At 71.5% G+C, this 57,030-nt stretch carries 51 protein-coding genes and 1 pseudogene; 19 read left to right on the forward strand and 33 right to left on the reverse strand.

The window, feature by feature from the left end; genetic code table 11:
• Nucleotides 1-167: 167 nt before the first annotated feature.
• Complete coding sequence (locus V6V89_RS27600; RefSeq protein WP_334622359.1) at nt 168-1,412, reverse strand: FAD-binding protein; 1,245 nt, start codon at nt 1,410-1,412, stop codon at nt 168-170.
• A 52-nt stretch (nt 1,413-1,464) separates the two neighbouring features.
• Between V6V89_RS27600 and V6V89_RS27605 the strand changes: the two genes are divergently transcribed.
• The 4 genes from V6V89_RS27605 (at nt 1,465) to V6V89_RS27620 (ending at nt 4,750) form a co-directional block, all read left to right on the forward strand.
• Complete coding sequence (locus V6V89_RS27605; protein ID WP_334622360.1) at nt 1,465-1,839, forward strand: tetratricopeptide repeat protein; 375 nt, start codon at nt 1,465-1,467, stop codon at nt 1,837-1,839.
• A gap of 59 nt (nt 1,840-1,898) precedes the next feature.
• On the forward strand, nt 1,899-3,443 hold the full coding sequence (locus V6V89_RS27610) for an MFS transporter (RefSeq protein WP_334622361.1): 1,545 nt from the start codon (nt 1,899-1,901) through the stop codon (nt 3,441-3,443).
• Nucleotides 3,444-3,461: 18 nt separating this feature from the next.
• A complete protein-coding gene (locus tag V6V89_RS27615) occupies nt 3,462-4,535 on the forward strand; it encodes a LacI family DNA-binding transcriptional regulator (RefSeq protein WP_334622362.1) in 1,074 nt (357 codons plus the stop codon).
• Between the two features lie 83 nt (nt 4,536-4,618).
• A complete protein-coding gene (locus V6V89_RS27620; RefSeq protein WP_334622363.1) occupies nt 4,619-4,750 on the forward strand; it encodes a hypothetical protein in 132 nt (43 codons plus the stop codon).
• Here V6V89_RS27620 and V6V89_RS27625 read toward each other — a convergent pair.
• Together V6V89_RS27625 and V6V89_RS27630 are read right to left on the reverse strand one after the other, a co-directional pair.
• Entirely contained in the window at nt 4,747-5,163 is a 417-nt protein-coding gene (locus tag V6V89_RS27625; protein WP_334622364.1) for a hypothetical protein, read from the reverse strand. The genes V6V89_RS27620 and V6V89_RS27625 overlap by 4 nt on opposite strands.
• 23 nt (nt 5,164-5,186) lie before the next feature.
• Nucleotides 5,187-7,121: a hypothetical protein gene (locus V6V89_RS27630; RefSeq protein ID WP_334622365.1), complete on the reverse strand. Its 1,935-nt coding sequence runs from the start codon at nt 7,119-7,121 to the stop codon at nt 5,187-5,189.
• A gap of 95 nt (nt 7,122-7,216) precedes the next feature.
• Here V6V89_RS27630 and V6V89_RS27635 point away from each other — a divergent pair, with 95 nt between their 5' ends.
• Nucleotides 7,217-7,789 (forward strand): helix-turn-helix domain-containing protein, encoded by a 573-nt coding sequence (locus V6V89_RS27635; protein ID WP_334622366.1) that lies wholly within the window; start codon nt 7,217-7,219, stop codon nt 7,787-7,789.
• A 115-nt stretch (nt 7,790-7,904) separates the two neighbouring features.
• Here the strand turns inward: V6V89_RS27635 and V6V89_RS27640 are convergent, their stop codons facing one another.
• Nucleotides 7,905-8,306, reverse strand: a complete 402-nt coding sequence (locus V6V89_RS27640; protein WP_334622367.1) for an OsmC family protein — start codon at nt 8,304-8,306, stop codon at nt 7,905-7,907.
• 69 nt (nt 8,307-8,375) lie between these two features.
• Between V6V89_RS27640 and V6V89_RS27645 the strand changes: the two genes are divergently transcribed.
• Nucleotides 8,376-9,524, forward strand: a complete 1,149-nt coding sequence (locus tag V6V89_RS27645; RefSeq protein ID WP_334622368.1) for a saccharopine dehydrogenase family protein — start codon at nt 8,376-8,378, stop codon at nt 9,522-9,524.
• 10 nt (nt 9,525-9,534) lie between these two features.
• On the forward strand, nt 9,535-10,038 hold the full coding sequence (locus V6V89_RS27650) for a MarR family winged helix-turn-helix transcriptional regulator (RefSeq protein WP_334622369.1): 504 nt from the start codon (nt 9,535-9,537) through the stop codon (nt 10,036-10,038).
• On the opposite strand, the gene V6V89_RS27655 is transcribed toward V6V89_RS27650, so the two are convergent.
• The 4 genes from V6V89_RS27655 to V6V89_RS27670 form a co-directional block, all read right to left on the reverse strand.
• Nucleotides 10,002-11,354, reverse strand: a complete 1,353-nt coding sequence (locus V6V89_RS27655) for an MFS transporter (RefSeq protein ID WP_334622370.1) — start codon at nt 11,352-11,354, stop codon at nt 10,002-10,004. The genes V6V89_RS27650 and V6V89_RS27655 overlap by 37 nt on opposite strands.
• Nucleotides 11,355-11,513: 159 nt before the next feature.
• A complete protein-coding gene (locus V6V89_RS27660) occupies nt 11,514-11,975 on the reverse strand; it encodes a hypothetical protein (protein ID WP_334622371.1) in 462 nt (153 codons plus the stop codon).
• Nucleotides 11,953-12,591 carry an RNA polymerase sigma factor gene (locus V6V89_RS27665; RefSeq protein ID WP_334622372.1) on the reverse strand — a complete coding sequence of 213 codons (639 nt, stop codon included), beginning with the start codon at nt 12,589-12,591 and terminating at the stop codon, nt 11,953-11,955. The genes V6V89_RS27660 and V6V89_RS27665 overlap by 23 nt, the downstream gene beginning before the upstream one ends.
• Nucleotides 12,592-12,637: 46 nt before the next feature.
• Complete coding sequence (locus tag V6V89_RS27670; RefSeq protein ID WP_334622373.1) at nt 12,638-13,900, reverse strand: S8/S53 family peptidase; 1,263 nt, start codon at nt 13,898-13,900, stop codon at nt 12,638-12,640.
• A 229-nt stretch (nt 13,901-14,129) separates the two neighbouring features.
• On the opposite strand from V6V89_RS27670, the gene V6V89_RS27675 reads away from it, so the two are divergent.
• The 5 genes from V6V89_RS27675 (at nt 14,130) to V6V89_RS27695 (ending at nt 20,852) form a co-directional block, all read left to right on the forward strand.
• Nucleotides 14,130-16,664, forward strand: coding sequence for a CHAT domain-containing protein (locus V6V89_RS27675; RefSeq protein WP_334622374.1), 2,535 nt, complete (start codon nt 14,130-14,132; stop codon nt 16,662-16,664).
• Between the two features lie 132 nt (nt 16,665-16,796).
• Complete coding sequence (locus tag V6V89_RS27680; protein WP_334622409.1) at nt 16,797-16,922, forward strand: rhamnogalacturonan lyase family protein; 126 nt, start codon at nt 16,797-16,799, stop codon at nt 16,920-16,922.
• 262 nt (nt 16,923-17,184) lie between these two features.
• Nucleotides 17,185-18,363, forward strand: coding sequence for a metallophosphoesterase (locus V6V89_RS27685; protein ID WP_442935228.1), 1,179 nt, complete (start codon nt 17,185-17,187; stop codon nt 18,361-18,363).
• A 721-nt stretch (nt 18,364-19,084) separates the two neighbouring features.
• Nucleotides 19,085-20,320 carry an HNH endonuclease signature motif containing protein gene (locus tag V6V89_RS27690; protein ID WP_334622375.1) on the forward strand — a complete coding sequence of 412 codons (1,236 nt, stop codon included), beginning with the start codon at nt 19,085-19,087 and terminating at the stop codon, nt 20,318-20,320.
• 133 nt (nt 20,321-20,453) lie between these two features.
• Nucleotides 20,454-20,852 carry a VOC family protein gene (locus V6V89_RS27695; protein ID WP_334622376.1) on the forward strand — a complete coding sequence of 133 codons (399 nt, stop codon included), beginning with the start codon at nt 20,454-20,456 and terminating at the stop codon, nt 20,850-20,852.
• Here V6V89_RS27695 and V6V89_RS27700 read toward each other — a convergent pair.
• Nucleotides 20,845-21,825 (reverse strand): ArsR/SmtB family transcription factor, encoded by a 981-nt coding sequence (locus V6V89_RS27700; protein WP_334622377.1) that lies wholly within the window; start codon nt 21,823-21,825, stop codon nt 20,845-20,847. The genes V6V89_RS27695 and V6V89_RS27700 overlap by 8 nt on opposite strands.
• A 48-nt stretch (nt 21,826-21,873) precedes the next feature.
• On the opposite strand from V6V89_RS27700, the gene V6V89_RS27705 reads away from it, so the two are divergent.
• Together V6V89_RS27705 and V6V89_RS27710 are read left to right on the forward strand one after the other, a co-directional pair.
• Complete coding sequence (locus V6V89_RS27705; protein ID WP_334622378.1) at nt 21,874-22,854, forward strand: aldo/keto reductase; 981 nt, start codon at nt 21,874-21,876, stop codon at nt 22,852-22,854.
• A gap of 42 nt (nt 22,855-22,896) precedes the next feature.
• Nucleotides 22,897-23,409 (forward strand): DinB family protein, encoded by a 513-nt coding sequence (locus V6V89_RS27710; protein WP_334622379.1) that lies wholly within the window; start codon nt 22,897-22,899, stop codon nt 23,407-23,409.
• Here V6V89_RS27710 and V6V89_RS27715 read toward each other — a convergent pair.
• The 5 genes from V6V89_RS27715 to V6V89_RS27735 are packed head-to-tail and all read right to left on the reverse strand — an operon-like array spanning nt 23,403 to nt 28,986.
• The gene (locus V6V89_RS27715; protein ID WP_334622380.1) at nt 23,403-24,308 is read right to left on the reverse strand and encodes an ABC transporter ATP-binding protein; all 906 of its coding nucleotides are present in this window, start codon (nt 24,306-24,308) and stop codon (nt 23,403-23,405) included. The two genes, V6V89_RS27710 and V6V89_RS27715, sit on opposite strands and share 7 nt — an antisense overlap.
• Nucleotides 24,305-25,255 carry an ABC transporter ATP-binding protein gene (locus V6V89_RS27720; protein ID WP_334622381.1) on the reverse strand — a complete coding sequence of 317 codons (951 nt, stop codon included), beginning with the start codon at nt 25,253-25,255 and terminating at the stop codon, nt 24,305-24,307. The genes V6V89_RS27715 and V6V89_RS27720 overlap by 4 nt, the downstream gene beginning before the upstream one ends.
• A gap of 3 nt (nt 25,256-25,258) precedes the next feature.
• Entirely contained in the window at nt 25,259-26,233 is a 975-nt protein-coding gene (locus tag V6V89_RS27725) for an ABC transporter permease (protein ID WP_334622382.1), read from the reverse strand.
• Nucleotides 26,230-27,225, reverse strand: coding sequence for an ABC transporter permease (locus V6V89_RS27730; protein ID WP_334622383.1), 996 nt, complete (start codon nt 27,223-27,225; stop codon nt 26,230-26,232). Before V6V89_RS27730 ends, V6V89_RS27725 begins: the two co-directional genes overlap by 4 nt.
• A 33-nt stretch (nt 27,226-27,258) precedes the next feature.
• Nucleotides 27,259-28,986: an ABC transporter substrate-binding protein gene (locus V6V89_RS27735; protein WP_334622384.1), complete on the reverse strand. Its 1,728-nt coding sequence runs from the start codon at nt 28,984-28,986 to the stop codon at nt 27,259-27,261.
• A 376-nt stretch (nt 28,987-29,362) separates the two neighbouring features.
• On the opposite strand from V6V89_RS27735, the gene V6V89_RS27740 reads away from it, so the two are divergent.
• The gene (locus V6V89_RS27740; protein ID WP_334622385.1) at nt 29,363-30,478 is read left to right on the forward strand and encodes a cellulose-binding domain-containing protein; all 1,116 of its coding nucleotides are present in this window, start codon (nt 29,363-29,365) and stop codon (nt 30,476-30,478) included.
• 8 nt (nt 30,479-30,486) lie between these two features.
• On the opposite strand, the gene V6V89_RS27745 is transcribed toward V6V89_RS27740, so the two are convergent.
• The 16 genes and pseudogenes from V6V89_RS27745 to V6V89_RS27815 all read right to left on the reverse strand — a co-directional run bounded on the left by V6V89_RS27745 (nt 30,487) and on the right by V6V89_RS27815 (nt 47,656).
• Nucleotides 30,487-31,866, reverse strand: a complete 1,380-nt coding sequence (locus tag V6V89_RS27745; RefSeq protein ID WP_334622386.1) for a COG1470 family protein — start codon at nt 31,864-31,866, stop codon at nt 30,487-30,489.
• 3 nt (nt 31,867-31,869) lie between these two features.
• Nucleotides 31,870-32,874 carry an NADase-type glycan-binding domain-containing protein gene (locus tag V6V89_RS27750; protein WP_334622387.1) on the reverse strand — a complete coding sequence of 335 codons (1,005 nt, stop codon included), beginning with the start codon at nt 32,872-32,874 and terminating at the stop codon, nt 31,870-31,872.
• On the reverse strand, nt 32,867-33,508 hold the full coding sequence (locus V6V89_RS27755) for a phage tail protein (RefSeq protein ID WP_334622388.1): 642 nt from the start codon (nt 33,506-33,508) through the stop codon (nt 32,867-32,869). Before V6V89_RS27755 ends, V6V89_RS27750 begins: the two co-directional genes overlap by 8 nt.
• Nucleotides 33,505-35,463, reverse strand: a complete 1,959-nt coding sequence (locus tag V6V89_RS27760) for a putative baseplate assembly protein (RefSeq protein ID WP_334622390.1) — start codon at nt 35,461-35,463, stop codon at nt 33,505-33,507. The genes V6V89_RS27755 and V6V89_RS27760 overlap by 4 nt, the downstream gene beginning before the upstream one ends.
• Nucleotides 35,460-35,870 (reverse strand): GPW/gp25 family protein, encoded by a 411-nt coding sequence (locus V6V89_RS27765; RefSeq protein ID WP_334622391.1) that lies wholly within the window; start codon nt 35,868-35,870, stop codon nt 35,460-35,462. Before V6V89_RS27765 ends, V6V89_RS27760 begins: the two co-directional genes overlap by 4 nt.
• A 49-nt stretch (nt 35,871-35,919) precedes the next feature.
• Entirely contained in the window at nt 35,920-36,303 is a 384-nt protein-coding gene (locus tag V6V89_RS27770; RefSeq protein ID WP_334622393.1) for a PAAR domain-containing protein, read from the reverse strand.
• A gap of 9 nt (nt 36,304-36,312) precedes the next feature.
• On the reverse strand, nt 36,313-37,983 hold the full coding sequence (locus tag V6V89_RS27775) for a VgrG-related protein (protein ID WP_334622394.1): 1,671 nt from the start codon (nt 37,981-37,983) through the stop codon (nt 36,313-36,315).
• Nucleotides 37,976-38,662, reverse strand: coding sequence for a CIS tube protein (locus V6V89_RS27780; RefSeq protein WP_334622395.1), 687 nt, complete (start codon nt 38,660-38,662; stop codon nt 37,976-37,978). The genes V6V89_RS27775 and V6V89_RS27780 overlap by 8 nt, the downstream gene beginning before the upstream one ends.
• A 2-nt stretch (nt 38,663-38,664) precedes the next feature.
• Nucleotides 38,665-41,232 (reverse strand): eCIS core domain-containing protein, encoded by a 2,568-nt coding sequence (locus V6V89_RS27785; protein ID WP_334622396.1) that lies wholly within the window; start codon nt 41,230-41,232, stop codon nt 38,665-38,667.
• The gene (locus V6V89_RS27790) at nt 41,210-41,668 is read right to left on the reverse strand and encodes a phage tail protein (protein WP_334622397.1); all 459 of its coding nucleotides are present in this window, start codon (nt 41,666-41,668) and stop codon (nt 41,210-41,212) included. Before V6V89_RS27790 ends, V6V89_RS27785 begins: the two co-directional genes overlap by 23 nt.
• Nucleotides 41,661-41,810: pseudogene (locus tag V6V89_RS41865) on the reverse strand (DUF6760 family protein); the annotation flags it as partial. The pseudogene V6V89_RS41865 and the gene V6V89_RS27790, both read right to left, overlap by 8 nt.
• Before the next feature lie 17 nt (nt 41,811-41,827).
• Nucleotides 41,828-42,184 carry a hypothetical protein gene (locus V6V89_RS27795; protein ID WP_334622398.1) on the reverse strand — a complete coding sequence of 119 codons (357 nt, stop codon included), beginning with the start codon at nt 42,182-42,184 and terminating at the stop codon, nt 41,828-41,830.
• Nucleotides 42,181-42,612 (reverse strand): phage tail protein, encoded by a 432-nt coding sequence (locus V6V89_RS27800; protein WP_334622399.1) that lies wholly within the window; start codon nt 42,610-42,612, stop codon nt 42,181-42,183. The genes V6V89_RS27795 and V6V89_RS27800 overlap by 4 nt, the downstream gene beginning before the upstream one ends.
• A 9-nt stretch (nt 42,613-42,621) precedes the next feature.
• Complete coding sequence (locus V6V89_RS27805) at nt 42,622-44,241, reverse strand: phage tail sheath family protein (protein WP_334622400.1); 1,620 nt, start codon at nt 44,239-44,241, stop codon at nt 42,622-42,624.
• 22 nt (nt 44,242-44,263) lie between these two features.
• Complete coding sequence (locus V6V89_RS27810) at nt 44,264-44,596, reverse strand: hypothetical protein (protein WP_281901262.1); 333 nt, start codon at nt 44,594-44,596, stop codon at nt 44,264-44,266.
• A gap of 180 nt (nt 44,597-44,776) precedes the next feature.
• Nucleotides 44,777-47,656 carry a DUF4157 domain-containing protein gene (locus V6V89_RS27815; protein WP_334622401.1) on the reverse strand — a complete coding sequence of 960 codons (2,880 nt, stop codon included), beginning with the start codon at nt 47,654-47,656 and terminating at the stop codon, nt 44,777-44,779.
• A 155-nt stretch (nt 47,657-47,811) separates the two neighbouring features.
• Here V6V89_RS27815 and V6V89_RS27820 point away from each other — a divergent pair, with 155 nt between their 5' ends.
• A complete protein-coding gene (locus tag V6V89_RS27820; RefSeq protein WP_334622402.1) occupies nt 47,812-49,386 on the forward strand; it encodes an eCIS core domain-containing protein in 1,575 nt (524 codons plus the stop codon).
• Nucleotides 49,387-49,412: 26 nt separating this feature from the next.
• Here the strand turns inward: V6V89_RS27820 and V6V89_RS27825 are convergent, their stop codons facing one another.
• Genes V6V89_RS27825 through V6V89_RS27835 form a run of 3 tightly spaced genes read right to left on the reverse strand, consistent with a single transcriptional unit; the run spans nt 49,413 to nt 52,563 of the window.
• Nucleotides 49,413-49,997 carry a DUF4255 domain-containing protein gene (locus V6V89_RS27825; RefSeq protein ID WP_334622403.1) on the reverse strand — a complete coding sequence of 195 codons (585 nt, stop codon included), beginning with the start codon at nt 49,995-49,997 and terminating at the stop codon, nt 49,413-49,415.
• The gene (locus tag V6V89_RS27830; RefSeq protein WP_334622404.1) at nt 49,978-51,936 is read right to left on the reverse strand and encodes an ATP-binding protein; all 1,959 of its coding nucleotides are present in this window, start codon (nt 51,934-51,936) and stop codon (nt 49,978-49,980) included. The genes V6V89_RS27825 and V6V89_RS27830 overlap by 20 nt, the downstream gene beginning before the upstream one ends.
• A gap of 6 nt (nt 51,937-51,942) precedes the next feature.
• Nucleotides 51,943-52,563 (reverse strand): response regulator transcription factor, encoded by a 621-nt coding sequence (locus V6V89_RS27835; protein ID WP_334622405.1) that lies wholly within the window; start codon nt 52,561-52,563, stop codon nt 51,943-51,945.
• 201 nt (nt 52,564-52,764) lie between these two features.
• Between V6V89_RS27835 and V6V89_RS27840 the strand changes: the two genes are divergently transcribed.
• The 3 genes from V6V89_RS27840 to V6V89_RS27850 all read left to right on the forward strand — a co-directional run.
• Nucleotides 52,765-54,222, forward strand: a complete 1,458-nt coding sequence (locus V6V89_RS27840) for an NlpC/P60 family protein (protein ID WP_334622406.1) — start codon at nt 52,765-52,767, stop codon at nt 54,220-54,222.
• A gap of 13 nt (nt 54,223-54,235) precedes the next feature.
• Nucleotides 54,236-55,282: a COG1470 family protein gene (locus tag V6V89_RS27845; protein WP_334622407.1), complete on the forward strand. Its 1,047-nt coding sequence runs from the start codon at nt 54,236-54,238 to the stop codon at nt 55,280-55,282.
• Nucleotides 55,283-55,343: 61 nt separating this feature from the next.
• Nucleotides 55,344-57,030 (forward strand): Hsp70 family protein (locus V6V89_RS27850; RefSeq protein ID WP_334622408.1); only part of this gene is annotated, 1,687 nt, incomplete at its 3' end.

A 57,030-nucleotide genomic window follows, 5' to 3' on the forward strand; every position in this document is an offset into this window, starting at 1 on the left:
GCATGGATCAAGGGCAAACGCACGCGGAAAAGAGATCCAACCACGTGCATTTGCCCTTGATCGGCGGGAAGAGGCGCGCGGGCGGGCGCGCAGGACGCGCGGGCGGGCGCGCAGGACGCGCAGGGCGCGCGGGCGGGCAGGGCGCGCGGGCGGGCAGGGCGCGCGGGCTAGGAGGGGAGGTGGTGCGATAGGAAAGGGTTGTGGAAGGTGGCGTTGGGGTCTAGGTGCCTTGCCAGTGCCGCGAAGTCGGAGAGGCGGGTGTAGCGGGCGGCGACCACCTCGGGGGCCATCGTGAAAAGCTTGCCCCAGTGGGGGCGGGCGTCGAAGGGGGCCAGAGCCGCCTCGATCTCCGCCAGCACCGGCAGGACCGCCTCTGTGTCCTTCACCCACGTGAAGTGGAACGCCACGGTGTCCCGGCGGTACGACGGGCTGAGCCACAGGTCGTCGGCCGCGATCGTGCGCACCTCGCTGATCTGGAGCACCGGCGCGATCCGGTCGCGGAGACCGTCGAGCGCCGCCAGGCCAGAAACGGCCTGGTCGCGTGGCACGAAGTACTCGGATTGCAGCTCTTCGCCGCTGCTCGGCGTGAACTCCAGCCGGAAGTGCGGGAGCCGGGCGTGCCACGGGCCGGGGGCGCCCATCTGTTCGGTGCAGTGCTCGGCCGACATGCCGGGCACGGGGTGGCGGGGGGCGTCGGCGAGCGTCGCGCCATGCCACCGTCTCGGGGGCGCGGGAGCGGGAGCGAGCTGCTTGACCCATACCTGGTTGAAGCGCGGCCCGGCCCAGTCGGTGAACAGGCTCACGCTGTATCCGCTGGTCATGATGGCGTCGAAGCCGTCGAGCGCGGCGGAGTACGGCAGGTCGTCGTACACGCACTGGGCCACGTCGAACGCCGGCCGCAACGCCAGCGTCAGGCTCGTCACCACGCCGAGTGCGCCCAGGCCCACCACGGCGGCCGGAAACAGCTCGTCGTCGCGGCCGATGGTGCGCAGTTCGCCATCGGCGGTGACCAGGTCGAGGGCGACCACGGCGGATGCCAGGGTGCCGTTGCCGACGCCGGAGCCGTGGGTGCCGGTGGCGCAGGCACCGGCGATGGAGATGTGCGGCAGCGAGCCCAGGTTGTGCAGGGCGTACCCGGCGGCGTGTAGCTGAGGCACCACCTCGCCGTACCGGAGCCCGGGTGAGACGGTGACGGTGCCGTGCACCTCATCAAGGGAGATCACGGGTGGCAGGTCGGCGAGCGAGACCAGGTACCCGGTGGTGTCCGCGATGTGGTTGAACGAGTGTCCGCTGCCCAGTATCCGGAGTTTGTCGGCGCCCGCGACCAGCTCGCGCAGCTCGGCGACGGACGCCGGGCGGTGCAGCTGACGCGCCGAAAAGGTGACATTGCCAGCCCAGTTCGTGATCACCACGCCCGCCAGCCTAGGGCCCGTACCGTAGACGGGACCACCGGAGGGAGTGCAGATGGACCTCAGCGCCGAGTACGAGCGTGCGAAGTTCTACGTGGCGCTCGGCAAGCCGACCGAGGCCGCGCGCATCCTGGAGCCGGTCGCGGCGGCGGAGCCCCGCAACTCGGAGGTGCGGCTGGAGCTGGCCATGGCGTATTTCGCGTCGGCGCAGCTCACGCACGCCGAGCGCGAACTGCGGGTGCTCATCGAGCGCGATCCGAGCGACGCATACGCCCACCATCTGCTCGGCCGCACCCTGGAACGGCAGAACCGCCTGACCGAGGCCCTCGGCCATCTGCGGATCGCGGCGGCGATGTCGACGGTGCCCGAGTACGCCGAGGCGGCCCGCCGGGTCGCGGAGCGGCTTGGACGGCGCCGACCGGGCGTGTAGAGACTCCACGGCCCGCTCCGACCTTTGGGTGAAGACCCAACCTGGAAGGGGACGGACCGATGGACGACAAGGCCGGGCGTAGGGAGTGGATCGGGCTGGCGGTGCTCGCCCTGCCCTCACTGCTTGTCTCGATCGACATTTTCGTACTGCTGCTGGCTCTCCCGCGGCTGAGCGCCGACCTGTCCGCCAGCGGCACCGAGCAGCTGTGGATCCTCGACTCGTACGGGTTCCTGCTGTCCGGGTTCCTGATCACGATGGGCACGCTGGGCGACCGGATCGGGCGCCGCAAGCTGCTGCTGGTCGGTGCGGCGGCGTTCGGCGCCGCGTCGGTGCTGGCCGCCTACGCGACCAGTCCGGCGATGCTGATCGCGTCCCGCGCACTGCTGGGCGTGGCCGGGGCGACGCTGACCCCGTCGACGCTGGCGCTGATCACCAACATGTTCCGCAACCCGAAGGAGCGGCCGGTCGCGATCGGCGTCTGGCTGATGTCGCTGATGGGCGGCATCGCGCTGGGCCCGGTCGTGGGCGGGGCGCTGCTGGAGCACTTCTGGTGGGGCTCGGTGTTCCTGCTTGGCGTGCCCGCCATGGTGCTGCTCCTGGTGCTGGGGCCGGTGCTGCTGCCGGAGTACAAGGCGCCGCGCGCCGGGCGTATCGACCTCGCGAGCGTCGCGCTGTCGCTGGCCGCGATCCTGCCCGCGGTCTGGGGTCTGAAGGAGCTGGCCCGAAACGGCCTGACCACCGCGCCGCTCGCCGCGCTCGCGGCAGGCACGGCCGTGGGCTTTGCGTTCGTACGCCGGCAGGTGCGGCTGCCCGATCCGCTGCTGGACGTGCGGCTGTTCGCCGATCGGGCGTTTACCGCGGCGCTGGTATGCATGCTGGTCAACACGATGCTGCCGGGCGCCACGATGGTGCTGATCACGCAGTACCTCCAGCTCGTCGAGGGGCTGTCGCCGCTGCGGGCTGGGCTGTGGCTGCTGCCGACCGTGGCGGCCGCGATCGCCACGCTGCAGGTGTCGCCGCTGCTGGCCCGCCGGGTGCCGCCCGCGCGGCTGATCGCTGGCGGGCTGGTGGTGTCGGCGAGCGGGCTGGTCCTGTTGACCCGGACGCCCTCGTCGGATGGGCTGGCGTACGTGGTGACGGGGCTCGCCCTGATCAACCTGGGTGCCGGGCCGCTGCTCACCCTCGGCACCAACCTCGTCGTGGGCGCGGCACCACCTGAGAAGGCCGGCTCGGCGGCGTCGATCTCGCAGACCAGCAACGAGTTCGGGTTCGCGCTGGGCATCGCCACGATGGGTACCCTCGCGACCGCTGTCTACCGTTCGCGGGTCGACGCGCCGGACGGCGTACCGGCGATGGCGCGTGACACGCTGGCCGGCGCCTCCGCCGCGGCGGCCAACCTGCCCACCCAGGTCGGGACCGCCCTTCTGGAGTCCGCGCGGGCCGCCTTCACGGCCGGGCTCGCGACGGTGGCCGGGATCAGCGCCGCGCTGGTCCTCGGCACCGCGGTGCTGATCCTGGTCGCGATGCGGCATGTGCGCCCGGTGGGTGCCGCGCAGCCGTCGCCGGAGATGCCGGCCGGCGAGCCCGTAGAGAACGTTGTCTAAGCGGCCTACGATCCAGCAGTGGCCCGACGTTCGAGCGAAGACACCGGCAATCACCGCATGACGGTGAAAGACGTTGCCGCGCGCGCCGGGGTCTCCCCCGCGACCGTCTCCCGGGTGCTCGCCGGGGACTACCCGGTCAGCGCGGCGACCCGGGCCCGCGTGCAGCGCGCCGTGCGCGAGCTCGACTACGTGGTGAACGCCCAGGCCCGCGCTCTCAAGGGCGCGGGCTCGCGGATGGTGGCGTTCGTGATGGACGACGTCACCGGCCCTTCGTTCGCGTTTGTGGCCAAGGGCGTCGAGCAGCAGGCCACCGCCGAGGGGCGGCTGTGCCTGATCTGCACGACGCACGGCGACCCGACCCGCGAGCTCGCGGTGGTCGAGGCGATGCGCGAGCAGCGCGCCGACGCGGTGATCCTGGTGGGCAGCGGCTACCTGGGCGCCGAGTACCAGGAGCGGATGATCCACTTCGCGCACGCGCTGGACAAGGCGGGCTCGCGGCTGGTGCTGTGCGGCCGACCCCCGCTCGGCGAGGGCGTGCCGACCACGGTCGTCGAGTACGACAACGAGGGCGGGGCGTACGCGATCACCAGTCACCTGCTGTCGCACGGCCACCGCCGGATCGTGTACCTGGGCAACGTCCGGGTCGACCACACCACCAGCCGCGACCGCATAAAGGGCTTCACCCGGGCGCACGAGGCGTACGGCGTACCGCTGGATCCGGCCCTGGTCGTGCCCGGCGAGTACAGCCAGGCCTTCGGGCACGCGGGCACTCGCAAGCTGCTCGCGGACGGTGTGCGCTTCACGGCGGTCTTCGCCGCCACCGATATGGTCGCGGCCGGCGTGCTGCTAGCCCTCCGCGAGGCGGGGGTCCGGGTGCCGGAGGACGTGTCGGTCGTCGGGTACGACGACATCCCGCTGGCGACCAACGTGGTGCCCGCCCTGACCACGGTGCGGGTGCCGACCGAGGAGCTGGGCCGCACGGCCGTCCGGCTGGCCCTTCACCCCGACGAGCCGCAGCACGTCGTGTTGGGAACGCATATCGTGGTGCGCGATTCCGTGGCGGCCGTGGTGCCCGCACGCACGATCGGGTGATCCGTCCGCCTCGCCCCGGTACGAGGTACACGATCGGGGTGAGGTGGTGACATGAACCAACCCGCCTCGTCAACGGGGCGCCCGTGGGCGACTCGCCGCGGCAGCTGGCGAACGGCGACCACATCGGAGTGGGCGACGTGACGCTGGTCTTCCGGTTCACGGCCGAGATGCAGGACGAGGCGTTCGCCTGGCTGGACGCCGCCCTGGACTGTTAGGGCCACTGCGGACCGGCCGCCAGGCGGCGGTCGAGCAGCGTACGCAGCGGGATCGACTCGCCGTCGCGACCGCCCTCGCCGACCACCAGGCGCGGCTGGTGGGGCGCGACGTGCGCGCCCGCCAGCCGGGCGCGCAGGCTCGCGGGCACGGTGAGCAGGTACAGCTCACCGTCCGTGCCGACCGCCAGCGAGCGGTCCGCCTTGAGATACCAGCCGCGCAGGGCCGTGCGATAGCGGCCGCCGCCCTGGTACGGCCGCGCGGTGAGCCGCGTCGCGGGCAGCGCGCGCTCTTTCGCGGTCCGCACGAATCCGGCGATCAGCTCGTGCGCGGCGGCCGCTTCGTTCGCTTTACGCCGCTCCTCGGCAGCAGCGTGCCCTTCGACGGCCCGCCGCCGCGCTTCCGCCCACTCCACCAGCCGAGGCTACCGCGCGCCCATCAGCCGGTTACGGTTATGCGGTCCAGGCGGGGCGTCCAGTCCGCGGGGTTGTGGAAGTAGACGCTGTTGGCGCCGGCGCGCAGGTCGAGTTGGAACGTCGCCGACGACACCGTGTCCCAGCGGCCCGCGCGGAACGTCCACGCCTGCGACTGACCGTTGTTGAGCCGCACGTACGCGGTGCGCTGCCTCGCGTCGACGTAGTACACCGTGACCGCGTACCTGCGAGCCGTCGGCGCGTTCACGGTGAACTCGATCGCGCCACGCTCGACGTACCCGTATGGGTTGCTGCCGGTGCCGAGCTTGTGCACGATGCGACCACCGGACGAGCCGGGCATCGTCATGGCCTCGGTCGCACCGACGAAGCGAGCCGCCTCCGCCTCGTACGAGGTGGTGACCGGCGGACGGGCCGAGGGCGTGGGCGCCGCGGCAGTGGTCAGTACCGGAGCCGGCATCCGGTCAGGCGCGACGGCGCGGCCGGGTGGCGTGAAGCCGCTCGCGGGAGGCGTGCCCGGGACGGTCGTGACCGCTGCCGGCGACGGCTCGGGCGCGGCGGTCGTGGCGGCTGGCCCCGGATCGTGCACGGGAGCGGCGGAGCGGGTGGCCTGGTTGGCGACCACCGCTACGACCACCAACATGACGGCCACCAGTGCGACGAGGATCGCCTGCCGGGACAGGCCCGCCGGCCGGAACCGCCGCCCCCGATAGGTGAGGGCCGACGTGGTGTCGGCGATGTGGCTCGCCAGGCCACGCATCGAGGCCGCGCCGCCCGTGCCGGCCGCGTCCGCCTGGACGGCGAGGCGAGCCAGCCTGCTGCGGACGCCGGCGATGGCGGAGCCACCGAGGCTGGTCATGGCCCGCAGGCCCGGTGCCGCGCCGCGGTGGCCCGCACCCGGCCCGCTTGAGGTAGCCATCGCGCCGCTCCTGGCGGCGCGCGAGCCGGCGGCTAGGGAATCCGGGCCAGGGACGGGAGATTGGGAGTCGGCGGCGACCGTGTCCGCCCCGCCCATCGCCAGGTCGCCCCAGCTCGCCGTCGAGTTGCGGCGGCCGGTGAAGCGGCGTGCGCCGGCCGAGCCGCGCGCGGCAGCCGGGTCGCGTATGGCGGGCGCGGTGGCGACCGCGTCGCGCGGTCGGCCGAAGGCGGGCGCGTTTCGCCGCCGGGTGGAGGAGTCCAGGCGCGATGCGGGCGCCGAGGACCGGGGCGGTGCGGACGCGCGCGACGCGGATATGGCGGGTGCGGGGACGAGCCCGAGGGAGCCGAGCAGCGGCGGGGCGGGCTCCAGTTCCGTGGCGCATCGCGCGCACTCCGCCACGTGAGCGGCGAGGCGATCGCGGCGGTGGGGCTCGGGGCGACGGGCCGCACCGCCGGCCAGCAGCGCCAGGTCTGCGCACACCGGGTCGGCCGCGAGCGCCGCCACGACCTGGCGCGCGGCGTCGAGGCGGGGCGCCATCCGGCGTACTCGAGCATCCGCGTCGGAGGGTGAGTCACCGGACGCGGCCGCGACCTCGGCGGACGTCAGCTCGCCGGTTTCGGCGAGCCACCAGAGCGCGAGCGTGTCCCGGTCGTGCGGCGCCAGCCACCGCAGTGCCTCGACCAGGTGCCGCGCCTGCCCGGTCAGCCCCAAAGCGGCGACGGCGGTAGCGGAAAAGTCTGGGCCGTCAGGCCCGGTCGCGCCGGGACGGCGGGTCGAGCGGACCTGGCGCCGCGCCTGCGTCACGAACCAGGCGCGTACCTGCTCCTCGCCGGGCACGGTGTGCCGGAGCCGCGCGGCCAGCGCCGTGAGCGCCCGGTCGACGTCGGAGTGCTCGACGAGGCCGCAGCCGACGATGTGGTGCACCACCGTCCAGTGGCGTTCCAGGAGTTCGTCGAGCGCGCGTCCGTTTCCGGCACGCGCCAAACCGGCCAGCCAGGTGTCCCGCCCGTCACGCACTGTCATGATCCCCCCGCACATGAAAACCGCTCATTGAATAGGCGTCGGCGGGGCTCAAAATGAAACACCACTATAGTGAAAAGACACGTACCATAGCGGATGTGCTCAATCTTCCCGAGCTTGGCGGACGGATCCAGGCGCTGCGGACAGAGCGCGGGATGACGCTCCAAGAGCTCGCCGACCGGTCGAAAGTCAGCGTGAGCATGCTTTCCTCGGTCGAACGGGCGCTGAAGGCACCCACGGTAGTGGTGCTCGACCGGATCGCCGACGGGCTGGGAGTGTCGCTAACCCGACTGCTCGCCGACCCCATTCCAGACCGCGTCGTCGTCAGGCGGGCCGATCGGCAGGACACGGCGGCGTACCCGAGCGGCTGGCACCGCACGATCCTGTCGCCGGTGGTGCCCGGTGTGAACTTCGAGCTGATCCGGGTCACCCTGCCCGCCGGGTGCGACGCCGGCGACTTTCCCGCATACGCGGCGGGGTCGCACGAGTACATCGCGGTGGAGTCGGGCGAGGTGCGGGTGACCGTCGGCGACCAGGCGATCGACCTGGCGGCCGGCGACTCGCTGTACTTCGCGGCCGACGTGGCGCACGGATACGCCAACCGCAGCGGCGAGCCGGCCACCTACTACGTCGCCGCCCTGGTCATGCGATCGCGCGAGCAGATTACGTAATTTCACGGAGGCGGGCGCGGGGCACCCTCCGTCACAATGAGGGCACCTTTGGTCGTCGTCCACCCCCGTGGCGACACAGGGGAGTCGCCGCCGGTCTGGCCACCGGCGGCGACTGTCAACTCGCCTTCGTGTCGACCGGCGTGCCGCTCTCGATCGTGCGGGAGACGGTGCAGAGGCGGTCGTGCGACATCTTCGCCGCGCGCGGCAGCATCTCCCGGGCCGCGTCGCCGGCCTCGCCCTCTCCAAACGCCACGCTCAGCTCCACGACGAGGTTGACCAGGCGATTTCCGCCGCTCTCATCGCGCACCTTGTCGGCCGTCACCCGCACCTCGAACCGCTCCGGCTCGGCGCGCTTGCTCGTGATGTGGTCGACGTCGGCGCCGGTGCACCCGCCGAGCGCGGCGAGCAGCAGCTCGACCGGCGTGAAGTCGGGGCCGTCGCTGGAGCCGATGGTCAGGGTGCCGCCGCGGGCGTTCCGCACCTCGTACCGGCCAAGGCTCGTGCGTTCGATCGTCACGGATCGCAGGGTTTCGCCACTCATGACCATGAAACTACCGCCGAACCCGCCGGCGTCTACCCTTCGGTAATGGCTGAGCGGGAGTTCGACGTGGTGCTCTTCGGAGCGACCGGGTTCACCGGCACACTGGTCGCCGAGTATCTGGCGGAGCACCGGCCGGCCGGTACCCGATGGGCGGTTGCGGGCCGCGACGGCGCGCGGTTGCGCGCGCTGCGCGACAGCGTCGGTGAGGCCGAGGTCATCGAGGCCGACGTGAGCGACGACGCCGCCATGCGGCGGCTCGCGGAGTCGGCCCGCGTGGTGATCACGACCGTCGGCCCTTATATCCGGTACGGCGAGCCGCTGGTCGCCGCCTGTGCCGCCGCCGGCACCGACTATGTCGACCTGACCGGCGAGCCCGAGTTCGTCGACCGGATGTACCTGGCCCACCACGCGACCGCCGAGCGCACCGGCGCCCGGATCGTGCACGCCTGCGGCTTCGACGCGATCCCCGCCGACCTGGGTGCGCACTACACGGTGCAGCAGCTGCCCGAGGGCGTGCCGATCCGGATGCGCGGCTACCTGACCGCGAGCGGCCGGCCGTCCGGCGGCACGTTCGACACCGTGCTGACGAACTTCGCGCGCTCCGGCCAGGCGGCACAGGCGCACCGGGAGCGGCGCCGGCAGGAGCCGTCCGACCGGTCCCGCCGGGTGCGCGGGGAGCCTGGGCGTCCCGGGTACGACAAGGCGATTGGCCGGTGGGTGCTGCCACTGCCCACGATCGACCCGCAGATCGTGGTGCGCTCGGCGCGGGCGCTGCCCCGCTACGGTCCGGACTTCTCGTACGGGCACTTCGCGGCCCTGCGGAACCCGCTGGTGGCGGGCGGCATCGCGGTCGGCGCGGCCGGTGCCATGGTGCTGGCCAAGGTCGGGCCGACCCGGCGCGCGCTGCGGCGGCTCCTTCCGGCCGGCTCGGGGCCGAGCCCGGAGCGGCGGGCGCGGTCGTGGTTCCGGGTCCGGTTCGTGGCCGAGGGTGGTGGCCAGCGGGTGGTCACCGAGGTGACCGGTGGCGACCCGGGGTACGGCCAGACGTCCAAGATGCTCGCCGAGTCCGCCCTGTGCCTGGCGCACGACCCGCTCCCGGAGACCGCCGGCCAGGTCACCACGGCCGTGGCGATGGGCGACGCGCTACGCGCCCGCCTGTCGAACGCCGGAATGACCTTCCGCGTGGTCGAGTAGCTTGACGGGCGTGACGGACGAGCTGGACGGCAGCCACTGGCGGCCGCTGCGCGTGCTGCTGGAGGCGATCGACCGCGACATCGCCGCCCTGTACGAGGAGGCCGGTCTCGATGAGGTGCGCACCCGCTTCGTCGGCCCGCTCATCCAGTTGGGCCGGCACGGCCCGCTGACCATCCGCGAGCTCGCCACCCGCGTCGAGGTGACCCACTCGGCGATGAGCCAGACGGTCGCCGCGATGCGCGCGGCGGGGCTGGTCGAGAGCGCCTCCGGGCCCGACGGGCGGACCCGGCTGGTGCAGCCGAGCACGCGCGGGCGCGAGGTGCTGCCCTTCCTGGAAGCGGAGTGGCGCGCCACCGAGGCGACGGTCCGCGAGTTGGACGCCGCGCTCCCGTACCCCTTGACTCGCGTGGTCGCGGACCTGGAGGCCCTCCTCCGCGACCGCTCGTTCGCCGATCGCCTCCGCGCCCACCTGGCGCGTCACACCGAGGTCGGGACCGGGGCTGGCACGGGCTGAGCGATGTCGTCGCCCTCGCGGCGGGCCCAGCGGCCGGCGACGACCGCGTACCAGGCGCCCAGCACGGCCATCCCGATCGCCACGCTCACGACCGCGAAGGGCGAGTGACCGTTGGCGGGCAGTATGAGCGCCGCGATGAACATGCCGGCCACGTAGGTCAGGTTGAAAGTGGTGTCGTTGACCGCGAACACCCGGCCCCGGTACTCGTCTGCGCACTCGTGCTGGATCGCGGTGTCCACCACGATCTTCATGCCCTGCGACGCGATGTTGACGAAGTACACCGCCACGACGAGCAGCACCTCGGTGAACGGAAGCGCGAACGCCAGCAGCGCGACCGCGAGCCCGAGCAGCAGCACGCTGACCCACCGCCAGCCACCGATCCGGCGGGTGACCGGCGGCGTGACCAGGGCGGCCGTGACCACGCCGGCGCTCGCGGCGGCGACCACGAACACCAGGCCGGTGATCGAGTCCTGCACGTCGTTGTCGGTGACGAAGTAGTTGCGGTGCAGCAGGAGCATCGCGAGCGTCAGCACCCCGAAGAACACCCGGAACCCCGACTTGGCGGCCATGGCGTACGCGGCGCCGCGGCGGCGGCCGAGGTGTCGCAGCCCGTCGCCCATCCCCCGGGCCACCGCTGCCAGGGCCGACCCCATCGAGGTCTTGCACTCGCGCTCGACGTGGTCGGGCCCGAGCTCGTCGACCCGGAACGAGCGCCGCGCGAGGACGGCGGAGGTCACATACCCGATGGGCGCGACGGCCGCGAGGACCGCGTACCCGCCGTCGCCGACCGAGACCGTGGAGTGGACCAGGAACGCGGCGAGGCCCAGCCCGGACGAGAAGCAGATCGAGCCGAGCGTGCCGGCGAGCGAGTTGGCGGTGACCAGCCGGCGGTCTTCGACCACGTGCGGGACGGCTGCGGACAATCCGGACAGAAGGAACCTGTTCAAGCCGATGACCGCGAACGCGCAGACGATGAACCCGAGGCCCTCGCCGCCCGCGTTGATGAAAAGCGCCGTGGGTATGACCAGCACGGCGCGGAGAAGGTTGGTGCGGACGACGACCTGGCGACGACTCCACCGGTCGAGAAAGACCCCGACGTACGGACCGATCAGCGAGTACGGCGCCACGAGCAGCGCGGAGCCGATCGCGATGCCGAGCGCGCTGGTGTGCCGGTCGGGGTTGAACAGCACGCTGCCGGCAAGCGCAGCCTGGAACAGCCCGTCGGCAAACTGGCTGGTCAGACGCGTTCCGAGCAGCCGCCGGAACCCACGCACCGCGAGTACCGCGCGCAGGTTGTGTGTGTCCCGGGACGCCATGACGGTCAAGCGTAGGCGGGCTCTCCGGGAACCGGATGCCTTTGTCGCCGTTCTAGTGTTTTATCCATTTTGCGGACCGCTCACAGCGTCCGCCACGGCCGCCGCTGTGTCTGCTGCCCTCGCTTCGCCCGGCTCCTTCGCGCGCCTTGGGAGCAGTCACTAAGCGGTGATCCACTCAGTCGCGATACGCCCGCCCCGCAGCGTGCACTCGATCCGGATCGGACCTCGCCGCCGCGCCGGAAAGGCGAAACATCCCACTTCGTCGGCCGTGGTGGTCTCCGCATCGGCCCCAGAAGCCGTCACCAGCCGCACCTCACCCGCCTCGGGCGGCACGAGCTGCCCCTCGATGCCGGCCTCGCTGACCTCGATCTCGACGTTGACCGGCCCTCGCCCGAAGACGAGGGTGCGGGGCGTGCCATGCAGGGGCCCGCGCACCAGAACGCTCTGGTCGAGGTCGGAGTCGTAGAGCAGCGACGCCAACTCCACGTCGGCGTCGGCCGTCCGCCACCGAAACGCCGCGCGCGCCGCCGCCACGACATGCTGCTCCTCCGGGTGAGGAAGCAGCGCCTCGCGAAGAGCGCGCATAAGCTCGTCGTCGTCATTCCAGTTCCGCGAGGGCATGCCGGGCACCTCCTGTCTTCGCGGCCTTCCCGTTCGCCCGGAGATACGCCTGGACGGCTCGCGTCTCGCGCAACTTCTCCAGCGTGCGGATACGGGTAGGGCCGATGCTGCCGATCGGCATGCCGAGAATCCGGCTGATCTCGGCGTACGGGCACGGCGGGTCGGAGACGAGCAGCGCGAGGAACCGGCGCTGCTCGTCAGTCAACTCCGCGAGGCCGGCGAGGAGCACCTGACGCTGCTCGGCCGCCAGCAGGTCTTGGTCGATGTCGTCCGCCCCGGAGCTGAGCTGCGACATGGTCGCCGGGTCGGTCAACACGCTTCGACTGTTGAGGCGCAGGTGGCGCTGGCACTCGTGGCGGGTCGTGGTGACCAGCCAGCCGGGCAGCGCCGCGGGCTCGCGGATCTTCGGCAGGTGCTCGATGAGGTGCAGCCAGACCAGCTGGCTGACGTCCTGGGCATCGGTGGTCGACAGGCGGAAGCGCCGGATGACCGTGGCGACGAGCCCGGCGTGCCGGCGAACCAGCTCGTTCCAGGCCGTCTCGTCGCCGGCGACGCTGGCCCTGACGAGCGAGGCCAGGTCGTCGGAAATCGGACGCCGGACGACATCACTTCCCACGACATCCTCCCTTCGCCGGAGGACCCGGAAGACCAGGCGGACGGCCTCAGCGTACGCCCTCCAGGATCTGCATCGCGCTGCCGAAACCCGGAATGGGCTGACCCCGGCTGGCGAGCAGAGCGACCGCCTGGCGCGGCGTCGTCCCCGGAATCTCGCGGCAGATCCGGACGAGCGCGCCGGCGACCTGCGGTGCCGCGAAAGAGGTTCCGCTCCACAAGGCCCACGCGTCATTCCCGAACTCCTCCGGCTCCCGGTCGAACACCGGCGACTCCTGGCCGGTGACAAATGTCGATCGGACACCCTCGGCGACTGTCGAGAATTGGACATCGCCGTGGCTCGACCACTGCGCCGGGGACAGGTCAGCTTTCAGGCCCGCCACCGCCTCGACGCCGGGAAGCGCCGCCGGCCAGCACGGCGCGTCGTCGCCGAAGTTGCCGGCCGCCGCGATCATCACAACCGCGCCGCCGGAGTCCTGCGCGATGTACTCCGCTGCGGCCGCCAGCGCGGGCGGTGGCTCGTCGTCCGCGGTCCGCATGCCCAGCGACAGGTTTATGACCTGGGCGCCGTCCTCGTACGCCCGCAGCAGCGCGTCGGCGATCATGTCGTCGGACGCGAAGCCGTCGCTGTCGGCCGCCTTGTAGACCCGCACGTCGGCGCCCGGAACGACCCGCTGCACGATGCCGCTCACGAACGTGCCGTGCCCGGCCTGGAAGTCGAGGAACCCGTCTGGCCCGGCAGGCAGCACGTCGAGCTGGTCGATGTCGCTGCCGGCGCGCGGCACGTCGTTGAGCCACCCATCGCTCCGCTGCGCCATCGGGATGCCGGTGTCGATCACCGCCACCCGCGGTCCGGCCGCGCCACTTGGCGCCGTGTACGTCTCGCTGTACTCGATCGGCTCGGGGCCGCCGATCCCCTTGCCCACCGCGGCCATCGTGGCGACGTAGTTGGTCCAGCCCTGCGTGCCCTTGCGGGAGCACTCTTCGATGGCACGCTCCACAGTCGGCAGCAGCGCTGTGCCGTGGCGCAACCGGCACAGCCCGCCGCGTCGCTCGGCCACGTCGTCGAAGCCGCGCGACTTCATGACGTCGAGCAGCGCGCGCGCTTCGACGGTGTCGGAGCGCATCACGAGCTCGCCGCGGGCGACCAGGCTCTCGCGGCCGCGTTCTCGCTGGCGTACCTCGATCTGTGGAAGATCACGCCGCCCACTACGCCGTCCACGTAGGATACCCAGCAGCTCAGCGCCTCGCGGCGAACCAATCGAGTTGAGCTCGGACACCTGACGCGCGACGATCCGACGCAGCTCTGGCACGCGGTTCCCATAGGATTCCGAATAGTCACCTTTGAAGGCGTACCCTGCAGGCCCGTCCGTCAAGTTCATGTCATCACCCGGCTTCTCTCATGTGCGACAGCGGAAGTTTGATCCGTTGACCGAAACAGAGACTCCAAGAGACCTCGTGATACACGCTAAGCGTGTACACGAGGGTGTCGTAGCGGATCCGCGCCGGTACCACCCGGTCGCGGCGGCTCTGGTCACCCGCATGAGGCGGGCGGGAGCGCCCGAGGCGCTGGCGCTCGCGCTGCGGGCGTTGGCGTGGGCCGAGCGGGCCAAGCTCGCCGACGCGGCCGCCAAGCGGCTGCTCGACGAGGCGGCCCGGATCGCGCGCCGGCACCGCCTCGACCACACACTCGCCGACGTGCTGATGAGCCGCGCGGCGGTCAACCAGGAGCTGGGCGCGATGGGCGCCGCGCAGCGAGACCTGGACGCCGCCGGGCCCCTGGTCGCGCCGGACCGCGAGGTGGAGCTGGCGTTCCAGCGGGCGGTGCTGCACCAGAACATCGGCCGGCTCGCCGACGCGGCCACCACCTACCGCGAACTGCTAGCCCGGGCCGACACCCCGGAGCGGGTCAAGGTGATCGCGGGCAACAACCTGGCCATGATCGAGGCGCAGCACGGCCGGCACAGTGAGGCGCTGCGACGCCTCGACGACGCCGGACGGCGCGCCGAGCGGGTCGGGCCGGCGCTGGTCGCGATGGTGCTGGAGACGCGGGCGTGGGCCACGGTGCAGTCCGGGCGGCTGGCCGAAGGGCTTCGCCTTTTCGACGAGGCCGGCCGGGCGCACGAGGCCGCCGGCCTGCCGCTGGGCGAGCACTATGTCGAGTACGCGGACGCGCTGATCGACCTGCGGCTGCTGCCCGAGGCGGGTGCCGCCGCCCGTACCGCCGCAGAGGTGTTCCGCCGCAACGGGGTGCCGCTGATGGGTGCCGAGGCCGAGCTGCGGGTGGCCCAGCTGGCGATGCTGGCCGGCAACCCCGAGGAGGCCGAGCAGGCGTCCCGGCTGGCCGCCGACAGCTTCGGCCGGCAGGGACGGGGCCTGTGGCGGGCGCGGGCCGCGCTGGTGTCGGCCGAGGCGCGGCTGCGCACCGGCACCGCGTCGGCCGCAGACCTGCGCGAGGCGCGCCGGGTGGCCCGCACGATGGAGACCAGGGGCACCTGGTCGGCGGCGGTCGATGCGTACACGGTCGCCGGCCGGATCGCCGCGCACCTGGAACGGATCCGCGACGCCGTCGCCGCGCTGCGGCGGGCGGCGGAGCTGGCCCGGCGCAGCCCGGTCCTGGTGCGGCTGCGCGGTGCCGTGGCGGCGGCGCTGGCGGCCCGGCTGTCCGGCCAGGACGACGAGGTCCTCTGGCACTGCCGGCGCGGCCTCGGCGACCTCGCGCGGCACCGGGCCGCGCTGCCGTCCGTGGAGCTGCGGGCGCTGGCGTCCGGGCACGGCGCCGAGCTGGGCCAGTTCGGCCTCGAAGTGGTCGTGCGCGAAGGTGCGGCCCACCGCGTCCTGGAGTGGATGGAGCGCACCCGCGCCGCCGCCCTGCTGGCCGCCGAGCCGGCGGGGCCGGCCGGCACGGCCGACGTGCAGGACGACCTGGAGGCGCTGCGCGCGGTGAGCGCGGAGCTGGAGGCGGCGCCCGCGCAGCAGTCGGAACGCAGCGGTGCCGCACCGCTGATCGCGCGGCAGCTCGCCCTGGAACACCGCATCCGCCGCGCCACCTGGCATCGGCCCGCACGGGCCGAGAGGTCCGCGGCCGGGGCCACCGCGGGCCTGCGCGAGCTGCTCGACGGGCGGGTGCTGATCGAGTACGGGTTGCTCGGCGACCGGCTGCTCGCGGTGGTGGTCGAGGCCCGGCCCAGCAGGCGGAGCCGGATGGTCGAGCTCGGACCGGCCGGCCCGGCCCTCGAACAGCTCAAGACGCTGTACTTCGCGCTGCGCCGGCTGACCCAGGACAGGCCACCGCAGTCCCTGGCCGCCGCCCGCCTGAGCGCCGAGTCACGGATCACCAGCCTGCGCGGACTGCTGATCGAGCCGCTGGGCGTCAAACCCGACGCCGAGCTCGTCGTGGTACCGGTCGGCGACCTGCACGGCGTGCCCTGGGCGGCGCTGCACGACGGCCCGGTCTCCCTCGCCCCATCGGCACGGTTCTGGACGAGGGCGCGGGAGTCCGCCCTGCGCCGCCCGCCCGGCGAGTCGGTGGTGCTGGTCGAGGGCCCGCACCTGACCGGGGCGACCGCCGAGGTGCAGCGCCTGCACGCGATGTACCCGCACGCCACCGTCGTCACCCCACCGCACAGCACCGCCGAGGCCGTCATCCGCCTGCTCGACGGCGCCGACCTGGTACACCTGGCCTGCCACGGCCGGCTACGCGCCGACAACCCCCTCTTCTCCTCGCTCGTACTGGCCGACGGGCCGCTGACCATGCAGGAACTGGAGGCCCGCGGCGCGGCACCACACCGGCTCGTGCTCGCCTCCTGCGAATCCGGCGCCGACGCCACATACGCCGGCGACGAGGTGCTCGGCTTCGTCAGCGCCCTGCTCGCCCGCGGCACCGCCGGCATCGTCGCGAGCGCCGCCGCGGTGCCGGACGTGGCCGCCATCGACCTCATGTGCGGCCTGCACGAGCACCTGAACAAGGGGCGCACGCTCGCGCACGCCCTCTTCGAGGCGCGCGAGTCGCTCGACCGCGACGACCCCGGCGCGTACGTCAGCTGGTGCACGTTCGGCGCACATGGAGCAGCCTGATTATTGACGTAGGTACATGTTTCCCCTACGTTGACGGGCACGGCAAGCGCTTTCCCGCCCTCCCGCTTGGTGGTGGTCCGATGAAACGTCTCAAGCCGATCTTCGCGTGGACGGGCAAGGGGAAACCACCAACTGTCCACCGACACCACCAGCATCAGGCGGGTCTCGCTCATGCCGGACCGGCAGTACCGCGTGGCGGTCGCCTGGCAGAACACCGCCTACAGCCAGCCGCCCCACCCGAGTTTCGCCAGCCCGTGATCGAGGTGTGCGGCGGCTGACGTCGCGGGCGGGGTGTGTGGCGCACCTCGCCCGCGGCGCCCCTTCCACGCGCCGCTCCGTTTCGCGCGCCGTTCCCTTCCGCATGGAGCCTCGTTCCGCGCCGCTTCGTTTCGCCACCGCGCTTCGTTTCGCACCGCGCTTCGTTTCGCACCGCGCTTCGTTTCGCACCGCGCTTCGTTTCTGAGTGCGCGCTGAGAGCTTCGTGTGGTCGATGGCGCCGCAGGGGTGTCATGCTTCGGCGGTGACGGCGAGTGAGGCGGCGGTTGCCGCACCTTCGAGACGGTGGCTGCGGGCGCTGCGGTTCGGCGCGCTGCTCACGACGATCCTCGGCCTGCTTTTCGGGGTTCCCTGGTGGACCCTGGTGCTCGCGAGCGATCTGCCCATCGGCCTCACCGCCACGGGCACGCTGCTCTTCGTGGCCGCCCTGGTCGCGTTCCCCGTGTTCATGATCCTCGGCCACGGTCCCCGGCACCTCGACTGGGCAGCCCGCACCGGCGACACGCTCCTCGGCGTCATCTGGGTCCTCTTCGCCTGGGCCCTGCTCGGCAACGTGCTCCGCGCCGCGCTCGCCGTCGGCGGCGTCGCCGACCCGACACGCTCCCGGATCGTCGCGGCGGCGGTCGCGGCGATCTCGATCGTCCTGTTGGTCTGGGGATACGTGGAAGCGATGCGCGTGCCTCGCGTACGCCGCGTCGACGTCACACTCCCCCGGCTCGGCGCCGGCTTGGACGGCGTACGCGTCGTGCTCCTGACCGACACCCACTACGGCCCCATCGACCGCGCCCGCTGGTCCGCCCGCGTCATCGACGCCGTCAACGACCTCGACCCCGACATCGTGTGCCACACCGGCGACATCGCCGACGGCACCGTCGACCAGCGCCGTGAGCAGGCCGCACCGCTCGGCGCTGTCCAGGCGCGATTGGCCAAGACGTACGTGACCGGCAACCACGAGTACTTCGGCGCCGCCCAGGGCTGGCTCGACCACATGCGCGACCTCGGCTGGCAGGCCCTGCACAACCGCCACGTGGTGGTTTCCCGAAACGGCGCGGGCCTTGTGATCGCCGGGGTGGACGACATAACCGCCGCCGGCTCAGGCGCCCCCGGCCACCGCGCCGACCATGCGGCAGCTTTGGCTGGCGCCGACCCGGACCTGCCGGTACTTCTCCTCGCCCACCAGCCGAAGCAGGTCCGCGACGCCGTCGAGCACGGCATCGACCTCCAAATCTCCGGCCACACCCACGGTGGCCAGATCTGGCCCTTCCACTACCTGGTCCGCGTAGACCAGCCGGTGGTCCAGGGCCTGACCAGGCACAGCGAGCGCACGCAGCTCTACACCAGCCGCGGCACCGGCTTCTGGGGCCCTCCCTTCCGAGTCTTCGCCCCGTCCGAGATCACCCTGCTCACCCTCCGCGCGCCCTAACGTCCCGCCTTCCCCTCGCCCTCCTTCCCGCCGATCAAGGGCAAATGCACGTGGTTCGATCTCATTTCCACGTGCATTTGCCCTTGGTCAATGCAGATCTCCTTGATCGACGAGCCGATCGGCGCAAGCTCCGCGCGGTCTGAGGCGCGGCCGGGCCGCGAACCAACGCTCATCCAGCCGCCGCATGGTCGACGAGGCGCCGGATCTTGGGCTGGGCCGTCGCCATGGGAAAGCAGCCAAACCCCAGAACGCGGCGTGCTGGTTCCGACCCAGCCGCCGGGCCGTTCAACTCGATCGGCGCTGACCCCTTGAACTGTGACAGGCTCCGCGCCGGGAGGCAGCCGGACCACCCGCGCACAGCGGCCCCACGCCGACGACCCGTGCGAGCGCGGCGCGCGCCTACCCCTGACAACCCCGTGCCAGCGCGGCGCCCGTCCCACCACCTGACAACCCCGTGCGAACACAGCGTCCCGCCACGCCGCCAACAACCGCGCGGATGCGACGCCCGTCCACCGCCAACAAGCCCGTGCCAGCGCGGCACCCACCCGGTCTCCCCGCCGACCCCGACAGCGGGTCGCAGCCCAGCCGCAGCAACCTCAAGACCCCCGCCGTCACCACCCGACAACCCGCACGGGAACCAATTTCGTGGTGTCGGCGTGTCGCCTCCGGCGTGGCGGCCGCGAGGGCAACGATCATCGCACGAACGTACGAGAATTGATGTGTGCGGGAAACGTTGCAGCAGCTCACAAGCGCCGCCGGCCAATGCGCCAGCACCGCCGTGTGGTCGCTGCCCGACGATCATCTCGTCTCCGCTTTGCATGCGGTGCATGACGCCCAGCAGATGCTCACCGCCGCCCAACTGCACCTGATCCGGGAGATCGACGGCCGGAACCTGCCCATCACACAAGAGGCCAGCAGCACCGCCGTCTGGCTCCGCGGACGCTTGCACGTGAGCATCCAGACCGCACGCCGGATGGTGGAGTTGGCCCGCATCGTGGATCAACGACCCGTCCTGGATGCGGCGCTGTCGACCGCGGCGATCAACATCGAACAGGCACACATCCTCGCCAAAACCATCACCGACCTGGCCGGGCAGGTGCCGACCGATGTGGTGGACCTGGCCGAAAAGACCCTGGTCGACCAGCACACCGACTGGGAACCAGCCATCCTCAAAAAGATCACCGCCCGGATCCTGACCCACCTCGCACCAGACATAGCCGAAGACGCCGACCGACGAGCCGCCGAACAGGAGGAGAAGAAGGCACAACAGACCCGCGGTTTCACCCTGACCAACACCGGCGACGGCCGCTACCGGCTCACCGGCTGGCTCGACACCGAAGCCGCCGCCACCATCAACGCCGCCCTCGACCCACTATGCAAACCCGACGAACGCACCGCCACCCAACGCCGCGCCGACGCCCTGGTCGAAGTGTGCCGGCTGGCGCTACACACCGAACAACTACCCGCCAACGGCGGGGATCGGCCGCAGATCGTGGTCACCGTCCCCTACGACCTACTCCACCACCAACTCGGCGACGGGCAACTCGACACCGGAGAACGGTTGACCGCCGAACAGGTGCGACGGCTGGCCTGCGACGCCCACATCATCCCCATGGTCCTCGGCGGAGACGGGCAGATCCTGGACGTCGGACAATCCCGACGACTGTTCACCGGACCACTACGACGCGCACTCGTCGCCCGGGACGGCGGATGCGCGTTCCCCGGCTGCGACCGGCCACCACGCTGGTGCGACGCCCACCACATCACCGCCTGGACCACCGGCGGCACCACCGCCCTACACAACGGCGTCCTGCTATGCGGCTACCACCACCGACTCATCCACCACCGCGAATGGGAAGTCCGCCTCGGCGCAGACGGCAGACCCGAGTTCATCCCACCACACTATGTGGACACCGAACGCAAACCCCGCCGCAACCTCTACCACCGACGAACATGAGTGGACCGATACCCCGCGCGCCCCGTCGCCGTACGGGCGGTGACACGCTGGGGCGGTGACACGCTGGGGAGGCGAAGGTGGACGGCGAGCGGCGCGGGTCGGCGCGGGTCGGCATTTGGTGGGAGGTTAGGACGTGCGAGTTGATCGGTTCACGGTGGTGGTGGATGAGTACGAACCCGCTATCCGGTTCTTTACGGAGGTGTTGGGGTTTGAGTTGGTCGAGGATTCGCCTTCGCTGACGAACGACGGGCGCCCGAAGAGGTGGGTGGTGGTGCGGCCGCCGGGGGCGGAGACGGGCATCGTGCTCGCGCGGGCTGACGGCGAGCGCCAGGCCGCCGCTGTGGGCAACCAGGTCGGTGGGCGGGTCGGGTTCTTCCTGCGCGTGGACGACTTCGAGGCCACCTACCAGCGCATGGTGGCGGCGGGCGTGGAGTTCGTGACCGAGCCGCGCGCAGAAGCGTATGGGCGGGTGGTGGTGTTCGTGGACGTCGCCGGCAACCGGTGGGATCTCATCGGGCCACCGCCTAGCTAGCCAGTTGCTCGCCGAGGCCGGTGCGCAGGTAGCGGAGGCGGCGGCCGGTGCGCTGGCCGACGACCAGGCCGGCGTCGCGCAGGGTGGTCAGGTGGTGGGAGGCGGTTGCCGGCGCGAGCCGCAGGGCCTCGGCCACCTCGCCGGTGCTACATGGCACGGCGAGCAGGGTGAGCACGGCCGCGCGGGTGGGGCCGAGCAGCGCGGCGAGGGCTGCGGGAGGTTCGGCGAGGTGTCCGCCAGCGGACCACAGGTCGGCGTAGCCGCGCGGCGGATACCACAGGGCGCGGCCGCTCGGAGTGCCGGTGGTGGCGTACACCATCGGGCCGGCGAACGCGGCGGGCATCAGCGCGAGCGGGCTGCCATCGTGTGCCCAGTCCTGCCTTTTGGCGTACCCGAGAAGCAACGCCGAACCGTCCCACCGCAGCTTGGGATGGAGTCCCGCGAGCAGCGCTCGCGGGCCGTGTTCGGCGGCGGCGAGCGCCCGGTGTGTGATCTCGCCCTCGGCGGTCGCGCGCAGGCGCGGCCAGATCGGGGCGATGGCGAGCCTGAAGTACCGGCGGACCTGCGCTATCAGCTCGGCCAGCGCGCCCGCCGGGTCGGTCTCGAACCGGGTGATCTCGGGCGGCGCACGGTGGCCGGCCCAGCCGGCGGCGACCTCGGCGGCGACCCGGTCGAGCGGGGTGCCGGCGATGGTGCGCAGTTCGTCGTCGAGGCTGGGGCGGGCGATGTCCGGGACGGGTGTGAGGAAGTCGGGGACGTAGCAGGTCGGGCCGCGCAGCAGGGCGAGGAAGGTGTCGACGCCGGCGAGGCGGGGGCGTACGCGGGCGCGCCAGGCGGAGTGCATCCAGTGCCGCTGGGGCTGGCTCAGCGCGAAGCCGCTCGCCACGACCTCGACCATCGGCGAGTGCGCGAACCTTAGCCCGGCCAGGTCGGCGGGCGCGAACTCGATGCGGATCACGTTCCATTCGAGCACAGTCGAACGGCAAACGACCAGGCTGGGCCGCGTCCTATGGTCCTTGTCATGGAGTACAGCAACCTGGGTCGCACTGGGCTGAGCGTGAGCCGGCTCTGCCTTGGCACCATGAACTTCGGCTGGCAGATCGACGAGGCTGCCAGTCACGCAGTCCTGGACAAAGCAGTCGAAGCGGGCGTCAACTTCGTCGATACGGCGAACATGTACGGGCGCGTGGACTACGACGGGACGAGCGAAAAATTCATCGGCAGTTGGTTCGCGGGCACAGGGCAGCGCGACAAAATCGTGCTGGCGACGAAGGTGTACGCGCCGATGAGCGATTGGCCCAACGATCGGGGGTTGTCGGCGCGGCACATCATCGCAGCCTGCGAGGCGTCGTTGCGGCGGCTCCGCACCGACTGGATCGACCTGTACCAGATGCATCACGTGCAGCGCGAGACGCCGTGGCAGGAGATCTGGCAGGCGATGGAGACGCTCGTCGGCCAGGGCAAGATCCGGTACGTCGGCTCGTCGAACTTCGCCGGCTGGCACCTCGCGGCGGCGCAAGCCGCGGCGGACAAGCGTCACTTCCTGGGGCTGGTGTCGGAGCAGTGCAAGTACAACCTGCTGACCCGGCACGTCGAGTTGGAGGTGCTGCCCGCGGCGATCGAGCTGGGTATCGGGGTGCTGCCGTACTCGCCGCTGCACTTCGGCGCGCTGTCGGGCGCACTGCGCAAGCAGCGGGAGGGCGTCAGCGGCCGGAGTGTGCTGCACGCCCCGGAGCGGGTCGAGCCGCACCGGGCGGCGCTCGAGGGGTACGAGAAGCTGTGCGCCGAGTTGGGCGTCGAGCCGACCACGGTGGCGCTGGCGTGGCTGCTGTCGCGGCCGGGTGTCACCGCGCCGGTGATCGGGCCGCGGGCGCCTGAGCAGCTCGACCTCGCGTTCACGGCGGTGGAGACCGAGCTGGCGCCCGAGACGCTGAAGCGGCTCGACGAGCTGTTTCCACCCGTCGGCAAGGGCGGCCCGGCGCCGGAGGCGTGGGCTTGGTAAATACGGTGCGGTCTCGGAAACGCGGAAGGTAGCGTCCGCGTCGTGCCTCCCCTTCGCGAACGCCCGCCGCTCACCGCCGACGAACGCACCGCATTGGTCGGCTGGCTCGACCTGCAACGGTCGATCGTGCATTGGAAGTGTGAAGGGCTGTCCGATGAGGACGCCCACCGGGCCGTGCTGCCCGACTCGCCGCTGATGACGGTCGCGGGGCTCATCTCGCACCTGCGGTGGACCGAGCAGTGCTGGTTCGAGGTGCTCTTCCTGGGCCGGCCGGCGACCGGGCCATCGTTCGACGAAGAGGTCGAAGACAAGGACTTCATGGTCGAGGGGGTGCCGCTGGCGCAGCTCCTCGACGAGTACGACCGGCAGTGCGCGCTCTCCAACGAGATCGTGGCGGCGCACTCGCTCGACGACGTGGGTAAGCACCCGGACTTCCGTTCGAGCGGCGCCAACCTGCGCTGGATGCTCATCCACATGGTCGAGGAGACCGGGCGGCACGCCGGCCAGCTCGACGTGATCCGCGAGCTGCTCGACGGGGGCAAGGGCTACTACTGAGCGGCGCACCCCACGAGGTGGTCGTCGTCGACCTCCACCAGACCAGGCTCTCCGGCGCAAGCGTCGTCGTGGATCGCGCAACGACCGTCGACCGTGCGGGCGATGTCGGCGCGTGTCCACTTGCGGTGCATTTGCGGCACCGACGACAGCAGGGTCCGCGTGTACGGGTGCCGCGGGCTGCCGAACACCTTGTCGGTGCTGCCCATCTCGACGACCACACCGCGGCGCAGGATCACCGACCGATCGCTGATGTAGTGGCCGAGCGACAGGTCGTGGGTGATGAAGAGGATGCCGAGGCCGCGCTCCTTGAGGTCGGCGAGCAGGTTGAGCACGTCGATGCGGGTCGAGGCGTCGAGCATACTGATGATCTCGTCGGCCACCAGGAGCTTGATGTCGAGCAGCAGCGCCCGGGCGATCAGCATGCGCTGGAGCTGACCGCCGCTGAGCTGGTGCGGGTACTTGTCGAGCACCTGCCGGGGATCGAGCCGCACCGACTCCAGGGCGGTGTCGATGCGCTTGCGCCACTCGGCGGCGCTCGCCTCGGGAAAGAAGCTGGGCCGGATCGTGTGCAGCACGCGGTCGGCCTTGAAGATCGGGTTGTAGGTGCTGAACGGGTCCTGGAAGACGCCCTGCACCCGCTTGTAGTACCCGGCGAGCTGCCGGCCCTTGAGCCTTGAGACGTCGGTGCCGTCGTACCGGATGTGGCCGCCGCTCACGGACGCGAGCCGCAGCACCATGCGGCCGATCGTGGTCTTACCGCTGCCGCTCTCGCCGATCAGCGACACGACCTCGCCGGGTTTGACCATGAAGGTCGCGTCGCGCACGGCGGTCAGCTCACGCCCGCCGAAGGCGCCGACCCGGTACTTCTTCGAAACCCGTTCCAGCGACAGCATGCTCATTGGGCCTTCCAACAGGCGACGTGGTGGTCCTTGTCGACCTCGACGAACGGCGGCTCCTCGACGCACCGCGCGAACGCCAGCGGGCACCGGTCGCGGAACCGGCAGCCCGCCGGCGGGTTCAGCAGCCCTGGCGGGCTGCCGGGGATGCCTGCCAGCTTGCGGTCCGCGTACCGGACGCCGACTTCGGGCAGCGAAGAGATCAAGAGCTGCGTGTACGGGTGCCGGGGCGCGTTGACCACCACATCGGCGGGCGCCTTCTCGGCGAGCTTGCCGGCGTACATGACCATGATGGTGTCGGCGATCTGGTACACCAGCGAGATGTCGTGCGTGACCACGATCATGCTCTTGACGAACTCGCGGTCGCGGAACTCCACCAGCGTCTCGGCTACGGCTCGCTGGGTCGACACGTCGAGCGCCGAGGTCACCTCGTCGGCGATGAGCAGGCTGGGGTTGAGCAATGTGGACAGTACGAGCACCATCCGCTGCTTCATGCCGCCGGACAGCTCGATCGGGTAGTTGCCCAGAACGTCCCGAGACAGGCCCACCAGGTCGAGGCGGCGCTCCAACTCGGGCTTGATCTCGCCGTACTTGACGCCACGGGAGCCCAGCAGCTCGGAGATCATCTTGCCGATCTTCCGGGTGGGGTTCAGGGCGCTCATCGCGTACTGCGGGATCAGCGATACGGCTTTGAACCGGTACGCGTTCATCGCGTCCTGGTCGCCGATCGGCAGCGGCTTGCCGTCGAGCTCCACGCCGCCCTCGACCAGCCGCATCCGGGTGTCGAGGCGGATCAGGCTCTTACCGAGCGTGGACTTGCCCGACCCGGACTCCCCCGCCAGCCCCATGATCTCGCCGTCGGCCAGCGCGAAGGTCGCGCCGTCGAGCGCCTTCACATCGCCGCGCAGCGTCCGGTAGTACACCCGGAGGTTGTCGACCCGCAGGCTCATGCCTCACATCTCCCGCAGCTTGGGGTTGAAGACCTCGTCGAGCCCGACGTTCATGATGTACAGGGCGCCGACGATCGCGGTGATACCGAGCCCTGGCGGCAGGAACCACCACCACAGGCCGAGCTGGAGCGCGCTCCAGTGCACGGCGTTGTTCATCATCAGGCCGAGCGACATCACGCCGGTCGGGCCGAGCCCGATGAAGTCGAGGGTGGCGGCGAAGAGCACCGAGCCGCCGAAGAGCAGGATGAACGTCATGAACAGGTAGGAGCTCATGTTCGGCGCGATCTCGCGCCGGATGATCGCTCCGGAGCCCATGCCGCTCAGCCGGGCAAGGTCGACGAAGTCGCGGGTGCGCAGCGAGAACGTCTGCGCGCGCACCGCTCGCGCCACCCACGGCCAGGAGAAGATCCCGATGAAGAGGGCCTGCGAGGGGACGCTGCTGATGCCGATGTACGTATGCAGGATGATCAGCACAGCCAGGGCGGGCAGCACCAGCACGATGTTGGTGAGCATGTTGAGCGCCTCGTCGACCAGGCCGCCCACGTATCCCGCCACGAAGCCGATCGTCATGCCGATCAGCGCTGCCAGCCCGCCACCGAGCAGGCCCACCAGGAAGGTGGACCGGATGCCGTGCACGAACTGGAGGAACACGTCCTGCCCGAACGTCGTCGTGCCGAACCAGTACTCGCCTGACGGCCCGGTGCTCTGCGGCCCGACGTACTCGCTGTGGCCGTAGTCGTAGAAGAGCGGCGCGATCATGCCGAGCGCCAGGAAGGCCAGGACGACGATCCCGCCGCCGACGACCTTCTTGTTGCGCAGGGCGAAGTGCAGCGCGTCGCGGGTGCGGCGCGCACCCGGCGCCGCGGCCGCGACCGGGCCGGTGGCCAGCGGCACCGCGGGCGCCGACACCACCTCCGCGACGTGAGCCGGATCGCTGGCAGACGCGGCGTCTGCCCGCGCGCTGTCAACGTCACTCATGCGGCGCCTCCCGTCATGCCGGTCCGGGTACGCGGGTCGACCAGGACGTAGATGATGTCGATCACGAAGTTTGCGATCAGGACCCCGATCACGATGAACAGGAAGGCGCCCTGGAGCAGGAAGAAGTCCTGGTTCTGGATCGCCATCAGGATCAGCCGCCCGAGGCCGGGATAGCCGAACACGATCTCGGTGACCAGGGCGCCGGCCACCAGCACACCGAGCTGGAGCGCGAGGCCGGTCAGCTGCGGCAGGAGAGCGTTGCGGAACGCGTACCGGCGGATCAGCCGGCGTGGCGCGCCGAGCGCCTCCAGGTAGTTGGCGTAGTCGGCCTCAAGCTCATAGATGATCATGTTTCTCATGCCGATGGCCCAGCCGCCGAACGCCACCAGGAACAGCGACAGGAACGGCAGGAACCAGTGCTGGAGCAGGCTGTTGAAGAACACCAGCGACCACGACGGTTGCAGGTCGAAGCTGTAGCCGCCGGCGACCGGGAAGATCCCCGCGATGATCGCGAGGCTCCAGGCCAGCACGATCGCGATCCACATGTACGGCGTGGCGGTGAGCGCGTACCCGAGGGGCAGCACCGTGTTGTCGAGCCACCGGCGGCGGGCGGCGAGCGCGCCCACCTTGTTGCCGGCGTACCAGCTCAACAGGATGGATGGGATGAGGAGGGCGAGCGTGTACGGCACCGCGTCGAGGATCACCTCGGTGACCGGCGCGGGAAACAGCCATACGCTGATGCCCATGTTGCCCTGCAACAACTCGGCCCAGTAGTTCAGGTACTGCCGCCACAGCGGCACGTCCAGGCCGAAGACGTTGTTGTAGTACTCCCGCATCGGCGCGATCGCGTCCGGATTGGACACTGACGTCCGGGTGAGCATCCGCAGGACCGGATCGCCCGGCATGAACCGGGGGATCAGCCAGTTGAGCGTCACCGCGACGAAGAACGTCAGCAGGTAGATCGCTACCTTTCTCGCGAAGTACCGGCGCACGCGCGCCCTCCCCTCATTTGCCCGTGCGGTTCGTTACTTCGACGAGGCGGGCTTCAGCTGGGTCAGCATCTTGATGCTTCCCAGTTCCCACATGTTGTTCCACGTGCTGGGGAAGTCCTTGGGCGCGCCACTGGCCTCGGACGGCCAGTTCGTCCAGGTGGACTCGGTGTACTGCGCCCACATGCCGTTGTACCAGAGCGGGATCGCCGGCAGCTCGGCCAGCTGGATCTTCTGGAGTTCGGTGATCGTGGTCTTGTACGCCGGGTCGTCGCTGGGCGTGCGGGCCAGCTTCTGCACGAGCTCCCACGCGGCCTGGTTCTGGTACCGCGAGAAGTTGGCGCTGAACTGCTGCGCCTGCACCGGCATCTGGAAGACGTAGTTGTAGTACGTCCACGGCGTGTTGCTGACGCCGGTCCAGTTGTTGAGGAGCAGGTCGAACTTGCCGGCGGTGCGGGCGTCGTCGAGCGCGGCGGCGTCCGGGAATTCCGCGACGATGTTGAGGCCGGCGGCCTGCGCGCCCTCGGCGATCACCCGGGCCGCCTCCATCCAGTCGGTCCAGCCCGACGGGACGATGAGCTTGAGACTGATCGGCTTGCCGCTCTTGTCTTCGACCTTGCCGTCGCCGTTGGTGTCCCGGTAGCCGGCGCTGGCGAGAGTGGCCTTGGCCTTGGCGGTGTCGAACGTGAAGCCGGACGAGGAGACCGTGGCCTGGTCGACGTACTGGTCGTAGACCGGGAGCAGGCCCGTCGGGTTCGACGCCTTGACGATGTTGCCGTACACGCCTTCGACGATCTTCTTGACCTCGATCGACTGGGCGAGGGCCTTACGGAAGGCGACGTCGTTCATCGGCGCCTTCGTGGTGTTCGGGATGAGCATCGCGGTGTTGGCCGACAGCATGTAGGGCGGCTCGGCGTAGTACGTCTTGACCTTGAAGTCACCCTTGAGCAGGTTGGCGACGCCGGGCAGGAAGTTGTTGCTCAGGTCCAGCCGGCCAGAGGTGAGCAGGCCCAGCGCCACCTCGTTGCTGGAGTTGACGATGTCGACGATGTACGTCGGCGCGACCTTCAGGCTGAGAGCCTTCTCGGCCCACCAGCCTTCCTTCTTCTTCCAGACCATGCGGTCCTGGGCGTGCGCCTGGTACACGTATGGCCCGCTGCCGATCGGCTTTTCGTTCTTGTGGGTGGTGATGTCTGCCTCGGAGCGCGACTCCCAGATGTGCTTCGGGACGATCGGGTTCTCGTACAGCCAGTTTTCCCACTCCTGGACCCGCGGGTCGGAGAAGGTGAACTTCACGGTGCGCGCGTCGGGGGCCTCGACGCTGGCGAGCCAGTTCCACAGGTTGCTGTAGGGCACCGCCTTGATCTTGCCGAGCTCGACGGTGTACTTGACGTCGTCGGCGGTCAGCGGCTTGTCGTCGCTCCACTTGACGCCGTCGCGCAGGGTCACCGTGTAGGTCTTGTTGTCGGCGCTCCACTCGCCCTTCTCGGCGAGCCACGGCTCCAGCTCCAGCTTCTCCGGGTTGAAGATGAAGAGCGGCTCGTAGATCAGGCCGACGGTGCCGGTGGCGTAGCCGGGCACGATCGGGTTCCACGTGGTGGGCGGACCCCAGGCGCTGCCGCTCGTGTAGAGCGTCTCGTTGCGGGGGTACTGCCCGCCGTTGGACGAGTTGCCGCTAGATCCGCCGTCGCCGCCTTCGCAGGCCGTCGTCGCCAGCAGCACCGCCGTGAACAGCGCGGCGATATATCGAGGTCGGGTTCGCATCGGGTACGTCCTCCTCGTGCGTGGTTGAGGGATGGGTACGCGCACGCGCGCCCAGCCGAGGGGTTGCGCCCCGGCACGGACGATTGTGTCGTTAGTCGATACGTTTGGCGGGATTGCTGAACCGCGTAAGTTACGTCAGCGAAACATGAGGTATGGACAGCCGTCAAGACCACCCGGCCTTGTCTGCGAAATTGATACCTGCGAAGGGCTTAACTGAACCGGTTCGGTTACCCAGGGCGGTCGACGCGTTCCATTGACAGACATCGAAACCATGCGGTAGATGTGTTGCTAGATCGCGTCACCGGGCGGGACGTGACGGCATCACGCTGCGCCAGCGATGTACCCGTTGGTCACCCACCCTCCCAAGGAGACGCCGATGAAACGACTACTCGCCGCCGCCGCGGCCATGGGGCTCGCCGCCGCGGCGTTCGCGACCGCCACCGCCGGCCCCGCGGCGGCCGCCACCGCCTGCAGGGTCACGTACACGATCGGATCGCAGTGGCCCGGCGGGTTCACCGGCAACGTCAACCTCACCAACCTCGGCGACCCGCTGAACGGCTGGACCATCCGGTGGTCGTTCGCGGGGGGCCAGGCGGTCACGCAGGCGTGGAACGCGGCCGTGACACAGAGCGGGGCAGCGGTGACCGCCGCCAACGTGGGCTGGAACGGCAACGTCGCGACGAACGGCAGCGTGTCCTTCGGCTTCAACGGGTCGTGGAACGGGTCGTCGAACCCGGTCCCCACGAACTTCTCGGTCAACGGCGTAGCCTGCAACGGTCCCGTGCCGACCCCGGGAACCACCACGCCCACGAGCGCGCCGCCGACGAGCACGGCCCCGACCAGCCCGCCGCCGACCACAGGGCCGCCGACCACAGGGCCGCCGACCACAGGGCCGCCGGCCACGCCGCCGAACGGCACCATCCGCGTGTACTGGCTCAAGCCCACCGACGTGGCCTACGACCAGCGGTACCCGGACGGCATCGCCAACGTCATGCGCGAGGCACAGCGCTACTACCAGCAGGAACTGGGTAAGACATTCCGGCTCAACAACCCGGTCGTCGAGGTCGTCAACGGCGACCACCCGCGCTCCTGGTACGAGAACACGCCCAACGGCAACGAGTGCTACTGGTGGGTCGTGTTCAACATGCAGCAGGAGCTGATGCGCAAGCTCAACCTGCGTGCCCCCGACAGCCGCTGGATCAACGTCGGCGAGATCAGCGCCGAGGCGTCCTGCTCCGGTGGTGGCGGTGGCAGCGGCTGGGTGATCCTCAGCGGTCACGACGCCGACGGCGCCGCGGGCATCGGCGGCAACATGAACCGCTGGTACGGCGGCATGGTGCACGAGCTTGGCCACGCGTTCGGTCTGCCGGACTCCTCGTCGACCGACGGCACCCCGATGTCGGCCTCCTTCTACAACTACCCGAACACGCACTTCAGCCAGGCCCAGAAGAACAACATCCTCAACGGCCCGTACGGCAGCTTCCTGTACTGAGGCCTCGCTCAGCTGTTCGCGGGGATGTACCGGATCGTCCGGATGGCGGCCGGCGGCGGATCGTCGCCGGCTCCATCCGGTACACCCCGCACGACCACGAAGTCGATCTCACCGCGACGCTCCTCTGTCGTGAGGATCAGGTCGTCCTGGATGCTCCGGTTCCCGTTCTTGTAGAACACTTCCATCTGCCGCCGGTCGTCGCCGGCCACGATCACCTGGATCGCGGCGATGTCCCGGAGCCCCTCGATGCTCACCGGCACCGCCTTGCAGGCCGTCGCGTCGTCCTGCTGCGACGCGGACAGCGACCGGCCGTTGGTGGCGTCTCCCGTCACCGCCACGGACCTCGCGTCGTCGCAGCCGTCGGGGCTGTTCCGCTCCGGCCGCCCGGTCAGCGCCAGGTCGAACTGTCGGAATGCGTCGCCCGGCAGTACGCCGTTCGCCGGGTCGCCGAAGGGCCGCGTCGCGTCGACCGTGATCGGGTCGGCCGGCGGCGCCGCGGTCGGCGACTGCGCCGGCGCGGTCGTGGGCGCGGCGCTCGGGCTCTCGCTGGGCGACGGCGCCGCCGACGTGGCCGGCGCCGGCGCGCCGGACGTCGCGGCCGGCGGCGTCAGGTTGTTGCCGGCCTGGTTCTGCTCGTCGTCGTTGCCCGCCCGCGCGATCAGTGCCGCAGCCAGCACGGCGCCGGCGACGACGAGCACCGCGCCGAGCATGCCAGCGGTACGCACCAGCTTCGACGCGAACCGGGGCAACTGCACGAACGTGGCGGTGCCCTTACCTCGTACGCCGCCGCCGGCTGCCTCGACGGTGAGGACCCGCTGCTTCTCCTTGTTCCACGGCACGGGCGCGCGCACGCTCAGGAACGAATGCGCGATCGCGCCCTGCGGCAGGTCGAGCACCGGCGGGTCGAACGCGGACGTGACCCGCTGCTCCGGGTCGGACAGCCCCAGTGCCACCCGCGCCCCGAAGTTGCCCCCGTTGGTGATCTGGACCGTGTACCGGGCGCTGCGCCCGCCGGTCGCGACCTCCGGCTCGACGCGGACCGTGACGTCTTCGACGGCCGCGAGCGAGAGCGGCAACTCCTCGCAGCGCGACACCTCCTCGCGGTACTTGGAGTGCACCAGCACGCCCAGCGTGTACAGGCCGGCCGCGGCTGGTGCCTGCACGGGTATCGAGACCTGCACCGCTGCCGTGGCGCTCTCGCCGGGCCGCAGCTTGGCCACATCCGGCTCGGCCCGCGAGGTGGCACCCGCGGGGAGCCCGAGCATTTCGACGACGTAGTGCTCGACGATGTCGCTGGTATTGCGCACGGTGACGTCGAAGTTGAACGTGTCGCCGGGTGCCGCGTCGATACGCTCGATCGACACGGTCACCCGCAACGGCACCGCCATCGCCTAGCCTCCACTTCCATCCGGTACTTCGAAAACGACCTCGGAGATCGCGACGTCCTTGAAGGTCGTGCCGGGATAGACCGCCTCGACTTCCAGCGTCACCGCCGACACCTGGCCCGCGTCGACGTCGATCGACTGCGGTTCCGTGGTGTCCTTCAGCTCCCAGCTCGCCACCCACGAGCCGGCACGCACCTGGAGACGCCGCACCCGCTCGTTGTTCGTGAAGTCCCGCTCCGACCGGGCGTCCCCGTTGACGATTGTGATGCGGGCGAGCGGCACCTCGCGGGCGAACCGGTACGTGAGGCTCACGCCGACGTTGCTGGGCAGGCGCTTGCCGTCGCTCTGCCACGTCGTCTCGTTCTTACCGTCCACTGTGTTCGCCACGTTGAAGCGCGGATCGTTGGGGAGCGTGCTGGACGCGCTGGCCTGGATGTCCTGCTGAGCGACCCGCACCAGCCCGCCGTTGCCAGCGGGCGGATCCTGCTCCTGCGAGTTGCTCGGGTCGGGTCCCCGGGTGGCGAAGTACGCGGCCGCCGCGATCAGGACCGCGGCGATCACCAGCGCCCAGCCCACCGGGATCATCCACCGGTTGCTGCGCCGGGGCCTCGGCGGCTCGGGTTCGAACGGTATGACCGGCTCAGGCAGCGGCGGTGCCGCCACCGGCGTTAGGTGCCGGCCCCGCAGCTCCAGGCCGCAGCGCTGGCAGCGCACCCGCTCCAGCGGGTTGCGCTCGCGGCAGCGCGGGCACTCCACCTCGTCGAGCCCCGGCGGCGGCTGGTCGTCCACTGTGGTCGCACCGCGCGCGAAGAGGCCGGTGCGCAGCACGTCGGTCGCCTCGCCCTGCTCGCCCGGCACCCGCGCCGGGCCCGCCTCGCCCTCCACGGGTGCGGAGCGCAGGAGCACCAGCGGGTACCCGCAGGTGGGGCAGAGCCGTTCGCGGTCCGGCCGGACGGGCGTGCCGCAGTCCGGGCACGCCACCGTCTGCCGGCCGGCGTACGCGTCAGCCACCATCCGCTCCTCCCTCTCCCGGCGCCGCCTCCGGCGGCCGCTGTGACGCCTGCGGCGGCCGCGCTCGGCCCCTCGCGGTGCCCGGCGCCTGGCCCTGCGGGGGGAACGCGCGGACGCTGGCCCGGCCACGGCTCGGGCTCTGCGGGTACCGCACGTCGAGCTCGACCTGCGCGCCCAGCGGCAGCTCCACCTCCAGGAAGCCGCGCACCTGCTGCTCGCTCAGGTGACCGGTGTGGTCCAGGGTCACCCGCACCACCGGGTCCGCCGGGGGCACCTCGTCGCGTATCCCGTAGACGCCGCCGCCGTCCGACACGGTCACGCGGGCGCCGGTCGCGGCCTCCAGCAGCCCTTCCACGCCATACCGGGTGCCGCGCCAGCCGAGCAGGCGGCCCACCTGCCGCACCAGTGCGCGCCGGTACGCGGGCGGGTCGGTCGGCTCCAGCACCAGCCCCAGCCAGGACGCGATGAACTGGAGCATCTCCGGCGTGGCCAGCCCGGCGTCGACCTGGTGCTCGATGCTGTCGACACGGGCCAGCACGCTGTCGGCCACCTCCTCGAACGCGGTGGCGAACCCGGCCAGCACCGGGTCGGCCGCCATCGCCCGCGGCAGCTGCTCGACCAGCCACCCGCTCACTGGCGCACCTCGACCCTGTGCTGGAAGGACATGAACAGCGCGCCGGGCTGCAGCCGCACCCGCTGGTCTACCTGCTCGATGGCCCGCTCGCGGCGCAGGTCGGCGGTGATGAAGTGCACCGCCTCCACACCCTGTACGCCCAGCGCGCCATGCAGCACGCCGTAGACGTCGCCGAGCTGCAGGTCTATCCCGAACGGCCAACCCTGGCCGCCCGGCCCACCGGTCAGCGGGTTGATGTACTCGTAGAGGGCCTGCTCGGCCCGCTCGCGCACGGTCTCGGGGCGCATGCCCGGCGCGGCGCGCACCTCGGCGGCCACCTTCACACCCTGGTACCGGGGCGTCTCGACGCGCAGCCGCATGGTGAGCAGCCGGCGCGGTTCGAGGTACGCCTTGATCTGCTCCTCCAGCTCCGGCGGGATGATCAGGTCATCCAGGACCAGTTGGGCGGGGGGCACGTCGACGCGCGGGATGACGAGCAGGCGTGCCGGGTCGCCGGCGTTCTCCGGTGGCAGGCAGCGAGCCCGTGCGACGGCTGGTGCGGCGTCCAGCGTCAGCCGCTCCACGTCCTCGGCGGTGACCGCCCGGCGGGCGCCGCGCAACAGCATCGGCCCGCGCAGCTTGGCGTTCGCCACCGTCTCCGGGTCGACGCCGCCGCGGCTCGGGTCGAGGTTGGTCACCGAGGCGACGAACGGGATCGAGGTGTGCAGCACGGTCAGCCTGTTCGCCGCCACGTTGCCGCGCCGCCCGCCGCCGAAGCGATACCCGGTCACCCACACCTGCGCGTCGATCGGCGGGATCGCGCCGTGCTGCTTCACCCGGCCGTCCCGATCGATCACCTGCGGCCCGAAGCGGATCTCGCCGGAGGCGCCCGACCACGTGAAGACCTGGTCGTCCTCGGTCGCGTCCGCGAGGTCGGCGACCTCCGACCAGGTCTGCTCCTCCGGGTCGGTGGCGCGGTCGTGCCGAGGCAGCACGACGCGGACCGTCTCATCTGGACGGCGCGGCAGCACGGGCACGCGGCGTACCTGGAAGACCTGGCCGGGCTTACCGTCGCTGGTGCCGATCAGCTCCGCCGGCGCGGGCTCCGCGTGGTACCCGGTGACCGCCCCGCCCAGCGCCACCACCGACAGGGACTCCAGCTGCGGTGGGTTGCGGTACTCAGGCTGGCCGGGCTCCGGCCGGGTTAGCCGGCACCGCAGCCAGTGCGCGCGCCTGGCGCCGAGCGCGAGAGTCTCGTGACGCGGCGGCATCAGCAGCGTCACCTGGCCAGGGCTGTTGAACCCGGCGCTGGTGTCGTCGAGGATGCGCACGTCGCGCCACTCCCGGCCGTCCCACGCCTCCCAGCAGCGCGGCGGGCGGCGCGGGTCAACGCCGGCGCCTTCCGGGCCGGTGGTCACGTCGAGACGCAGCAGGTGCGAGGCCACCGAGTCGGCGAACCCGAAGTACACCGCCTCGTCCGGCCGGAGCGTGGAGAACAGGCGCACCGACGTGGCCGCGCGGCGCAGGTCGTCCCACCGGTCCTCGTACCGGTCGCCGGTCGGCGTCAGGCAGGCCACCAGCTGCGGGGGTACCAGGCGCAGGTCGGACTCGGTGAGGAAGACGACCGGCTCCTCGTCGCCGCTGCGCTCGGTGCTCACCTGGCTGCCGGCCGGAATCCGCATCGGCTCCTGGCGGGGTGCGGTCAGCGTGAAGAGCAGGTCGGCGCGCGACGGCACCGCCGAGAACAGCTCGACGCCCACCAGCTCCAGAAACTTGACGTACAGCCGGTCGGGCACCTGGTTGAGCCGGTACAGCGTCATCTCGGTCATCCACGCGAACAGCTCGATCAGCGCCACGCCCGGGTCGGACACGTTGTGGTCCGTCCAATCGGGACAGTGGCGCGGGATGCGGCGCTTCGCCTCGTCGACGATGTCCTGGAAGCGCCGGTCGTCGAGGTTCGGCGCGGGAAGGCTCATGACGCTCGCTCCTCGGTGGGGATCGTGTAGAAGGGGAAGACGAGGTTGCGGGTGTCGTTGGTGGCGCGCACCCGGTACGCGATCTCGATGAAGACCGCGCCGCTGGCCTGCTCGGGCACGGCCGTGACCTGGTCGAGCCCGACGCGCGGCTCCCAGCGCTCCAGCGCCTCGCGCACCGCCTGCTCGATCATGCCGAGGGTGGTGGGCGTCAGCGGCGAGAAGACCAGATGCCACATCGCGCAGCCGAAGTCGGGGCGCATGACCCGCTCCCCCGGCATCGTCGACAGGATCATCCGGATGGCGCCATCGAGCTCCTCGGTGCCGGTGAACAGCCGCACCGCGCCGGAACGGGAAATAGCGGCCGGGAAACCCCAGCCGTTGCCTACGAAGTCGCCATTCTCGTTCATGCTGTGTCTCCTGATTCGCTCGGTCGCGCGGCGCTAAAGGCGACCTCGCTCATGCCAACACATCCGGGGAGCCAGCGACGATCTTGCCGACCGGGAGGTCCACAGGGTCGTTGCAGGTCATCGCCGTGTCGCCGAGGCGGGCCAGCGGCTGGCCGTTGACCAGTACCGCCGGGGCGCCGGTGATGACCCGGCCCAGGTTGGTCGGTGGCTTGCTGAACGACGTGCCCGGTGGCGGGATGTGCGGCGGCGTGTTCTGCGCGATACTGCCGACTGTCGCGGCCGGCACCCCGTTGACGAGGACGTCCGGCGACAGCGACATCAGCAGCGGGCCGGAGAACGGCAACGGGACCGGCGACGGGCCGCCCGGCGTGATCACGATATGCGTGTCCATCGCCACGACCCGGTCGTTCTGGCGAGCCACCGGCTGGGCCATCTCTCCCCCTCAGTTCAGCTTTATGGGCTTGCCGGACGCGGTCAGCGGGCCGCTCGCGGTGACCTCGATCTGGGCACCGCTGAGCGCCAGCTTCTGCGTCGCCTTGATCTCGATCTGGGTCGCGGAAATGACCAGCTTCTGCTCGCCGGTCACCCTCGACTCCGTCTTTTCCAGGTGTATGTGGCAGTTGTCGCCGCCCAGCGACAGGTGCACCGACGGCGTCGGGTCGTCGGTCATCACCAGGCGCGAGTCGCCGCGGCTGACCAGCGCCCGCGACTGCACCACGCCGTTGGCGCAGGGATCCGGCTCGGGCGGCGGGTCCTGCCTGTTCCACAGTCCGCCGAACACCACCGGCCGGGTCTTGTCGTCGAGCTCGAACCCGATCAGGACCTCGTCGTCGACCTCCGGCAGCCACTGCATTCCGCGTTTCGCGCCGCCGCCGGGCGTCACCACACGGGCCCAGGTGCTCTCGTCCTCTTCGGACAGGGTCGGGAACGTCACCTTCACCCGGCCCAGCTTTTCGGGGTCGGCGTTGTTGGTGACGATCCCGATGACGAGGCTTCCCCACGAACGCCGCTCCACGCCGCCGTTCGACAGCCCGCCACCACCCGCCGCCCCGATCAGGTCGGCCAGCCCAGCCGACTCCTTGCCACCGCAGACGAACCGCGTCACATACGGGCGGCCGGCGCCGTAGACGTGCTCGACGCTCGTGACCCGGTACTTGCCGGAAAGGCGCGCGCCCACCTGCTCGATGCGCACCTCACCGCCCGCGCCCATGAGCGGGTCGCCCACGGCCTCGCCCTTGAGGATCACCTCGCCACCGGAGGTGCGCAGCAGGAACGAGCGCGCCAGCGCGTCCGCCTGCGCCTGGTCCGCCACCGGAAACTGGCCGGCGGAACGGCGTACCCGGCCAAAACCCTGCCGCGCGGAGGCCGCCATCTCCAGGGCGGCGGGCGCGTCGGTGCCCGGATCACCTTCCGTGGCTCGGCCGGTGACGGCCCGCTTACCCAGCGGATCCCACCCACGCACCTGTACCTCGTCGCAGCGCTCGCCCGACGCGAACCGCACGCTGAAGCGGCGCAGGTTCTGGCCCCACTTCAACGGCGGCGGCGTGCCGGCGCCAGCGGGCTTCTTCTTGAAGTGGAACGTCTGGTCGGTGATCCAGAAGTCGAAGCCGATCCGGCCCGCGCGCCGCCGCAGGAACGAGTAGTCGCTCTCGCTCGCCTGCAACACGTAGTCGTGCACCTCGCCGGTGCCGTCCACATCGGGTGTGAGGCTGTACTCGCCCGCGATGCGGGATGCGATGTCGGCGTCGGTCACGCGCTGGAAGCTGCGCGACTTCGGCACGCGGGCGAGGCGGTGCGTCAGGTCGAGGCCGGTCAGCACCAGCTCGTGACGGCCGGCGAGCCCCTGCTCCACGGCCAGCGCGGTCACCTCGCCGGCCGTGACCACGACCGGGTCGCCCTCTGCGCGGAAGGCCACCTCGATCCTGGTACCGACGGCGAACATGGCGCGGTCGAACAGTTCGAAGTGTGGGTCGTCGAAGCGCAGCTCGAAGAAGTCCGGCAACTGGACCGACTCCTCGACGCGCGCGAGCGTCAGGTTGGCGTACATGTCAGGCGGCAGCGGCCGACCGTCCACGGTCAGCACCACACCGTCGAGGCGCTTCTGCTCAGCCACGGCGACGCACCGGAAGCTCGGGAATGACCAGCAGCGAGCCGGCCCGAACCGCCAGCGGGTCCACGACCGAGTTGGCCTCGGCGATGAGCCGCCATCGGGTCGCGTCGGCGTAGTGCACGGCGGCGATCCGGTCGAGCGTCTCGCCCTGCACGACGCGGTGCATGGCGTGCAGGGTCGGCGTGTGGGAGGTCGGGTTTTGCAGCGGGAGCAGGCCGTCGTCCATCCACTGCTTGAGGCTCAGGTCGGCCTTCGCGCGCAACGGCATGCCGCTGCTGGCGAAGTACGTGTACTTGATCTGCAGACGCTCCACAATGGCCTTGAACGAGTGCAGGGTTCCCCAGTGGAACTCGACCCACGGCGGACGCGCCTTGTTTCGGCTGGAGTCCGAGCCCGGCAGCGCGGGATTGACCTTGAGCAGGTCGAGCAGCTTGCTGGTGTGCTTCGTGACGTCCTTGCCCTCGTCGGTCGTGTCGAGCGTGAGGCTCAGCGCGATCGTGCCCGGCTGACCTGCCTGGAAACGCAGCTCGGGTGCGTTGCGTCCCTTGCCTTCGGCGGCGTTCCACGTGTTCGCCTTGGTGATCGTCAGCTCCGCCGGGTTGAACAGACAGATGATCTCGCCACCGCCCTCGATGCGCAGGCGCGCCTTCGCGGGTCCGGCCACCTCTTCCGGTCCAGGCATCCTTAGAACACTCCCGCCCATCGGCCGCCGCGGCGCTCGATCTCGCGCAGCAGGCGCTCCTCAACCGCTTCCACGACCATGTCCATGTCGACCCCCGCGTTGCCGCCGGCGGTGCCCGCGACCGCGGCGCTCGTGTTGTCGTTCGCCGCGACGGTCCCGCCGCTCACTGTGCCGCTCGTCCCGCTCTCGGGCGCGCTCGTCGGCGCATTCGTCGCCGCACTGTTGCCGCCACCGCTGGGGAATCCGCCGGCCAGGTCGCCGAACCCCATGCCGCCCAGCCCCATGCCGCCCAGCCCCATGCCGCCCAGCCCCATGCCGCCCAGCCCCATGCCGCCCAGCCCCATGCCGCCCAGCCCCATGCCGCCCAGCCCCATGCCGCCCAGCCCCATGCCGCCGGAGGGCGACGCGCCGGCCTCGATGACCGCCGCCCGCGCCGCACGCGTGGCCACCTCGGTCACGGCGCTCACGGCACCCACGCCACCGCCGACCGGCAACCGGTCCACCAGCCCGGCGCCGGTCTCCGGCCCGCCACCGCCGGCAAGGCCGGCGGCACTCGTTCCACTCGTGATGAGGCCGCGGCCGGCGGCGAGCGCGCCGCGCTCGTCGTCGTCGACCGCGCCGGACATCGACGCGAGCAGGAACCGCGGCCGGCTGACGGGCTGCCGCGCGTGCGACAGCTCGTGCGCGAGCACGGATACGGGTACGCGTGCCGGTGGTGCCGGAAGGTGTACGACCGAACCCGTCGTCGCGCCCAGCGCACCCGCCGACGCGAGCGCGTGCCGCGTGGCAGGCCCGGTGGTGTATCGGGGAGGCAGCGCGGCACCGGTAGCGGCCGACGCCAGCGCGTGAAACCGTGCCGGCAGCGCCTGCGGTGCCTCCAGCGGGCGCGCCGCCACAGCCGCCTCCCACCGCCGCTGCGGCGACAGGCTCTCCGCCTTGTGTCCACCCGCAGACGCCACCGGCAGCCCACCCACGATGTCCGCAGACTGCTCCGGCGACGCCGCAGCGGCCCGCCGCACGACAGGCGCACCGTCGGCTCCCGCTCCTGTACCACCGCTGGCGCCACGCCCGCCCACCGGCGCCCCCACGCCGGTGGAAGCGCCGCGCCCCGCCAGATGGGCCGCCCGGCCGCCGATTCCAGTGGGCGAGCCGGGACCGGCCGTGATCCCGCCTCCGCCCGGTGTCCCCGACAAGCCGCCGCCCCGGGACGCCGGTCCAGGCCGAACCGATGCCCGGCCGGCGACGGACGCGCCAAGGCTCGACGCGCCGAAGCCCCCGGTCTCGGCCGAGGCGGTTGAGCGGCTCGCTGGCGTGAGCCAGGCGGCGGCACCGGGTCGTACAAGGGCGTCGCCCGCCGCGCTCCCGGACCAGCCTGCCCTCGCGGCCCCGGACGGGCTCGCGGCCCTCGACGCGCTCGCGGCTACGGACGCGCTCCCCGATCGGCCGGGGGGCATCGGGCCGGCCGCGCCCGCAGACCGGGCGCCGACGCCGCGCAGGCCACCGTAGCCGGCGGACAGCGCCATGCCTGCGGCCATGCCCGCGAGGCGGGCCTGCGTCTGGCTCGCCGATCCAGCGGTGGCGGCGCTTGACCACGACGCCGTGCCGGACGCCGGCGATGCGGCGGGCCGCGTTCCGGCCGCCCGCCGCAGGTAGACGCTGGAGAGCGTCGACTGTTCGAGCCGGCCCACGGTGCGCGGCACGCGGGCGGCCGTTCCCTGCTGGCCGGCCGCTGTCGCGCGCCGGCCGGCGCTCGCGCGGTCGAGCGGCGGCGCCGGCCGGAGCTGCCGCGCCGGTGTCTCGGACCGGATGGCGCTCGCTGGCCGCGCCGGGCTCGTCTCGACAGCGCCGGTGGGGTCGGGCGTGGTGCCCGGCGGCAGCAACGCTCCGCCGAGCACCGGCAGGTCGCCGGCACCCTGCGGCGGCCGGAAGGCCGGCCCACCCGCCTTGCGCGGCGTGCCGGTCGCAATCTTGAATACTTGTTGCTGCCCTGGCGACAACAAGTATTCAAGATCTCCGCGAACCGCCGCGCCGCCGGCGAGTGTGCCGCTGCGGCGGGCGGCGCCCGGCGGCGGCCGCATGGGCTGGTGCGCCGCGATGCCCGCGCCGATCGCTGGCACCGCAGGCGCCAGCCGGCGGGTGGCTCGTGCGGCCGCCACGGTGGCGCCGATAGCCCCCGCGCCTCCATCAGCAGGACCGGGAAGCGCGCCAAGGCCCGCCGCCCGCGCGACGAACCCCGGCGAGGCACCAACTCCCGCGACGCCGCGCAGCGCGCTCCCATGCGAGGCGCGCGCCGGCAAGGCGCCTCCATGCGAGGCGCGCGCCGACGAACCCGTGCCGCCAGCCAGGCCGCGGGCGAAGCGGATCGCGAGCATCCATGGTGGACGGACGGCGAGCGCGCCGACGACGTGCGCGGCCCGGCTCGGCAGTGCCGGCGACCGCTCGGGCCGGACAGGCCCGTGCCGCGCCGCCACAGTGCGGCGGCGCAGCAGGCGGGTGACCGTGCCGATCGTGCGGCGCACGCGGGAGCGCAGGCGGCGCGAGAGCGCGTCAGGCGTTGGAACGGAAGCCACAGTGGCACACCTCCAACTCCTCGACCGCCAGCTCCCGCGACGAGGCGGCGAGCTTGGGACCGCTCCACCGCACCGGCCGCGCGTCGAAGAACGACCAGATGCGGATCGGGTCGCCGGCGGCGTTGAGGACGCTGACGGTGCCGTCGAGCGGTGTGACCTTGTTGCCTTCCTTGGTGAATCCCTCGCCGGAGAACCGCATCAGCCATTTGAAGAGCGCGTCGGTATCGGTAAGGCCGCGCTTGAAGATCAGGTTGGGCCACTTCATGCGGCCCAACAGCTTGTGGGTGTACGCGTTCTGCCCGCCCTCGGCCAGATCCTCCACCTCGATCTGCACCGAGAGCCCGGACACCTCAGTGAAGAACCCGATCGGGTCGGGGCCGACCTCGAACTTGAACTTCCCCACGAAAGGTGGGTCGATGGTGCGTGCGTTAGCCACCCTGGACTCCTTGCCAAGCGCGTTCGTTCAACCCGCCGACCTCTTGCAGCAGCCTGATCCGGTCGCCATGCTCAAGGTCGAGCAGGCTGTCGAAGGTCCAGTGCAGGTGGTACGCGAGGTAGGCGATCTCCTGCCACAGCTCGTCGTGCGCGTAGTGTCCTAGGCCACCTCCGCCGACTCCATCGGGAAAGGGGTCCCTGGCTCCATCGCCTCGAGGATGCTCGGGTCCTGGAAATTGATGATCCGGTACAGGTCCTGCAGGTACCCGAAGTCGCTGACGAACAGCGACTCGATGGTCTTCGTCGACACCCGCGGGACGGTGCCGAGCTCGGTGACCACGCGGGCGAGGACGATGACGGTGGCGTACGCGTCGTTTTCCTTGACCCGCGGATCACGCAGCGGCTCGATCTCGTCGCGCGCGCACGCCAGCCGCATGGTGCCGGTGCGGTGCAGCGTGCCGTGGTCGTCGACGAAGCCCTTCGGGAGGGTGAAGGGGTATTCGGTGCGCAGGCTCATTCGCGCCTCAGCCCTTCGTGGGTGATGGTGAGCTTCTCCGTGGCGATCTCGTTGCTGCCAGCGTCGAGCTCCGCGCCGGTCCACTTGGACGGCCAGCCCATGTCGAAGGACCACCGGGCGACCTCGACCGCCGTCGAGTCCTTGATGACGATCGAGCCGTTGCGCCGGGCGTCGTCGATTGCGCCGTTCTCGACCTGCTGGCGCCACTCCCACAGCGCCTTCGACTCGTCGATCCGGCGCTCCAGCGTGATGTCGCTCCACTTCATCGCACCCGGCACCTTCCGGATGATCATCTTGCCGTCCTTGGTGGCCTCCTTGTACTCGATCGTCTCGGTCTCCGCCTCGACGCCCGAGCACTTGCGGAAGCTGGCCATCTCGACCCCGTCCACCTCGAGCACGAAGCTGAAGGTGGTCATCAGGTCAGGCATCGTGAACCCCTATCCCTCGCTGGCAGAGCCGCCGCCCTGCCACTGGCTGATCCGGAAGATGACGAACTCGGCCGGCTTGACCGGCGCGATGCCGACATCGACGACCAGGCGGCCCTCGTCCACAGAGGACGGCGGGTTGTTGCTGGCGTCGCACATCACGTAGAAGGCCTGCTCCGCGGTGGCGCCGACGAGCGCGCCCTGCATCCACAGCCCGCGCAGGAACGAGGTGATGTTGCGCTTCACCCGCTGCCACAGGTCGAAGTCGTTGGGCTCGAACACCGCCCACTGGGTGCCGCGCCGAATCGACTCCTCCACGAAGTTGAACAGCCGCCGCACGTTGACGTACCGCCAGCTCGGGTCGGTCTTGGCGAGCGTGCGGGCACCCCAGATCTTCGTGCCGTAGCTGCCGAACGACCGGATGCAGTTGACGCCCTCGGGGTTCAGCAGGTCCTGCTCGCCGTTCGTCACCTCGGACTCCAGCCGTGCGATGCCGCGCAGCGCCTCATTTGCCGGCGCCTTCCAGACGCCGCGGGTGGCGTCGGTGCGGGCCCAGACGCCGGCCACGTGCCCGACGGGCGAGACGGTCAGGAACCGTTCCCCGTTGGTGGCGCCGGGCCGCGCCAGCGGGTTCGCGACGACCAGGTTCGGGTAATAGAGCGCACCGAACGCGGTGTCCCGCGCGAGCTTGCTGCGCCACTCCAGGGCTCGGGTGGCGTTGAGGCCAGGAGGCGTGTCCAGTACCGCCATCCGGGTGTGGCTGGCCTCGCACCAGTCGACGATCTGCTTCTGCACCGCGAGATACGTGTCTTCGTCGAGGCTGCCGTCCTCGTTGGTGGCGATGGTGACCAGGTCGGGGATCGCGACGATGGTGACGTTGTCGGCGATAGCCAGTCCCTGATATCCGGTGCGGTCGGCGACCGATCCCTCCAGGTCGGCCGGTGTCACGGCGACCGGGTTGGGGGAGGGAGCCTCCAATGTGTACCGTCCGGGAGCCGGCACCCGGTCGGCGAGCGCGACACCCTGTACCGGCTGGACCTCGACGCGCAGGACCTTGGAGCGCTCGTTGACCGTGCGCTCGATGGTGCGCGCGCTCTTGCCGCTGAACGCCAGGCCGCCGATCTCCTCGCGGAGCGCGCCGTCCTCGTACACCCGCAGGGTGTACTCCTGCTTGTTGTCGCCGCCCTCCTGGCCCTCCACCGGCGCCGCCGGCGGCACGACCTCGACCTCGACCCGCGCGCCCGCGTTGAGCGCCGAAACCTTGAGGCTCTCGACGTCTGGGCGGCCGGCGGCCGGCAGGTGCAGCGTCGCATGCCCGTCGCCGTTGTCGCTGTTCCCCCCGGGTACGCGCACGACGTAGCAGGCGCTGCCACCGTTCTCGAAATACCCCCGCACGGCGTGCGGCAGCATCGCGCCGCGCACGAACCCGCCGTATACGCGCTCATACTGCGGCCAGCTCGTGACGAGCTGCGGTTTGACGCCGTCGGGGTCCGTCGGGTCCCCCTGTTCGGTGTCGTACTTCTCGGTGAAGCCGACGAATGCCGCGATCGCCGTACCCACCCCTTCGATCGGCATCGAGCCGCTCGGTTGCTCCTCGATGTAGACGCCAGGCGCCCCGTACGACGCGGCCACGGCCACCCTCCCCCTCGTTGTGTCAGGCTTGCACCGCGCTGGTCAGCAGCGCGGGGTCCAGCTCGGTCGAATAGAACTCGCCGTAGTGCAGTGGCGGGTAGACGCGCATCATGGGCTGCTCGGACGAGCACGCCAGCACCTTGACCTTTGGAAACCGGTGCACGATGAGCGCCACGAGCGCGGCCGTCTCGCGCTGGTCGAGATCGAGTACCACCACGTCCGGCAGTACCTCAACGAGGCGGCCCATGACGTCGGCGGCAGTCGTCGCGACCAGCTCGATGCCGTCGACGCGGAGGATGTCCTCCAGGCCGGCCCGGTGCAGCGCACCGAAGTCACCCATCAACACCCGCGTCACGTATACGAGCGTCGCGCCCGACGGCTCCCGCCGTAAGGCTCAGCGGTGCAGCCAAAGGTGCAGTCTCGCGCGGGAGAGATAGGAGCGGCGGCTCGGCTGCGCCATCATCGATGGCATGTGGCATCGCCCGCCCGACGGGGGAGCCTGGACCGGCGCCCTCCCCAGCGGCACAGTGGACACTCAGTTGTAGACCGTGCCGGCCTGGTCGCGGATGACGATGCCCAGGCGGCGAGCCCACGTGCCCAGCTCTTCAGGGACCGGGACGCTCTGGATCGGCACCTCGAGGATCAGCTCACCCTGCAGGCGCTGCCCGACGAGGGGGCCGTAGAGGGACCGGTTCCGCGGCGTGTCGGCGATGACGTTGCCGGGGCCGTACTTGTCGAGGAACTCGTTGACGTACCGCTCCGCCTGCTCGGGCCGGATGCTGGCGAGCTGTGTCTCCTTGCGCGAGACGATCGCCTGCCCCGGGGTGTACCCGTCGACGATCATCCCGTTCCCGAGGCGGAGCTCTTCCGCGGCGTACACGCCACGCCGCGCGGCGTTGAAATCGTTGCCGCGCATCACCCGCTCCGCCCAGCTCTCCGCGGGCTCACGCGACTCGAGTTCCGGTATGCGGCCCGGTTCATCGAGGTCGGAGGCCGCGGTCTCGTCGACGGCGGACGAGGGCGCCCGGCCCTGCTCGCTGACCTCGGCCCGGACGCTCACCCCGGTCGTGTCGGCGCGCCGCGACAGCAGCGTCTGCAGCTCGGCGTCCGTGCGCGCGCCGGCCGCGAGGGCGTACAGCTCGTCCTCGTTGCGCAGGCCCAGCATGTACAGCGCGTCCTCCCTGGACAGCCCGTGGCTCTCCACCCGCCGGAGGAAGTCGTCGGCCAGCTCGCGGCTCGGCGCGAGCCGGGCATTGGCGGTCCGGCCGAACTCGGCGAGGGTGCCCTCGGTGACGCCCTCGGCGTGCGCGACACTCACCTGGGGCGTGCTGGTGTTCAGCTCGGTCACCGTGATCCGTGTGGCGCCGGCCTCGGCCTCGACGGCTTCCAGCACGGCGTCCGCGCCCGTGCCGGAGCGGACCAGCCGGACCGTTCCAAGCCCCGCCGCGGTGATCCCCACGACGCTGAGCACGATGTTGAGCGCACCCATCGCGATGAGGCCGTGCGCGGCCTCCTGCTGCTGCGCGTCGAGCACGGTCGACCCGATACCCAGGCTGAGCAGCTGCCCCTGCTCGTACTGCTCCAGCCCTGTCACGATGCCGTAGCCGGCCAGCCCGATGTCGAGCGCGATCCCGATGGGTGCCGTGGGCGGGAAGATCGTCAACAGGAGCGCGGCGACGGTGGCGAGGCCGATGAGGACGGCCTCCGCCTCGGCGTCCGACGCGGCCCGCGCCAGGTCGTGCTGGACGACGGCGCGCACGTCCGGCGCCGCGAGCGGCAGCATCTCGCGCAGCACCGGGCGCGGGATCGTGTAGTCGAACCCCGGTTCTCGGGTGCGAGCGGCCAGCTCGGCGAAGTTCGCGCGCCGGGTCTCGATCGCGGCGTCGATCCGGGCGAGCAGCTCGGCGTCGGAGAGCCGCGAGTTCATGAGATCGGCGGGCAGCACCTTGAAGCCCTCGTCGCCGAGCTGGCGCAGCACGGGACGGATCCGTTCGAGCGCGGCGGCCTCCGCGCTGACCCCCGGATACCCGCCGAGGGGCTGGCCGCCCACGTCTGGCGCTGGCGTGTTCGGCTGGAACCCGGGCGGTGGCGTGGGCGCGACGGATTCCGCCGCGGCCGCTTCCTCCATGGTCTCCAGCGGGCTCGGGGTCGCGCCGGACAGGTCCGGGTGGGAGTACTCGAAGTTGATCGCGCTCTGGATCTCATGGCAGTACTGGCAGCCACCGCCGATCTGGTTGCGCGCGACGCGGCCCTCGACCCGCCGGATGGCCGCGCTGTTCGACCGCGATCGCCGCTCGGCGGCCTCCAGCTGGATCGACGCGCGCGGGCCGGTGGCGGCGCCCCTGATCAGCGCGCGTTCCTGCTCGGCGAGCACCTGCCGGCGCAGCTCCTCGGGGCTGAGCTGCTGGTGCAGGTACGTGCTCCACTCGACCAGCGCGGCGCGGTTGCCTTCGAGGCGGACCGCGGTGGCGGCGAGCACCAGCTTCCGGAACGCCTCGTGATCGGCGTGCAGCCGCTGGACCATGTTTTCCAAGCTGGTGCGCGCCTCCCGGGCCTGCGAGGCCACCGTCGCACGCTCCGCGAACATGTCCTCGTTCCACGGCACGCCCCCGGGCAGTGGACCCTGCTCGGCGACCTGCCGCTCGATGGCGCGTTCCCGCGCGACCTCCGCGTCGATCCGGTCGGCCTCCTGGGTCAGCGCCGTCGACAGGAACTGGGCGCCGTGCAGGCCGTCCCGGGTGACCAGTTCGAGCAGCAGCGCGCGCCGGCCGGCCTCGTCCGGGGGTACGACGACGCCGGCGACCTGGATGGGTGCCGGCTGTACCGGCACTCCGGCGTCCTCTGTGGACGTGACCGTGCCGGCGGCGGGCTGCCGCTGCACGCGCGTCCCCCCGCCGGCCTGCTGGACCACGTGGGTGAGTTCGTGGGCGAGCAGCCGCGCGCCCGGCGCGGTGGCCGGCTGGTAGCGGCCCGGCGCGAACACGATGTCGGTGCCCACCGTGAACGCGACCGCACCGAGCCGCGCGGGTGCCGGGCTCTCTGGGTGGATCCGCACCGCCGACAGGTCGGTGCCGAGCCGGCCCTCCATCCGCCCCTGGGTGGCCGGATCGAGAGACCGTCCTCCGTTTCCCGACGGGCTCGTGATGGCGGGGCCGGGCGGGGGCGCGGGCTCGACGCAGGCGGCCACCCGGTCGGCTTCCCGCTCGTACTCGTCGCCGGGCGGGCCGACGGCCAGCTTGGGCTGGAGCAGCCGGGCCATCGAGGCGTTGCTCAGCGATCCCGCCGGGTGCCGCGGCGGACCGGGTGCCGCGGGCTCCGGAAGGTGGGGCCGGTCGGCCGTGGCGGCCCGCTCGCGCTCAGGCGCCGTGCCCGGGCGGGCGCTCACCCGTCCGTCGACCTCGTGCGAGTACGACATTGATCGGCTCCACTTGGATTCGCCCGCCGCCCCGCCGAGTCTGCGCCCAAACGACCGCTCGCGGGAAGGGCGCGGGCAAACTGTCGCGGGCAAAGGGCCGCAAGTCTGCACCTTTGGGCGAGTCGACCATAGGGTGCGCTCCGTAGGCTGGCGGCATGGCCGCACCACGGAGAGCGCGCCAACAGTCAAACGTGGCGCACGAGCCTGAGAAACCAGCGACACCGGCACCCGACGACGTCCGCGCGGCTTTGACCGCCGTGGGCAGCGCCGCCATCGCGCGGTGGGCGTCCGGCGAGCACGCGGACGCGTCCGCCGGACCCGTCATGTTGAGTGAGCCGGCGGTGAGCAACCGGGTCGCCGCCCGCTGGGCGGAGCGAAACGCGCCCGCGCCCGGCACAGCCAGTGACGCGACCGAGCGCGACGCCCACGACCTGGCCGGGCGGGCCCTTCGCGGCTCGGAGTCCACGCCGGGGGCAGACTCGCCCGCCGCGCGCAGCGGTGATCGCCTGCCCGACGGGGTACGCGGCCGCATGGAGAGTTCGTTCGGCGAGAGCTTCGACGACGTACGCGTGCACGACTCGGAGGGGGCGCACTCGATCGCCCAGTCGCTGGACGCGCGTGCCGTCACGGTCGGCACCGACATCTACTTCGACCGGGGGCGGTTCAAGCCGGGCGGTGCCACGGGCGACTCGTTGATCGCGCACGAGCTGGCGCACGTCGTGCAGTACCGCAACGGGCAGATGTCTCCCGAGACGGCGGGGCGCTGGCAGAACCTGGGCTCGGAGGGCTGGTCGGTGCCGGGGTGGGGCCGGCACCAGTCGACGGTGTGGGTCGGCAGCGAGGCGGAGTGGCGCGGCGTGCTCGACGAGGCCGACAACGACGAGGTGTACACGGAGTCGCTGCAAGGCTTCCTGCGCGCCGCGTGCGATCCGGGGATGATCGGGCGCAAGAACCACGAGCTCGGCTGGCCCGACTACCACAACGACGTCAAGCGGGCGCCCACCCGCGCCGAGATCATGGAGTTCCTCAAGGCCCTGTACGGCCTCGGCGAAGACCTCGACCTGTCGCCGAACTGGTTGTTCGGCAGCGGCACCCACCTGCGGCTCATGCGCGGGGAGCTCAGCGCCTTCGTCACGAAGTACCAGGGCGACCTCATCCAGCTGATCTCGCGTGAGGGTGTCGGCGGCAGCAAGGTCATCGACCAGGGCGACGTCGGCGCGGTCGCCGAAGAGGGCGGCAAGGAAGTCCGGGTCAACATGGTCAACTCCGCGATGACCACCGCGGTGGAAGGGCTCGCGCAGCTCATCCGCGCGCACGCCGAGGGCGACGAGGGCGCCAAGAGCGACGCGTACTCCGTGATCAGCAACTCCGGCCTGGTCATCCGCCGCACGCTCGACGTGCACGAAGAGGCGATCAAGTTCGAGGGTGAGGTCAACATGTTCCTCATCGACCTCGTGCTCGACGTGACCAAGCTCGACGAGATGCCCGGCGTCCAGTCGCTGCTGCGCCGCACGCCGGCCGTCAAGGGCCTGCTGAAAAACACGATCAAGAAGATGGGCGCCGGGGCGGCCAAGAGCGGCAACCCGATGGAGCAGGCGGATGCCATCATGGCGGCGTTCGAAAACGACGTGAAGGAGCTGGGCCCGGCGGCCGGCGTCGACAGCGTGCTCGACGCCAACACCGAGCGCCTGGCCATCACGACGTTCTCGGCCGCGATGAGCAAGAAGTAGATGAGCAAGAAGTAGAAGTAGCAGCGCTAGTCGGCCGCCGGCGGGGTGGCGCCGCCGCGCACCGTAGGCACCACCTCCTGCACGGGCGGGCCCATCCTGCTCAGCACCGCGGCGTCCACTGTGGTCGTGACGACCACGTCGAGGCCCGGCTTGAGCTGCCCGCCGAGCGCCGACCAGAAGTCGGAGTTCTCACTGCCGTCGCCGCTGCGCAGCGTCACCGTCGGCAGCGGCCGCACGTCGGCGAACGGCCCGCGCAGATAGTCGATCGCGATCACCCGGTGCAGCAGCAGCGTCGCCAGCACGCCGCCCAGCAGCGAGTGCTCGTCACGCACCTCGCGGGTCCAGGCGGTCACCAGATAACGACAGTCCACTCTGGGCAGTGGGTCGCGGCGGAACTTGCGGCCATTCTCCTCCGCGACGATCTGCTCGCCCCACTCGCGCTCGGCGAGGTTGGGCCGCACGTCCCACAGGTACAGGTTGACCGTGGGCCGGGACACGCTGGCCGCCCAGTCGCCGTCGGGCGCGTCGAAGACGATGTCGACGTCGCGTGGCGGCAGCGGCACAGCGGCCCGCAGGAACGCCTCCAGAGACTCATCGAGCAGGTGCAGCATCGGCGTCTCGATTCACCAGTTCGAAGTAGCGCTCGAACTCGACCTCGGTGCGTAGCCGGCCGAGCTTCTGGAACTCGCGCTTCAAGGCGAGCGCGACATGCCGCATCGTGATGGGTGAGCCGTCTTCGGCGGCGAGGAACGCGGCGCCCAGCGTGGCGTTGCGGATGATCCCGCCGGAGATCTTGAACTGGCGAGCGAGGAACTCGATGTCGAGCGCCGCGACCGGCGCGGTGGCCGGGAACGACCGGGCCCAGATCGCGCGCCGTTGCTCCTCTTCCGGCAGCGTGAAGTCGATCGCCGTGGAGATGCGCCGCAGGAACGCCTGGTCGATGTTGCGTTGCAGGTTGGTGGCGAGCACCACCAGCCCGTCGTAGGTCTCCAGCCGCTGCAACAGGTACGCCACCTCGATGTTCGCGTACCGATCGTGCGCGTCGCTCACCTCGGACCGCTTGCCGAACAGCGCGTCGGCCTCGTCGAAGAAGAGCACCAGGTCGCCGGCCGCGGCGGCGCCGAAGATGCGCTCCAGGTTCTTCTCCGTCTCGCCGATGTACTTGCTCACCACCGCGGACAGGTCCACTTTGTACAGATCAAGACCCAGCTCGCCCGCGACCACCTCGGCGGCCAGGGTCTTGCCGGTGCCGGACGGGCCGGCGAACAGCGCCACGGTGCCGGTCGACGGCAGCGGCGGGAAGCGCCACTGCCGGTACACCACGTCGCGGCGGCGGTGCCGGGCCGCCAGCTCACGCAGCTGCCGCGCGTCGTCGGGCGGGACGATCAGGTCTTCCCAGGCGCGGCGCGGGCGGATCCGCACGGCCACCCCGTCGAGATGGCCGCCGGCCAGCCGGCGCACGGCCGGTGTGAGGTCACCGTCGCCGGCCGCCGCCGCGGCGGCCACCAGCCGCAACTGCTCGCGGTCCAGCCGGTACCCGGGGTCCGGCTCGCGCCCGAGCGCCCGCCACCAGTCGTCGGCGCCGGCCTCGCCGCTCGCCACCCGCACCTCGCGCCACGGCACCGGCGGCACCGACTCCAGCGGCAGCTCGGCCCGCGACGACAGCACCCACGCCAGGTGGTCGGCGCGGGCGACCGCGTCGCGCCCTGTGGCGTCGAGCGGCGCGACCAGATCGAGCACCACCACGAGACCACCGAGCGTCGCCTCGCGCACCGTCGCCGCCCACTGCGCGCGAGTTCCGGGTACTGAACAGAGCAGCCGGCCGCGCCCTGGCCACCGATCCTCGACCGCCCGCAGCCGGCTCTCCCGGTCACCCCCGTTGACCAGCAGCAGCCCCCGCTCCGGCGGGCGTTCCGCCTCGGCCTCGGTGCCAGCTAGCTCGGCAAGAACCCTGGATGCCCCCGCTGGCAGCTCCGGGTCGGCCGACCCGTCGCCGGTCAGGTACCAGGCGACCCGCGCCGGCAGCGCACAGGTGCGGGTCGCCCACGGACCGGTGGTGCCGACGTCGACCAGCTCCGCGCGGCGCAGGCGGGAGTCCGGGGCCACCGGACCGATGGCCCCGATCCGGTCGAGCGTGACGAGGGTTACCTGCGGCAGCTGTACCGAATCTTGAACGTATGCGACCAGCCGCTGCCGGGCGGGCGCCAGCTCGACGGCGGCGACGACCGCCAGTACCTCCGCCTCGGCGAGCGTGAGCCCGGCGGACCGCGCCAGGACCGCGAACCGTGACCCACCCTCCAAAGATTCCGCGAGGTTCTTCCGTGCTCTGTCTACATCGGACCGGACCTGATCGCGGACCGCCCCCACCCGCTCCACCGCCGCGCCGTCCAGGCCCGGCAGCGTGGCGAGGATGCGATCGAGGTCGTCCTGCCCGACGAACAGCCCCGCGAAGTCACGCGGCGGCCGGCCCTCGGCGAGCCGGCAGACCAGCGCCTCGCGCTGGAGCAGCACGTCCGCGAGGACGGTCCAGGGCTCCGGGACGCTCGCCATGGCGGGCTAGATGACACCCTCGCGCGTGGCGAGGGCGACCGCCTGCGCGCGGGTGCGGCAGTTCAGCTTGGTGAGCAGGTCGTGTACGACGTTCTTGACGGTGCGCTCGGAGAAGCAGAGATCTTCCGCGATGCCGCGGGTGTCCATGCCGTCGGCGAGCAGCCGGAGCACGGACCGCTCCCGCATGTTGAGCTCGGTCGGGCGGAGTTGGGAGTGCTGCCGGACGTGCGCGAGCAGCTTGATCAGCAGGTCGCCGGGGAGGGCGACGTTGCCGGCCACGACCGCGCGCAGGCTGGTGACCAGCGTCTCCGGGGTTATCGTGTCGTGCGGCAGCACCGAGCCGACGCCCGCGTCGACGATCTCGCGGATGTGCTGCTCGCTGGCCGTGCGGATCGTGGCGACCAGCCGGGTCTGCCGGCCGGCCGCGAGTCTTACCGCCCGGCGCAGCGCGCCAGGCTCGGACTCGAAGATCAAGACATCGAGCCCGGTCATCACCGGTGTGGGCGCCAACCCCATGCTCTCGCCACGCACCACGAACCCTGCCTGCTGGAGGCAGGCGAACATGCCGCGCCGCACGATCGCGTGACCGTCGTCGATCCACACCGAAGGCGCCGCCTGGGCTTGCACTGGCCCCACCCCCGGTAGTTGATCGGTCCTCCCCGGTAACATCATGCGCCGATCAATTCATGACCGACAACGGCTTACCCGGGCGGATTCTGTCGCTTTCCTGTCGCAGCGGATTCGTTCCAGAGGGCGAACCGGTTTGCTCTTGCCCGAAGAGTTGCCCAAAAGTGCAAAACCTTGATTGGGCGAATTATCGTCGATCCCATGCCTAGGTTCTCAGCGGAACAAATCTACAGTTTCGCGCGCCAGGCGGGCTTTTCGCCGGACGAGGCGGCCACCATGACCGCGATCGCGCTGGCCGAGTCGGGCGGCAGGAGCGACGCGCACAACCCGGTCGGCGAAGATTCGCGCGGGCTCTGGCAGATCAACGCTCGGGCGCACCCGAAACTGGCCGAGGACCTCAACCTCTTCGACCCCGTGCAGAACGCGCGGGCGGCGTTCGCGGTGTCGCGGCAGGGCGCCGACATCACCCCGTGGACCGTCACGCACGGCGGCATGGGCGCCCGCTACCTGCGGCACAAGGAGGCCGCGCAGGACGCGGCGATCTCGTTCGGCGACGGGCCGGGGCGCGGCGTCTGGACCGGCACCGCCGGCTACAACGGCCCCGAGGTGCCGGCGGGCCCTTCGGGCGGCGGCGGCACCTCCGATCCACTCACCGGCGGCTCCGCGCAGTCGCTCACCAGCGGCTCCCAGGGCTCGTCGGCCGCTCTGGACCGCTTCCTCGAAGTGGCCCGAGCGCAGGCCGGCGACACCTACGTCTTCGGCGCCGAGACCAAGCTCGACGACAGCGACCCCGACACGTTCGACTGCTCCGAGCTGACCCAGTGGGCCGCCCACCAGGCCGGCGTCAAGATCCCCGACGGCGCCACCGCGCAGTACCTGCACCTCAAGGAGCGGGGCATGCTGATCCCCGTCGAGGAGGCCAAGAACACGCCCGGCGCGCTGCTCTTCTCCTTCGACCGGGAGCCCCGGCCGGGTGATGGCCGCACGCCCGGCGCGCACGTCGCGATCAGCCTCGGCGACGGCAAGACGATCGAGGCACGTGGCCGCGCCTATGGCGTCGCCGAGTTCGACGTCGGGCGGCGGTTCGAGTTCGCGGCGGTCATCCCCGGCATATCGGACGGCACCGCGACGCCGCTGGCGCCCGCTTCCTCACCCGTGCCGTCGTTCGCGCCACTCACTGCGCTACCGCCTCAGATGGGTGGCCCCGACACCGATCGTGACGGACTCACCGACGCCATGGAGCAGCGGCGCGGCCTTAACCCGCTCGCCGCCGACTCCGACGGCGACAACCTCGCCGACGGCTTCGAGATCGCCACCAGCCGCAGTGACCCCACCAAGGCAGACACCGACGGCGACCGGCTAGACGACGCGTTCGAGCTGGCCAGAGGGCTCGACCCCACCTCGCCGGACAGCGACTCCGACGGCCACCTCGACGGCAGCCTCCCCACCGACTGGCGCGACACCGACGCCGACGGACTCGACGACGCGCTGGAGACCGCGCTCGGTCTCGACCCGAACCAGGTCGACAGCGACGCGGACGGATACGTCGACGCGCTGGAACGGCAGGCCTCGTCCGACCCGCTGAGTGCGGCGGTCACCCCGCTGCGCAGCGGCGACCCGTTCTCCCCGCTGTCCTCGCCCGCCGACCCGCTGACCTGAGGGGCGCGGTGCCATGGACGTAGAGATCCGGATACCGCCGCAGCCGGTCGCCCTGACGCCCGGCGCCGCGGGCACGGTCACCGTCGAGCTGACCAGCCTCGCCGACCACGACCTGCGGGTCCGGCTCTCCGTCGCCGCGAGCCGGGCCGGCGCCTGGGCCCACGGCGAGCCCCCGACCGTTTCGGTGCCGGCCGGCGGCACCCAGACGGTCGAGATCGCGGTCCAGCCGCCGGCGACGGCCGCGCCCACGGCGGGGTTGCTCCCGTTCACCGTCCAGGCCGACGACTCCGACACCGGGGCACCCCTCGGCCGGGCCACCGGACTGGTCAGCGTGGCCGCGCCGGCACGCCTCGCCGCCAGCCTTTTTCGCACCGACGCCGGGCCGCCGGCCCGCTTCACTCTCACCGTGCGCAACCCCGGCGAGCGGCTCGCCGTCACCATCGCGGCCCAGGTGCACCCGCCCGGCGGACGGGTGCGGATCACGCCAGACACGGTCGACCTGGCCAAGGGCGGCTCTGCCGCCGCACACATCGAGGTCCGCCCGCCCGCACTGTTCATGGGCGGTTCCATCCCGTACGTGGTGAGCGTGTCCTGCAAGGCCGTTGGCGACCTGGAGCCCCTGGTCACCGTCGAGGAAAACGGCCAGTCGCCACCGCGCGTCGGCAAGGCGACCGCTTTCGTCGTGACCGCGCTGCTCGTGGCGACCGCCGCGGGCGCGCTCGCCTTCGGAGGCTGGGAGCGGCTGGCCAGCCGTTCGTCGCCGCCGCCGGCCGCGGACGCACAGGACCCGACCGAGGTACGGGTGCGCACCCCGTACGCGATGGTCGAGGTCTTCCAGCGCACGGGCGCCGGCCCCGCGGACGCCGACGCCGCGCTCGCCCAGCTCACCGCCGCCGGCGTACCGGTGCGGCTGGTCGACAGCACCCGCTCCCCCGACCTCGCCGACGGCCCCGGCGGCCTGCTCGTGCTGCTACAGGACGGCTTCGCGACCCCCGAAGACGCCCAGGCGTACTGCGACCGCAACCGCGCGCTAGCGCCCCGCTGCCAGGTCGTTCAGTGAGCGAGGGAGGTGGCGCGGCGGCGCCTTCAGCGCCGCCCGACCGAGCGAACCAGGAGGCACCGTGACCAGCTACGGCCTGGGCGTCGACTTGGGCACGACGCACACCGCGGCGGCGGTGCTGGTCGATGGCCGGGTCGAGCTGGTACGCCTCGGCAACCGGCGCCCCGAGATCCCGTCGCTCGTCTTCGTCACCGCCGACAGCGCCGTGCTCGTCGGCGACGCCGCCGAACGCCGGGGCGCGGCCGAGCCCGAGCGGCTGGCTCGCGAGTTCAAGCGCCGCCTCGGCGACCCCGTGCCGTTGCTGGTCGGCGGCTCGCCCTACCCTGCGCACGCGCTTATGGCCAAGCTCCTGCGGCGAGTCCACGACATCGTGGGGCGCCAGTATGACGAGCCGCCCAGGGCGGTGACCGTCACCCATCCGGCGAACTGGGGACCGTTCAAGCGTGAACTGCTCGACCAGGCGATCCGGCTCGCCGACGTCGACGGCGTCCTCTTCCTGCCCGAGCCGGAAGCGGCGGCGATCCACTACGCGACCACCGAACGTGTCCGGCCCGGCGAGACCGTCGCGGTCTACGACCTGGGCGGCGGCACCTTCGACGCCGCCGTCCTGCGCCGCACGGCCACCGGTTTCGAGCTGCTCGGCAGGTCCGAGGGGATCGAGCAGCTGGGCGGCATCGACTTCGACGAGGCGGTGTTCGCGCACGTCCTGGCCACCATCGGCGATTCCGCCCAGTCCCTCGACCCCGACGACGAACTGGTCACCACCGCCCTCTCCCGCCTCCGGCGCGACTGCACCGAGGCGAAGGAGGCACTGAGCTTCGACACCGAGGTGATGATCCCGGTCGCGCTGCCAGGGCTGCACACCCGGGTACGCCTGAACCGCTCCGAGTTCGAGGCGATGATCGGGCCGGCGCTCACCGAGACGGTGGCCGCGACCGCCCGGGCCCTGCGGGCGGCGGGGGTCTCGCCCGACGAACTGCGCTCCGTGGTGCTAGCCGGCGGCTCGTCCCGGATACCGCTGGTCAGCCAGCTCCTGGACGCCGAGTTCGGCCGTCCCGTCACCCTGGACCCGCACCCCGAACACAGCGTCGCGATGGGCGCGGCCGCGACCACCGGCCCGTTGGCGCTGGGCGCCACACCAGCCCGCCCCGTCTTCGTCCCGTCCCCTTCCGCCGCCCCGCCCCGCGCCGTTCCCTCCCCGTCCGTTCCCCGCTTCACCGCGCCGGTCCCGTACTCCGCGGCCCCCGCGTCCGCGACGTCTCCTCCCGCCGCGTCCCCGCCCGCGACCGGCGCAGGCAGCGCCACCGATCCCGACAGCACCAACCCGTTGCCCCCCGCCACCGACCCCGATGGCACCAGCCTGCTGCCCCGCGCGACCGACGCCGAACCAGCCAGCGCGTTGGCCGCCAACCCGCCACCCGTCCCGCCTCCGACGGCAGAGCCCGGCTCGGGCCGGCCGTCGAGCGGGCCGCGCCCTCCGGGCGGCGAGACACCCCCGCGAGCTTCCGCACCGCCAGCTCGCCCCGCTTCCGCGGCTGGCTCCCCAGCCTGGCCGCCTGTCCCGCCGCCGCGGCGCGGCGCTGGCGGGGTCGCGCCTGAGGGACCGGCCGCAGCGGCGAGCAGTGGGACGCCGGCACCAGCGCCCTTCGGTACGGTCGCGGGCGGGGCGGCCAGGGCGCCGGCCGACGGGCGGCCTGGGGCTGCGCGGCCTGCTCGCGGGCCTGCCGGCGGCAGGGCCGATTCTCCCG

The sequence above is a fragment of the Micromonospora sp. CPCC 206061 genome, from assembly GCF_036906915.1.
Taxonomy (GTDB): Bacteria; Actinomycetota; Actinomycetes; order Mycobacteriales; family Micromonosporaceae; genus Phytohabitans.

Coding starts and splice junctions, on each gene's coding strand:
- V6V89_RS27605 (WP_334622360.1), top strand. CDS start 1,465: ATGGACCTCAGCGCCGAGTACGAGCGTGCGAAGTTCTACGTGGCGCTC.
- V6V89_RS27610 (WP_334622361.1), top strand. CDS start 1,899: ATGGACGACAAGGCCGGGCGTAGGGAGTGGATCGGGCTGGCGGTGCTC.
- V6V89_RS27630 (WP_334622365.1), bottom strand. CDS start 7,121: ATGACAGTGCGTGACGGGCGGGACACCTGGCTGGCCGGTTTGGCGCGT.
- V6V89_RS27645 (WP_334622368.1), top strand. CDS start 8,376: ATGGCTGAGCGGGAGTTCGACGTGGTGCTCTTCGGAGCGACCGGGTTC.
- V6V89_RS27655 (WP_334622370.1), bottom strand. CDS start 11,354: ATGGCGTCCCGGGACACACACAACCTGCGCGCGGTACTCGCGGTGCGT.
- V6V89_RS27660 (WP_334622371.1), bottom strand. CDS start 11,975: ATGCCCTCGCGGAACTGGAATGACGACGACGAGCTTATGCGCGCTCTT.
- V6V89_RS27675 (WP_334622374.1), top strand. CDS start 14,130: ATGAGGCGGGCGGGAGCGCCCGAGGCGCTGGCGCTCGCGCTGCGGGCG.
- V6V89_RS27705 (WP_334622378.1), top strand. CDS start 21,874: ATGGAGTACAGCAACCTGGGTCGCACTGGGCTGAGCGTGAGCCGGCTC.
- V6V89_RS27715 (WP_334622380.1), bottom strand. CDS start 24,308: ATGAGCATGCTGTCGCTGGAACGGGTTTCGAAGAAGTACCGGGTCGGC.
- V6V89_RS27720 (WP_334622381.1), bottom strand. CDS start 25,255: ATGAGCCTGCGGGTCGACAACCTCCGGGTGTACTACCGGACGCTGCGC.
- V6V89_RS27725 (WP_334622382.1), bottom strand. CDS start 26,233: ATGAGTGACGTTGACAGCGCGCGGGCAGACGCCGCGTCTGCCAGCGAT.
- V6V89_RS27735 (WP_334622384.1), bottom strand. CDS start 28,986: ATGCGAACCCGACCTCGATATATCGCCGCGCTGTTCACGGCGGTGCTG.
- V6V89_RS27740 (WP_334622385.1), top strand. CDS start 29,363: ATGAAACGACTACTCGCCGCCGCCGCGGCCATGGGGCTCGCCGCCGCG.
- V6V89_RS27745 (WP_334622386.1), bottom strand. CDS start 31,866: ATGGCGGTGCCGTTGCGGGTGACCGTGTCGATCGAGCGTATCGACGCG.
- V6V89_RS27760 (WP_334622390.1), bottom strand. CDS start 35,463: ATGAGCCTTCCCGCGCCGAACCTCGACGACCGGCGCTTCCAGGACATC.
- V6V89_RS27765 (WP_334622391.1), bottom strand. CDS start 35,870: ATGAACGAGAATGGCGACTTCGTAGGCAACGGCTGGGGTTTCCCGGCC.
- V6V89_RS27770 (WP_334622393.1), bottom strand. CDS start 36,303: ATGGCCCAGCCGGTGGCTCGCCAGAACGACCGGGTCGTGGCGATGGAC.
- V6V89_RS27780 (WP_334622395.1), bottom strand. CDS start 38,662: ATGCCTGGACCGGAAGAGGTGGCCGGACCCGCGAAGGCGCGCCTGCGC.
- V6V89_RS27795 (WP_334622398.1), bottom strand. CDS start 42,184: ATGAGCCTGCGCACCGAATACCCCTTCACCCTCCCGAAGGGCTTCGTC.
- V6V89_RS27800 (WP_334622399.1), bottom strand. CDS start 42,612: ATGCCTGACCTGATGACCACCTTCAGCTTCGTGCTCGAGGTGGACGGG.
- V6V89_RS27815 (WP_334622401.1), bottom strand. CDS start 47,656: ATGTCGTACTCGCACGAGGTCGACGGACGGGTGAGCGCCCGCCCGGGC.
- V6V89_RS27820 (WP_334622402.1), top strand. CDS start 47,812: ATGGCCGCACCACGGAGAGCGCGCCAACAGTCAAACGTGGCGCACGAG.
- V6V89_RS27825 (WP_334622403.1), bottom strand. CDS start 49,997: ATGCTGCACCTGCTCGATGAGTCTCTGGAGGCGTTCCTGCGGGCCGCT.
- V6V89_RS27830 (WP_334622404.1), bottom strand. CDS start 51,936: ATGGCGAGCGTCCCGGAGCCCTGGACCGTCCTCGCGGACGTGCTGCTC.
- V6V89_RS27840 (WP_334622406.1), top strand. CDS start 52,765: ATGCCTAGGTTCTCAGCGGAACAAATCTACAGTTTCGCGCGCCAGGCG.
- V6V89_RS27845 (WP_334622407.1), top strand. CDS start 54,236: ATGGACGTAGAGATCCGGATACCGCCGCAGCCGGTCGCCCTGACGCCC.